A 57671-nucleotide genomic window follows, 5' to 3' on the forward strand; every position below is an offset into this window, starting at 1 on the left:
GCGGTGGTGACCATCAGCGACCAATCGGGCGCGGTGCTGGGCAGCAGCACGGCAAACAGCAGCGGCGTATGGACGTTCGCGGTGGCGGAGCTGGCAGACGGTGAGCACGTCTTTACGGCATCGGTAACCAACGCAGCGGGCAACAGCAGCGAGGCGAAATTTACCCTGAATGTGGATACCACACCGCCAGAACCAGTGATCATCCAGTCATTACAGGATGACGTCGGTACATTGCAGTTCACCTCACCAGTGGCAGGTAATGTCATTGACGATCCGGCGCCGACCTTTACCGGCAAGGCGGAAAAAGGCTCGCTGGTTACGCTTTATGACAATGGCATCCTGCTTGCGACAGTGACGGCAGATGCACAGGGTGAGTGGAGCTATACGCCGACCACTAACCTGCTGGAAGGGACACACGGTATTACGGCGACGGCAACGGATGCTGCAGGTAACGTCAGTGAAATCAGCAGTAGCTGGGATTTTATTATCGATATCACAGCGCCTAACGTTGGGATTTCAGGAAACTCAGAGGAGTCACTGAGCGGTGTTACTGAGCCTGGCGTTGTGGTTGTCATTGTCGATAAGAACGGCACGGAATATAGCGTAGTAGCCGATCAGCAGGGTAAATGGGTGATAGCACCTAACCCAATCTCAGCTGGCGAGTCAGGAGAGATCTACGCTATCGATCCAGCAGGGAACAAGGGCGATACAGTGGCCTTCCAGGGATCTGCACTGGCTACGTATAGCTTGCTGAATGAAAGTATGCAGGTGAACACTACCACCACTGGAGACCAGCTTAACCCGTCGACGACCCGGCTGGCGGACGGCCGCATCGTGGTGACGTGGCAGGGCGCAGGTGTCTCCGGCACCGAAGTTTACATGCAGCTCTTTGAGGCCGACGGTATACGTAAAATCGGCACCGAGCAGCAGGTGAACCAGCGCACGGCCAACAATCAGGACAGCCCGCAGGTGATCGCGCTGACCGACGGCGGCTTTCTGATTGTCTACGAGTCCAACGTTAACGGACTGGACAACAGCGGCGACGGCGTGATGGCGCGCCGCTACGGCGCCGATGGCCAGGCGGTGACCGATGAGTTCCAGGTGAACACCACCTACAGCGGTGCGCAGAACCGTCCGGGTGCGATGGCAACCGCCGACGGCGGCTACATCATCAGCTGGGAAGACCAGGGCACAGGCATCGTGCAGCGCAGCTACGGGGCGGATAACCAGCCGGTGACGGGCGAAGTGACGGTGGCAACCGGCAAGGGCATGGGCAGCTCCGGCGGGTCGGAAATGGCGGCCTTTACCGATGCGGCGCACGGCGGCATGTACGTGACCGTGTGGAACGCCACCAGCGGTCCGGGTGACACCAGCGGCAGCGGGGTTGTCGGGCAGATTTTTGCCGCAGACGGCACGCCACTGGGGGGTAACTTCCAGGTGAACACCACCACGGACAGCTCCCAGAACTATCCGGACGTTATCACCCTGAACGACGGCAGCATCGTGGTGTTCTGGGACAGCAGCGACAGCGGCACCAGCGGCTCTGACATCCGCGCAGTGCACTACCGCGTGGATGCCGCCACCGGGACGCTGACGCTGGTCGGCAGCGGTGACTTCATCGTCAACAGCTACACCAGCGGCAAGCAGTATAAGCCGGTCGGCGTGGCGCTGGATGATGGCGGCTACCTGCTTATCTGGGGCTCTGAAGGCGGCGACGGGGATGGCTCGGCCATCTACGCACAGCGCTTTGATGCGAACGATAACAGGGTGGGACGCGAGTTCCTGGTGAACACCACCACGAGCGGCAACCAGGGTACCGGTGGCGACTCGGTGGATGCAACGCACATCTTTGACGCCGTGCTGACCGCGGACGGCAGCGTATACGTGACGTGGCAGTCGGACAACGTGGACGGTTCGGGAACCGGCATTGAAGGTATCGTGATTGACGTGGATGCGGCGTTCTACTCCGAGTACACGGTGAACACCACCACCACGGGAGCGCAGACGGTCTCGTCGGTAGCCAGCCTGCCGGACGGCGGCGCCATCGTGGTGTGGCAGTCGGCGAGCGGAGACGGCTCCGGCAGCTGTGTCAAGGGCCAGCTGCTGGATGCGAAAGGTCAGCCGGTCGGGGCGGAGTTCACGGTGAACACCACCACAGCGGGCGACCAGATCACGCCGCAGGTTACCGTGCTGTCAGATGGCACTTTCCAGGTGGTGTGGAGCACGGATTCCGGTGCGCATATCAAGGGTCAGGGCTATACCTACAGCTACGACGGTGCGGGTAACGTGAACGGCGTCGTGACTAATGGCGCAGAGTACAATGTGGACTCCAGCACCGCCGCCAGCAAAATGCGCGTTCCGGTGATCACTTCGCTGGAAGACGGCGGTTATCTGGTGGTTTGGGAAGCGAGCCTGAACGGCAACTGGACGGTTTATGGCCGTCAGTATGACGCAAACGGCACGCCGGTCACGGCGGAGACCGTGCTGGCAACCACGACCCTGAACGCAAATGCCATCATTCCTGAATGGGAGCCGTTACCATCTGTTACAACGCTGGAAAATGGCCAGGTTGCGATTACTTATGCGATTAAAGCCACTGGATATGATGTTGGTGTGTCAGTTTATGATCCGTCAACGCATGCTGTAACAGGCAGCTTCGTAGCGAACCAGACCCTGACTAACAATCAGGCGTCATCCGCAGTCAGTGCGCTGCAAAACGGTAACTACGTGGTGACCTGGGACTCTAACGATACCAGCGGACCGGATCAGAATGGTTACAGCGTCTGGGGCCGCATCTACGCGGCAGACGGTACGGCGCTGACCAGCGAGTTCCTGATCAACACCACGACGGCTGGCGATCAGCACATGGCGAGGGTGGTCAGTCAGGCTGACGGCAGCTTTATTGCCGTTTTCCTGTCAACAACCGACATCGCGCCGGGTGCAGGTACCAGCGGTATCTACGCACAGTACTTTGATGCTGCGGGTAATAAAGTGGGCCAGCAGATCCAGATCAACCAGCTGACCTATGGTGAGCAGGTTGAAGTCGATGCGACCTTCCTGGCGGGCGGTCAGCTCTACGTGACCTGGACCGATCAGGGCGTGGGCGACGGCGATGGCTCAGCAATCAAAGGCCGCTTAGTTGATCTGAACGAGACACTGGGACTGACGTCTGAAACGGGATCGACGCATATTGAGTATCAACCTGCTCAGTACGATCTTAATGGCACTTCAGGTAATGATGTACTGGATGCACGCGGCGCGAATTCCGTCGATGCAAAAGAGGGCGATGATACTATCGTCATTAACAGTACTCATTTTAGCAGTGTGAAAGGAGGAGAAGGTCACGATAAGCTGGTCTGGGATTCTAATAACGATTTAGAACTCGGAACGGTATCAGGCAAAATTAGTGGAATTGAAGCTATCCATCTGGGTAATAACACGGCGCAAACATTATTTATCAGCGTCAGCGATGTGCTCGAAATTACTAAAGATAATGGTAGTGAAGCGAACACATTACATATTACGGGAGATGTGGGAAGTTCAAACAATAGTAATGCAACTGATACCGTTAATATTGGAAAATCAGAATGGACGGCTTCAGCCGCACAAACTGAAAATGGCGTTAATTATGACGTCTATACCAATAATGATGACACCACTGTCAAGCTGTTAATCCAGCATGGCTTAAACGTTATCTGATAGAACTGGCGATGACTTCGGTCATCGCCAGCTTTTTTTCACATCAAACTCACCTGATGGGCCTGTTTAAGGCAGGCCCATCAGGTGAGCCCCAGATCTGATTGCGCAGATGAAAAAAATAAATAAAGGCATGTGAGCAGCATGTAAAACCTAAATATTTCTTTTTAGCAGAATTAACGTTGCCATATGACATGTCGGGCGGTTAAAACAGTTCCGGTCGCAGGATTGAATTAGCGACAGAGAAATTAGCCATCCCACTTTATTTGTTATTTTGAGTTAACTATGAAAAAAAACTTGTTCACTACAAAATCCAGATGTTCGCTGCATGGTTTAATTGCGGGGTTGCTATTTTTTAATCCCCTGTTAAATGCCCATGCAACGGACTTTATTGAAATGATTCGTATGACAGCCGACCATCCATCGGTAAAGTCTGCTTTATCAAACAGCACCGGTGCTATGTATGATATCGATCAGGCAAAAGCCGCTGATGGTTTTCAGATCAGCACGGGTATCAGCGCATCAGGATATTCAGGTCAACCCGGTTATGAGAATAACCCGGTCTCCCCGCATATCACTGTAAGTAAATTACTTTACGATCACGGACGTACTGATGCGAGCGTTGCCGGAAAGCAGGCTGCTTATTCCATGCAGCAGGCTCAGGTAAATGTCACGCGCGAAAATCTCAACGAGCAGGTGCTTTCTCTTTTCACCTCTGCAGCCACTAATGCCACAGTGGTCGCTGTGCTGGATAAAGAAATTAACGCACTGCAGGATCTGCTTAATCGGGTAAAGAATATTGCCAGTATTGATAGCGGCAGAGCTTCTGAGATCAATCAGGTTGCGACTCGCCTCAATTCCGTGATTGCCAGTCGTGAAATGAGCTACACCACCTATATACAAGCGCAGCAGCAACTCAGCTCGCTGCTGAACCACGAGATTGTTATCACCAGAGGCCTGCCCGATCTGAAAAAAGCGGGTCTGTTGCCCGCGTCACTGGCACAGGCACAACAGGTACTGAAAGAAAATCCCAACTGGGCGGTCTCACGCGAGCGTAAAGAAGAAGCGAGAGCCGCAGTGGATCTGGCCTCTAAGTGGAACAGGCCGAAATGGAGTGTGCAACTGAGTATGGACAGTCCAAAGCGCAACGGTGAAATGGAACCGTTTAAAGCGGTGACGTTACAGGTGAGCAGCGATATCAATCTTTGGGATGGTGGGGCTGGCAGGGCAAATGCCAAAGCTGAAACTCAGCGACTCATTGCCGCAGAGGCGGATCAGGATGCAACACTCCGGACATTGAAACAGCAGCTGGATCAGCTGTGGGTCTCCTTACCGCTTCGTGAACGCCAGCTCAATGCATTACAGAGACAGTCAGAAACCGCGTTGAAAACCTGGAAAGCGGGGGAAGTACAGTTCTTCGCGGGGCAGCGTCCGTTAACGGATTTAATCTCGTTTGCTACCGACTATTACACCAGTCTCGCAAGTTATCAGGAGCAGCAGATGCAGTATCTGGCTGCGCAATGGAACATCGTTGCGGCACTGGGTAAAACCAGCCAACTGGTGCAGAAGGTTAACGCTTTACCAGCGAATACCATCGAAGCGGTGCACTAATCACGCTGACGTAAAAAACGAGTATTTCTGGCCGCTGTCATGCTTTGCCGCCAGACCAGAATGAATTAGTTGTCCAGGGGACGCCATTGTGACTGATATACAATTTGAGCCTGCTGGCTCTGAACTGAATGCTGAAAACAGAGTGTTATCCAGATCGCCATCAGATACGCAGGAGACTTTGCTGGTTGCACTGCAAAGCGCACTGCGCCTGTTTGACGTCCGGCTTACGCTAAATGCTTTACGTGTGGGTATGCCTGCATTTCCACCAGACGCTGATATCAGCGCCCAGAATGACTGGGCATTGCGCACGCTGCAGAGCCGCGGCATGAGTGCTGCCTGGCAGAAGATTGACCTGACGGATGTGAAAAGCTTTGTTCTCCCCGCCATCATGCGTCTGGAAACGGGCTACTGCGTGCTGACACAGTGTAGCGAAAAGAAGTGCGCCATTATCGATCCCGCACTGGGCAGCCAGCCTGTTGAGGTCGATTTCGCTCGCCTGGCTCAGCACTATAGCGGCGAGTTGTTGCTGCTGCGACCTAAGTCTTATCTTGATCATCGTGCCGATGACATTGTCCATGTCGGTAAAGGGCACTGGTTCTGGAATACTTTGTGGGGATTCAAACGTTATATCTTTGAAGCCGCCGCATTGTCAGTCGTTATTAACCTGCTCGTTCTGGCGATGTCCGTATTCACCATGACGGTTTATAACCGGGTACTGCCTAACCAGACCTACGTAACACTCTGGACGATGGCTATCGGCGTGAGTCTGGCGTTGCTGTTTGAACTGGCTGCACGGCTGGGTCGGGCCTGGATTACCGATCGCGCCGGTAAAAAGATCGATCTGGTGTTGGGCGCACAACTTTTTCGTCACGTGCTGAACGGCAAAATGTCGGGTCGAGCCCAATCCAGCGGTGCATTTGGCAATGTCATGCAAAGCTTTGACAGCGTCCGCGAGCTTACTACGTCAGCCGCTTTAACGACGGTTGCTGACTTACCCTTTGTTTTACTCTTCCTGGTTGTAATCCATCTGGTTGCCGGGCCACTGGTCTGGTGTGTGATCCTGATATTAGTGGTCATCGTGGCGATGGTGCTGCTGATGCAGATCCCTTTGAAACGCCACGCTGAAGAGTCAATGAAAATAGGCAGTAACCGTTACGGTCTGGTTATTGAATCACTGGATAATCTTGAAACCATTAAAGTTCTGCGTGCTGAAAACCTGGTCGCCTCTAAACACGATGTTGCCAGCGTAAAACTCTCTGCAGTGAATATGAAATCGCGGTTCCTTGCCACTATGGGCTCAAGCGTTATTCAGACGACCCAGCAGTTTGGCACCGTTATTCTGCTGGTCTGGGGTGCTTATCTGGTCGGTGATGGTGATATCTCAATGGGGGGCATCATTGCCACTATGACCCTGATGGGGCGCGCCATAATGCCCATAGCAACGCTTGCCGCACTGGGATTGCGTATTCAGCAGGCAAAAACCTCGCTGGCCATCCTCAATAAAGTGATGCAGGCCCCTGCTGAACGCGATAATGAGAAGGTTTATGTGCAGCTTCCCCAGGGCAGCCAGACCGGGATTGTCTGTCAGGGCGTTTCATTACGTTATAAAGACGATTTACCGGCCATCGTTGAGCAGCTTGATGTCCGGTTCTGTCAGGGCGAGCGGGTTGCCATACTGGGCAAAATGGGCAGCGGTAAATCTTCGCTGCTGCGCATGCTGGTTGGGCTATATCCACCCACAACAGGCACGATCACCATTGCTGGCGTAGATATTGGCCAGGTCGAGCCGGTGGAATTACGGACTCGTATCGCGCTGGTCAATCAGGAACCACGTTTTATGTATGGTTCGCTGCGTGACAACCTGGTGATGGGAGCACCCTATGCCAGCGACGAAGAACTGATGGCCGCTGCAAAAATGACCGGGGTGAGTGATATTGTCGCGGCCCATCCCATGGGCTTTGGTATGCCTGTCAGTGAGCGTGGTGAAAACTTTTCCGGCGGACAAAAGCAGGCGATAGCCCTGGCTCGCGCCATTCTGTCGAATCCGGATGTTCTGCTACTGGACGAACCTACATCGGGGATGGATATGGGGTCGGAACGCACTATCCTGCAGGCGCTCATCCCGGCAATGGAAGGCCGAACCGTGATTATCGTGACCCACCGTCCGGCAGTGCTGAAATACGTTGATCGGGTGATTGTGATGGATGAAGGCATCAAAGTAGCTGATGGGCCGCGTGAAGAGATTATCGGTTTATTAAACAGCGGGAAGATCCCGGCCGCATCGGTGCTGCGTAACGCAGCGAAACATGCTGGCGTTGAGATAAGCACAGAGCGTCAGCCACAATCTGGCGAGGTAACAGTATGAGCAGCCTGTCCCCTGATAAAAACGTTGACCAAAAGCGCCTGACCGAACATACAGCCAGTGACATGGTGAGGGCCGCCCGTCAGGATCGCTGGGAAGGCTGGCTATTTATTGCCTGGGGCAGCGTGGCGTTAATGGTGCTGGTAATCGTCTGGGCCGCCAATTTCAACATCGAAGAGGTGACAACCGGGTCAGCCAAAATTGTTCCCAGTTCCCGCGAACAGGTTTTGCAAAGCCTGGAGGGCGGTATTTTGCAGGAGTTAATGGTGCATGAAGGCGATACGGTTGAAAAAGGTCAGGTTGTGGCCAAAATCGATCCCACGCGCGCCGAAGCCTCCTTCCGCGAAAGCGCTAACCGCCTGCTGGCACTGAAAGCCCAGGCCGCGCGTCTTGAAGCAGAAGCGACCGGCAGCGAGCTTGTGTTCCCGCCAGAGGTCATGAAAGTACCTGAACTGGTTACCCGTGAAACCGATGCCTGGAAACTACGCAAAAGGGCGGTAAATGAGTCAATAGAGGGCTATCTGAAGTCAAAAACATTGCTGCAGAAAGAGCTTGAAATGGCGCGACAGCTCTCAGCCAGATCGCTGCTGTCAAAAACTGAGGTTCTGAAACTTGAGCGTCAGATGAATGATGCCGAATTGCAAATTACCGAGCGAAAAAACCGCTACCGTAACGAGGCTAACGATGAACTGTCCAAAGTCGATGTTGAGATGACAAGCCTGCAGGAAACTGCCCATGGCCGCCATGATACGCTTGAGCGTACTGAAGTCCGCACGCCAGTACGAGGCATTGTTAACAGTATTAAAATCAATACGCTTGGCGGTGTGATCCAGCCTGGTGCCGCAATAATGGAGGTGACACCATTGGATGACCAGCTGCTGGTGGAAACTCGTATCCGGCCCTCTGATGTGGCTTTTCTGGCGCCCGGTCAGGAAGCTGTGGTAAAAATTTCTGCCTATGACTATTCGATTTATGGCGGCCTGACCGGACATGTTCAAAGTATCAGTTCGGGCGCGCTAAAAGATGAGGAAAGTAAGGCTGCCCGCAGGCCAGGCGTCGATGATACTTATTACCGGGTGATGGTATTAACGGAAAATAATACGCTGACGAAAAGCGGCAGTCAGGAACTACGGGTTATTCCCGGTATGACGGCCACCGTTGATATTCGTACGGGCGAGAAGAGCCTGCTGCAATATCTCTTGCGTCCTCTGTTGCGCGTACAGGAAGCGTTTCGCGAAAAGTAAAACCTGCCCTGAATGTAAAAAAGCCAGCGCTATAGCTGGCTTTTTTACACAGAAGTCCGGAATTATTTCAGAATGAAGAGCCGATCAACATCGATTTCGCTATGCCCGTCATCGCGATCTACCTCACCCGTTATCCGTACCTTTTTACCAATAAGGAAGCCGTCGTCGTCTTCGTCATCCTCGTCGACATCAATACGGATACGACCCGTTGAGTCCTGTAACCAGTAGTGGTCATCGTCAGCCCGTCCACTAATCGTACCGGTAAGGGTAACATGACGTTCGTCTCGCATGTTTTTTGCTTCTGCGATGGTGGACTCCTGCCGTGCGAAAGCGGATCCTGAGCAGATCAAGGCCAGCAGCATCCATAATGTTTTTTTCATTAACACCTCCTGTTATACGAGCGCTTGCTGCACGTTGATTCTAAAAACTAAAACGGTAGCCAGCATTAACCTGACGTTGGTTAAAACGTTTTCCGTCTACCATATCGGCCTCCAGGAAGAGCGTATGGCTGCTGATTTGGGCACTCAGGCCGACGCCGTTATTCCAGCCATTTCCTTTAAAGGAAAGACGTTCATTTGATCCGTTCAGAGCATAAGCAGCATCCCCGGCATACTCGCGCATTACACCCGTTTTTACATAGGTGTTGAGTTTGTAATTGCTCTGATTGATTTCATACCCTGCCAGCACGCTTGCCCGGCTCATCAGTGATTTGTAGCTTGAAAGTGTGATATTGAGACCATTAGACGCACCTACGGAAGCACCATCCTGATGACCTGCTGTCAGCTGTAGTTGTGGTTCAAGATAAAAACCTGCCAGCCGATCAGAGAAGCTGAACTTTTTGCCCGCCTCAAGCGATCCGCTCAGACCTGAAGAGACACCGTTACCGGATACCTGGTTATTCTGTGTATCGTGAACATTGAACTGATTCCTTAGCCGGTTGACTTTCACAACGCCATCAACATAGAAACCGGCATCATTTACCCAGGTGGTGTAGAAGCCATAATGCTCAGAACGGATGTTGCCGTTACCATTTTGGTAATGAGGCGATCCTTCAGTTACCCCCATGAACAGGCCCAGATAGATCGGAATTTCATCGGACAAACGTTTATCGACCCCAAACTGATAACCGGTGTAGTTCAGGCTGAAACGGCTCAGCTTGCCATTATCAAAGCCGCTGAACCGTCCATCTATAGCGCGCAGCCAGACATTCCCGGCTGTCTTACCCTGACGAACATCACCCATACGCTGCATCAGCGTCTGCATTTCGGCATAGTTCATCAGATAGCCAGTGTTGAGGAAGTTAGCCCCTGCGTTGGCCGTGCTGGTAATAGGGGAAGTTGCGTTGTCTTGCCCGGCAGGCGCCGTGCCACCGTTATCGGCTGGAGTCGCGGCAGGCTCATTGGCAGGAGTCGCGGCAGGCTCATTAGCAGGAGTCGCGGCAGGCTCATCCGCAGGGATAACGGCCGGATCATCTGCTTCAGGGGTTTCTGGTGCTTTAGGTGAGGAGAGTACCCAGTTGTTGCCTTGCTTATTGACCGAGTAAACATAGCCACCAAGTTCCACGTCGGCGTTACCTTTAAAGGTGGCGATGCCATCAGTCGTTTCAACCACAGTCAGTACTTCGTTGCCAGTGGTGACGGCACTGCCGCGGTTCTGTATGGTCAGACCGTAATCACCGGAACTACTCTCTGTCACCACAACTTTATCGCCAATGTTATTCACGCCAGCACCATCGCCTGCCAGATTGGTGCGCAAGGCGAAGTCGCCGCTGCCGCTGAGGTTGGCGATAGTCAATGTTGAATAGGTTGCGTCATCCGAGGCTGCAGAGAGGTCAACCAGCGAGTTACTCAATGTCAGATTATCGACATTGGATGTTCGCGATACATTCCAGGTGCTGTCGGTCAGATTAACGTTCAGATGGCCATTATTGACGTTATCGCTGCTGGCGCTGCCAGACCAGAGTGAACCCGATGTCAGATTGAGGTCGATGAGTCCGGCCCGGGATAAAACGCTACCAACGATCTGCGCTTTTCCGTCGGTGGTGATGACACCTGCTGTATAACCTTCATCATATCGCGTAGCCATGGCTATCCCATCCGGGGAGCTCATATCAATGGTCAAATCACCCGTAAGATTCGCTTTACCACCAGCCATGGCGTAGACACCTGTAGCATTCTCCGGGCCGGTAATGGTCACTGCATCACCGTTAACTGTGCCACCGCTTGTGGACCAAATACCCAGGGTCATGGTATCCACATTTTTCATCATAATATCGGTGTTCTGCAGATTAATGGTTGCGCCGGTTGACTGTGCGGATACGCCATAAAAACCTGCTGAATAGACCGTATTGCGTTCTTCTTCACTGCCAATGAAGTTAACGATGGCATTGTCGCCCATAGCCACAATGCCGCCAGTCTGATCAGAGGAGATCACGCTACCAGCACCAATGTTTGACAGGCTGTTGTCACGGCCTGACAGACCTGCAGAGGTCTCACCCGCAGTACTGATTGTCAGATGATCGGCCTTCAGCTCACCCCAGCTCCAGATGCCAGCAGAAAGATCGCCAGTGGTAATAATGGTCGAGTTACTGCCCAGATCAACAGAACCATTATCCTGGATATTAATACCCTGCGAATTATTGCCAAGGGTGTTGATCGTCAATGCATTTGCTTTCAACGTGGCCACGCCATTAATCGACTCACCGGTCAGGTTATCAACCTGAACGGCATTACTGTTAAGACCATTCGTCTGTAAATTACTGTCGTCGCCCAGACTGGCGTGACTTCCGTAACCACTGACGCGCAGAGCCGTTCCGCCAGTGCCCTGGGTGCTTATTTGCAGGTTATTTGCCTGCAGCGAGGAACTATTGCTGACAACGACGCCCTCGGCGAAAGAATCACCTGATGCTACCGTGGTGACCGAGGAACCGGATCCTAAACTGGCGGTTACATTTTTTCCGCCGAACTCAATGCCGACCGCTGTTTTACCGGAAACGTTGAGGGTTAACTTATCTGCAGTAAATTCACTGTTTGCCGCTTCAATAAAAATCCCTTTTGCATAACGTTCAGCATCTGTCACGCGAACTGTGCTGCCGCTGCCGATGGTAACCGTTGCGGCGGTAGCGCCATTAACCAGGATGCCATAATAACCGTCGCCAGATGACTGGTCGGCAATCAGCGTGGTGCCATCAGTTAAGATGATCTCATTGCCTGTCTGGCTTCCGATGACTGCAGCATAGCTAATCAGAGGCACAACCCCCATCCCACTTGCCAGCATTAGTGCTTTTGCGATTTTATTTCGCGGGAATTTATTATTCATCTCAGTCACTCTTCCTTAAGATTTTATTAATAGTCTGATCGTTAAATGGCACCTGAATCATGAGTTGTTATTCAGGTGTTAAGCAGCAGCGATATTTAAGCGATACCAATAAGTTGTAGGTTTTATTGATCCCATTAATGGCAGTGCACATACAAATGTTGCGGGATTATGCAGCGGGAAAAGGATTTATGTAAAGGCATCGCAAGTGTGCCTGTTTTAAGTAAACGTTAAAGGCGATGCCCTATTTGCGAGGAATTTCCATTAAAAATTAAGATAATGCATCGATTGTAATAATGGGTTTTTTGTTAATTATCGTCACATGCATTCTAATTTTGGCTTTATTCATTTTAATCACTGCATTAAAGGTCTATCTGCTTATGTGTCGCGTAAGGTTGTTAAGCGCGGGTTTAGTGGCAGCACGCTATAATTATGTATCGCTACCCGCAGAGGTGAGTGCAGAGTGGACGGCAGAATGGAAACATGATGATTGTCACCCCTGAGGTTAACATGTGGCCGGAGAAAGGAGGATTCCTGATAAAGTCGTTGTTGTGCTATCAGACTTAATCACACCACTGGAGGGTAAATGCTTAATTCACAAAAATAAGGTTAAGAGAGGTTTTATGTTCGTCACAAACAGGTTAGCAGGAGTTTCACTGATGTTACTGGCTTCACTACTTATCGCCTGCACACCGCACAGCAAGGAACCGCAGCGTTTAACAATGCGTAATCCAGCCAGTGAATATTGCGTTAATCGCGGTGGTCAGCAGGTCCAGGAAAAATCTTCGGCAGGTATAACAACCTATTGCCTGCTACCCTCTGGAGAAAGGATTGAGCAGTGGGCTCTGTATCATCGTGACCATCTGAAATGAATTCCCGTTTTGTTCGCCTGCATGCTCCCTGTTCGGGCGAACAACATTTAAATTTAATGGTATTGCATCATCTGAATGTGCTTAATACACCCTTGCTTAACGACTGAGCAGCCTTTTTTATCACCCTGACACGATTTGCCGTTCCGGGATCGGTGCTGGTGGAGCATGAGCTAAATTGGCAGCATATCGCCTGAACAGATAATCATTATCGTAGTCGTGTGAGTCCGGAAGGCATTATTTGTACGAGCTTTTCTGAATACAACAGATGAAGCCAGTTTTGGCGTCATATTTAAAACGGTTTACAGTGGTCTGGCAGGTTTGTCTTACTATTTCTTACAGCGCTTTATGTCGTGCGTTTGTTGAGAATGACAGAGCATCACAGCACTAAAGGTGATGCTCTGATTTATCTGTTCACCGATTCTGCCCGACGGAGATCAAAATGCATCGCGCCAGGATTATCAGGAATTGATGATCTGCAGGGTGATCAGCCCTCAGCAGATAATGGGTTATGAGTGATCCTGCCCTCCTTTTTTCACCTCAGCACACCAGTCTCCATACTTCTGAAGGAACTTCACTGTAGGTTTCATTCATTATTAGTTCGGCTTTACGATGATCGTAAGCGCCTTCAAATGAAGAGAGGTCGTCACCAGGCAGTTTTTTCCGCATATAGCTTGTTACGATATCCAGAATATCGGTTGACGGGCAGTTCCTTAACTTATTCAGATAGTAGACTTTGTCCATAATATTCTTGCTGATTTAACCTGTGAAATGAGCTTATACGCAGTCTGAACTTAATTTAAGCAGACGCGCCGTTATATCAATGCTGCCAGGCGAGAGTAAGCGGCTCCTGACACCAGATATACTTGTTTCCTTACGCATCGGATACATTCGGGCGCGATCACTCGCACGCGAAGTTCCATTAGCCGGCTAAGCGAAAGGTTAATTTCTGAAAGTAAATTTTAATGGCATGATACATTAATTTAATATCTTCATTGATTTTGCTGATCTTCCCCAATCCCATAACAAATTGAACAGAAAAGCATAGGTCAGAAAAAATAGCACCAGTCCGGATTCAAGTCTCAATGCTGAGAATAGCGTAATATCCAGCCACCATGCTGCAAAGGGGATTAACACTAATAACAGACCCGCCTCAAACAGAACGGCATGGAGGCATCTCACTCGCAAGTTCTTTTTAAATCCTGTTTTTAGCTGAACACTGTCAAACATCAGGTTGAAAAGGTAGTTCCATCCCATAGCCAGAGTTGATGAAACCAATGTAAGCAACAACGACTGCGATGGTGCTGCGGAGGTAAAAATAATCAGGATAAAGAAAACCAGCACATTAGCGACAACTTCGAATACCACCGCGTGCAGCACTCTCTCAGTTCTGGTACGCACCGGATATAAACACTTTTCCAAATCATACGCTCATTAATTAGTCAGGCACCGAACTGGCGCAGGAAAAATTCAGGGTGGCCGTAATATTAGTGAAACGGTTCTTCATACTGCCCTGTTTTAAACCGACGAGAACTTAGCATCAACCTGGCAGAAAGTGAAACCCAATAGGAATATGACGATAAAAACCCATTAAGTTTTGATATTGATCAACGCTGCAAAGTACGCTTTTAATGGCTAACCGTTCAGGACTGCGAGTGTTATTCCTGCTCTGTTTCCGCACCTCTGTCGCACATTAATTCACCCGTTTCACTTCGCTGTTTGTTCAGTCGGATACGATATTAACGTCATCAGCCTGCATCTGAATATTAAAACCATAAAAAATGCATATATAGATTTATCTTTTAATATTTAGATGATAGTTAGATTTTTTATCTGACATAAAGGGGCGGTTTCAGCTTGTCACTGCGATCAGATTATCTGTGGCAGGCTGTTTTCTATGCACTTCTGAGCCAGTGAGCCACTTTCCCGGGCACTGCTTCGCGCGGGAAATAGTGCTGAATGCAATGATCGACGGCAGGTAAAGCATATTTCTTTACCGGTGGATATGACACAACGGGCAATCTTTACAGACAGTTTTCTGCCGTATAAATGATGAAATCCACTTTTCCGTTAATGTAGATATCGGGTTTCTCTCCCTGCTCCAGATAATTCAGCATCAGCTGCAGCGCGAGCTGGGCATGCTGCCCGGTGTTTTGATCCAGTGTCAGCGCAACGCTCTGCTGCGCCATCAGCGTGCGGGTGGTGGCGTAAAGCTCATGAGTGATCCAGATGCACTGATTCAGCCGACGATGTCGTGCCAGCGCCTGCCCGATCTCGGTATTCCCCAGCCCGGTGTTATAAATGCCCTGGAGATGACCGCTCTGAACCAGCTGCTTCTCCAGCAACTTACTGAGGGTGTCGCGATTTTCCTGGGCGGCCAGAACTTCACGTAACTGAAGATGGGGAAACCGACTGGTTATCAGGTCACGGAACCCTTCAATACGCTGACGATGTGCGCTGTAATCCCGGTGCCCACTGACCATCAACACCTCACCGGGTTGATGCAGCATTTTGCCCATCAGCTGAGCGGCTGTACGTCCGGCCTGCAACTGATTGATCCCCACATGACAGAGTCGGGCGGCACCGGGTAAATCGGTGACCAGCGAGATCACCGGTACGCCACGCGCCTGGCAATGGTCCAGCGCCTCATAGATCGCCGGATGTTCATGGGCAAAAACGATCAGACCATCCCGTGTCTCACCGCCCTGCCTGATAAGCTTTGCCAGACGTTCTGGCTGAGCCTCGGGGACAAAAGTGCGGCGCAGCGTTAACCGGCGATAGCCCAGATGCGAGGCAACCTCAGTAAAATCCTGTGCCAGCTGCTTAAAGAAAAACGAATCGTTGCTGCTCAGCAGCAGTTCTATCTGCCACGGATGACGATGCTCCTCCGGCAGGATCCGCTTCAGCCCGACTTCACGTGCTGCCTGCAGCACCCTGTGAACCGTCTCCGGCGCGACGCCGCCACGTTCATTGAGCACCCGATCCACGGTTGCCAGTCCCACACCTGCCCGTCGGGCGACCTCTTTCAGCGACATGCCGATCTCCTCTGAGGTAAACACCTCAAAACACCGTGCCGCCAGTGTAAAACGCAGCGTTATCCTGCAGATGCATCTTTCTGCCGGACTATGATGGAGTTCAAAAAAATGAATAAAAAGCAACGTGTTGCCCTGCTGGGGTGTGGCTTTATTGGTGAAGTTCATGCCGCGAATCTTCAGGCGCACCCCGGAGTTGAGTTGGTATGGGTCGCGGATGCAGAACCTACTCGCGCCGCCGCCTTTGCGACCCGCTTTGGTGCCCGGTCCGCGTCTGTCTCCGAGGCGATAAATGATGGGCAGATTGATATGGTGCTGATCGCCAGCGCGACGCCGACCCATGCTGACTTACTGGAAGCCGCAGCCCGCGCCGGTAAAGCCATCTACTGTGAAAAACCGGTCGATCTCTCTCTTGATCGGGCCCGCTCTGCCGTGGCTAATGTTCTTCCTTACAACGTGCCGGTCACAGTAGGGTTTAATCGGCGTTTTGATGTCAGCCATCAACAGCTGAAGCAACAACTCCGCCAGGGGCGGATCGGCCCGGCGGAACTGATTCAGATGGTCTGCCGCTCCTCAGCCATGCCGCCGCTGGCCTATCTTCAGGCGTCCGGAGGACAGATGCGCGATCAGGCTATCCACTTTTTTGACCTGTTGCGCTGGCTGACTGAAGAGGAGGTGACCGAGGTGGCAGCGATGGGTGCAGCGCTGGCTCTGCCCTCGATCAGCGAATTTGACGACGTGGACACCAGCACGTTGCTATTGCGGCTGCAGGGCGGGGCGCTGGCACAGCTCGATAATGTCCGCCGCACCGGCTATGGCTACGATGAACGCATCAGTGTGATGGGACCGCACGGGATGCTGGAATCAGCCTCTCAGCCACAGCGCGGCGTCAGCTGCTATCAGGGTGCGCAGATTCAGCAGCCAGGCTTGTTGCCCGACTGGTTCAGCCGGGTGCAGCCAACTTACTATGCTCATCTGGATGCGTTTATCCGATCGCTGAACGGTGAGCAGGTTGACGATCTTCCTGGCCTTGAGGATGGACTGAAAGCCCAGGCGATTGCGGAAGCTGCGGTGATCTCCCTGGCGGAACGGCGTTTCTGTGCGGTGGAAAAACTACCGTTCTGATTCAGCGTGGCACCCGGGCAAAAAATAATTTTATTTTTATCGAATAGAAACCGGCGCTGAGCTGTTTACCGTACAGCGCCGCGCTAGCGGACTGCATCCGGCGGGCTTTATCGCCTGTCTCACAGACCCGATAAGGATAAATTATGACAACGCGTTCTGGTTTTTCTCTGCTTGCCGTTCCGGCACTGCTGCTGATGCTGCACTCTCCGCTGAGTATGGCGATGGGCGACAATGACAGTGATAAAAAGACGCCTGACTGCCCCAAAGGTCAGGTCTATGACAGTCACACTAAAAGTTGTGTGCCTGAGAAGACCAGCAAGCTGAGTGACGACGATAAAACCCGCTATGCCTGGCATCTGGCGAAAAAGGGCGAATATCAGGCGGCGCTGAACCTGCTGGATACGCTGAAAAATCAGGATACCCGTGAAGCCTGGAACTATCGTGGTTACGCCACCCGTAAACTGGGCCGCACGGACGAGGGCATTGGCTATTATCAGCGCGCCATTGCACTGGATCCCCGTTACGCTAAAGTGCGTGAATATCTGGGCGAAGCCTGGATGATCAAAGGGCGTCCGGATCTGGCGCGTGAACAGTTAAAAACCATTGCCGGGATTTGTGGCACAGACTGCGAGGAGTACCGCGATCTGCAGGCCGCAATCAATGGCCACCCCGAGGTCTGATGCGGCAGGGAGGAGCGAAAAATCACTCACAGTGACATCCGTCAGCACCTTGCGGAACATCTGACGCGGCTCTGGCGTTACGGCTATGTGCTGTCACACAACCGTGACATGGCAGAAGAGCTGGTGCAGTCAACCTGCGTACGCGCGCTGGAACGCAGCGCGCAGTTCACGCCGGGCACACGCATTGATCGATGGCTTTTTTCGATCCTTCACTCCATCTGGGCCAGTGATTTATGGGCGCGAAAGGTCCGGCAGGGACAGGGATTCGTGGATCCCGATGCGCTGATGGCCGCAGATAACCACACCACCAGCGACGACAACCGCCATTTTCAGCGCATTATGCTACAGGTTAACGCCTTACCCGAGGCGCAGCGTAATGCACTGTTTCTGGTGTATGTCGAAGGTCTGACCTATCAGGAGGCGGCAGAGACGCTCTCGGTTCCGATTGGCACTATTATGAGCCGTCTGGCCGCCGCACGTGCCACGCTGGCCAGACAGCCGGCGACCTCGCCCGCACCGCAGGAGAAACGGAGATGAACAGGGAAACTTTTACGCCACCGTGGCGCGATGAGGCAATCGTTGCCTGGCTGGATGGTGAGATGACGCCACAGGAAGCCGTGCAGTTTGAGCAGGCGATGGCAGGGGATCCCGAACTGGCGGCACGGGTTGAGCATTTACAGCAAAGTAATCTCGATTTTGAACAGGCTTTTGCGCCGCTGTTGGAACAGGCACCGCAGGCCAGAATGGCACAGCAACTGGCAGCCATCACGGCACCAGAGTCAATGCCAGCCAAAGGCTACAGCCGTCGGGCATTGATTGCTGCGTCTGTCAGCTTTTTGCTGGTGGGCAGTGGCATCGGTTTCCTGGCAAGACCGGAAGATGATGAGAAAGATGAAAGCCAGAATATCCGCGATCTGGAGGCGCGTTATATGTCGCTCTACAGTGCTGAAACGCTGGCCGACACACCTGATGACGCCGCCATGCTGCAAAGGGGGCTGGAGCGTACCCGACTCGATTTAGGATTGCAGATGCATCCACAGCAACTCAGCCTGCCAGGAGCTGAACTGAAAATGGTGCGGATCCTGCGCTACGAACGGACGTCGATTGCACAAATCGCCTGGCTGCACGCTGATTATGGCCCGATGGCGCTCTGTATCTCGCCTGAGCCGGACAGCGCGAATCCCATCGCCCATGAAAAGCGCCATGGCATGCAGCTGGCCTGGTGGAAGCGTGACGGCTATCAGTATGTGCTGATTGGCCGCAACCCACCGGCTCAACTGGCTGCCACAGCGGAAACATTGCAGACAGCACTCAGTTAATCGGACCCTTCAGCGGTTACCGCTACAGCGGCTTTCTGCCCTGCGCGGCAATGGCCAGCGCAATGTTGACGCGATCATCAACCACCCCGACCAGCCGATCCATTCCGAAGGCTGAGCGGGAGATGGCGGTGGAGGCATGTAGCGCCAGCGAACCTGAAGCCGGATCAATTGTCTTTCCGCTGTCCAGCGAGGCCAGCATCACGACTGGCCGGCTGACATTTTTAACCGTCAGCACACCAAAAATACGATAATTGCCGCCACCCAGTGAGGCCACGCGACTACTGACAAAGTGAATGTTTGGGTAACGCTCTGCATCAAAAAACAGGTTACTTTTCAGTTGCCAGGTTAACAGGCTGTTCGAGGCCACCAGCGTCCCTACCGGAATAGTCACTTCAATATGATCGTCACGGTCTTCATCAGGATTGAGTGTCACCGTACCGGTCACACCCTGCAGTCTGGCCTGCGAAAATTGGTGACCAAAGGCGCGCCATGAAAGGCCTATCGACGTTTTATCGGGGGTAATGGCATAGGTTACCGGCGCGGCGTAAAGCACCGGGCTGAGCAGGGCTAACAGAGTGCATAAACAGGCGGCACGCATCATCACTATTTTCTCTTTTTTAGGCAGACCCAACGTTAACGCCTGAAACCGCGATCCTATTCACTTTTTTTAGCACTGTTTTTACCTTACAGGCACAGATAATCTGACAGATATTAACTGACTGTCACCTGAGAATCACCAAAGTGTAATGATTATTGCAAGGGCAGAACATTAATAACGAAAAATATTAAGAATACATTAAGACGGCTTTATTAATCTGTGATTCTCCTGATATGAGCGGATCGCTATTTTTTTCGATGTGATACTGTGAGTAGCAGGCTGAATTTAGCCCAGCAATATCAGTGTGTTAATTTTTCTCTCCAGAAGTGACTTCATCCGGATGAGCTGAACCCTGCTCTGGTGACTGACAGAGCCTGCTGTTTTTAAACAAAATATCAATAAATCAAAAAGAGTTGAGGCCAGGCCTATTATTAGCCATTTAATAGTGAACTTTTTCTGAAATCCTTAACTTGCTCTCCCTTGATTTTATTTCAATTCACACTCTTCATTTAATGTTCAGTTAACTTTCATACGGTAGTTTGTATTAGCAGTCCGGTAACCTTAATTCCAGAACGGGAAAGCGTGGTGTCGATAACACCCTGGCCGACTGTGAGTCATTCGCTATTTCAATTATTTTCCGGCGTTGTGCCTGATTAACAACGCGCGACAGCTTATGGGTTTGATCTGCAGGAGTTTTAGCATGGATTTTTTGCCATTTTCCCGGCCTTCATTCGGTGATGAAGAGCTGGCTGCTGTTAAAGCGGTATTTGACTCTGGCTGGATAACGACCGGCGCAAAATGCGCCGAACTGGAGCAGGCCTTTGTTCAGATGACCGGCAACCAGCACGCCATTGCAGTAAGCTCTGCCACTGCCGGAATGCATGTCACGCTGATGGCGATGGGGATCGGGCCTGGCGATGAGGTGATCACGCCGTCCATGACCTGGGTCTCTACCCTGAACCTGATCACGCTTCTGGGTGCCACGCCGGTGATGATTGATGTGGATCCCGACAACCTGATGGTCACGCCGGACCGGATAGCGCAGGCGATTACGCCCCGCACCCGCGCCATTATTCCGGTGCATTACGCTGGTGCACCTGCCGATCTCGCGTCAATCTATCAACTGGCTGAGCAGCGTGGGATTGCCATTATTGAAGATGCGGCTCACGCGGTGGGCACCACATATCACCAAAAACCGATCGGGCATCGTGGTACGGCGATTTTCTCTTTCCACGCCATCAAGAATATCACCTGCGCGGAAGGGGGCCTGGTGGTGACCGATGACGCCACTCTCGCCGATCGTATACGCAGCCTGAAGTTTCATGGCCTGGCGGTGGATGCGTTTGATCGTCATACCCAGGGGCGTCTGCCGCAGGCGGAAGTCATGATGCCGGGCTTTAAATATAATCTGCCCGATATCAGCGCGGCGATTGCGCTGGTGCAGTTAAAGAAACTGCCGGGCTTTATTGCCCGCCGCCGTGAGATTGCTGAACGCTATCTTGAAGCGCTGCGCACGCTGCCGTTCACGCCGCTGTCACTGCCCGCCTGGCCACATCAGCATGCGTGGCACCTGTTTATTATTCGCATTGATGAACAGCGCTGCGGTCTGTCGCGCGATGCCTTTATGCAGGCACTGAAGACGCAGGATATCGGCAGCGGATTGCATTTCCGTGCGGCGCATACCCATAAATATTATCGCGAGCACTATCCCGATTTACGTCTTCCCGCCAGTGAACTTAACAGCCAGCAGATGTGTTCGATTCCACTGTTTCCGTCAATGACGGATCAGGATGTCGAACGTGTGATTCAGGCTTTACATGACATTGCCGGAGCCTGAGATGCGCGATATTAAACCGATCAATATGCTCTCCGTGGTCATCCCGGTCTATAACGAGCAGGAGAGTCTGCCGGAGCTGCTTCAGCGCACCTGCGCCGCCTGTGACTCAATTAAGATTGAGTATGAAATTCTGCTGGTGGATGACGGCAGCAGCGATCGTTCTGCCGAACTGATTGAACAGGCCGCCACCGTTCCCGGCAGCCGGATAACCGGCGTGCTGCTCAACCGCAACTACGGTCAGCATTCCGCCATCATGGCCGGATTCAGCCAGGTTCGTGGCGATCTGATTATTACGCTGGATGCCGATCTGCAGAACCCGCCGGAAGAGATCCCGCGGCTGGTTGACGCCGCGCGTCAGGGTTATGACGTGGTGGGTACTGTCCGTCAGCAGCGCCAGGACAGCTGGTTCCGTCGGAAGGCCTCGCGCACGCTCAACCGGCTGATTCAGCGGGTCACCGGTAAGGCGATGGGCGATTACGGCTGCATGCTGCGCGCCTATCGTCGCCACATCGTCGAGGCGATGCTCAACTGTCACGAACGCAGCACTTTTATTCCGATCCTGGCCAACACCTTTGCCCGACACACCATTGAGCTGCCGGTGATCCATGCCGAGCGCGCTTTTGGCGATTCGAAATACAGCTTTATGCGCCTGATTAACCTCATGTATGACCTGGTGACCTGTCTGACCACCACGCCGCTGCGATTGCTCAGCGTGGTCGGCAGCCTGATAGCGCTCTCCGGCTTCGCCTTCTCTTTGGTGTTGATCGTGTTGCGACTCTTTTTTGGTGCGGCCTGGGCGGGTGACGGCGTCTTCGTGTTGTTCGCCGTGCTGTTCATGTTTATCGGCGCCCAGTTTGTGGGTATGGGACTGCTCGGGGAGTACATCGGGCGCATTTACAACGACGTTCGGGCGCGTCCGCGCTATTTCGTTCAACGCATTGTTCACGCTCCAGAAGAGCCTTCAGTACAGGATATTCAATCATGAAGACCGTTGTTTTCGCCTATCACGACATGGGCTGTGTCGGCATCAATGCGCTGCTGAGTGCAGGCTATGAGATCACCGCCATTTTTACTCACAACGATGTGGCGACCGAAAACCACTTTTTCGGCTCAGTAGCCCGTCTGGCGGCAGAGCATGGCATTCCGGTCTATGCACCTGACGAGGCGAATCACCCGATCTGGCTTGACCGCATCCGCACCATGGCACCAGAGATGATCTTCTCCTTCTACTATCGCCATCTGCTGAGTGATGAGATCCTGCAATGCGCTCAAAAGGGTGCTTTTAACCTGCACGGCTCGCTGCTGCCAAAATATCGCGGCCGGGCACCGCTGAACTGGGCGCTGGTCAACGGCGAAACTGAAACGGGCGTTACGCTACATCGCATGGTGAAGCGCGCGGATGCCGGTAATATTCTGGCGCAGCAGAAGGTCGCTATTGAGGATCAGGACAACGCGCTGACGCTGCATCGTAAACTGACCCAGGCTGCAGTGCAGTTGCTCGGCGACGTTTTACCACGCCTGCGCGAGGGTGAGGTGAGTGAATGGCCACAGGATGAAAGTCAGGCGACACGGGTAGATCGTCGCACGGCCGAAGATGGCCGCATTGACTGGAATCAGCCTGCTCAGACGATTCACAATCTGGTCAGAGCGGTTACCGATCCCTGGCCTGGCGCATTCGCCTTTGCCGGTTCGGTTAAATTTATCGTCTGGAAGAGCCGGGTTCATCCGCAGCAGCATCAGGCAAAGCCAGGGACGGTACTTTCTAAGCAGCCATTCCTGATCGCCTGTGGCGAAGGCGCGCTGGAAATCCAGACCGGCCAGTCCGAGCATGGCGTTTACATGAATGGCAGCCAGCTGGCGCAGAGTCTGGGCATCGTCCCTGGCGCACTGCTCTATTCAAAACCGCAGTCAGCGCTGCAACGTCGTACCCGCGTGCTGATCCTTGGCGTTAACGGCTTTATCGGTAATCATCTCACTGAGCGTTTGTTACAGGATGAGCATTTCGAGGTCTATGGCCTGGATATCAGTTCAGACGCGATCAGCCGCTTCCTGGATCATCCGCGCTTCCATTTCGTCGAAGGGGATATCGCTATCCATTCCGAATGGATTGAGTATCACATCAAAAAATGCGACGTCATCCTGCCGCTGGTAGCCATCGCCACGCCAATTGAGTACACCCGCAATCCACTGCGCGTGTTTGAACTCGATTTCGAAGAGAACCTGAAAATCATTCGCGACTGTGTGAAGTATCAGAAGCGCATCATTTTCCCATCCACTTCAGAAGTTTACGGCATGTGTACCGATGACAGCTTCGATGAGGATTGCTCTAATCTGGTCGTCGGGCCGATCAACAAACAGCGCTGGATCTACTCGGTATCCAAACAGCTGCTGGACCGCGTTATCTGGGCCTACGGCGAAAAAGAGGGGCTGCGTTTTACCCTGTTCCGTCCGTTCAACTGGATGGGACCGCGTCTGGATAACCTTAATGCAGCGCGCATCGGCAGTTCCCGCGCGATCACTCAGCTCATCCTTAACCTGGTAGAAGGTTCGCCCATTAAGCTGATTGACGGCGGCAAACAGAAGCGCTGCTTTACCGATATTCAGGATGGCGTTGAGGCGCTATTCCGCATTATCGAAAACAAACAGCTGAATTGTGATGGTCAGATCATCAATATCGGTAATCCGGACAACGAAGCCAGTATCAAAGAGCTGGCCGAGCAGCTGCTGGCCAGCTTTGAGCGTCATCCGCTGCGCAGCCAGTTCCCGCCGTTTGCCGGTTTCCGCGAAGTAGAAAGCAGCAGCTACTACGGCAAAGGCTATCAGGATGTGGAACACCGTAAACCGGCTATCCGCAATGCGCGTCGCCTGCTCGGCTGGACACCGACCGTGACGATGGATGTCACTATCGACAACACGCTCGACTTCTTCCTGCGCACCGTTGAGCCACAGGCTGATAAGTGATGAAGAAGATCGGTCTGCGGATTGACGTAGATACCTGGCGCGGCACGAAGCAGGGCGTGCCGGCGCTGCTTGAGCTGTTCCGGCGTCATGCGGTGCGGGGCAGCTTTTTCTTCAGCGTGGGACCAGACAACATGGGCCGCCATCTCTGGCGGCTGGTGAAACCGGCGTTTCTTATGAAGATGCTGCGCTCCCGTGCCGCGTCGCTCTATGGCTGGGACATCCTGCTCGCCGGAACGGCCTGGCCGGGAAAACAGATGGGACGGAGATTGCGGCACATCATGCAGGACGCCACTCGTCAGCACGAAGTCGGTCTGCACGCCTGGGACCATTTTGCCTGGCAGACCTGGGCCGGTGTCTGGCCGCAGGATAAGCTGGTTGAGCAGATAGCACGTGGCACCGAAACGCTGAGTGAGATACTCGGTCATCCTGTCAGCTGTTCGGCCGTCGCGGGCTGGCGAGCCGATGGCCGGGTGATCGCCGCCAAACAGGACTTTGGCTTTCACTACAACAGCGACTGTCGCGGCAGCGGCCCGTTCCGGCCCATGCTGCCGGATGGACAGATTGGTACTGTACAGATTCCGGTGACGTTGCCCACATGGGATGAAGTGGTTGGCCGCGAGGTCAGCGCAGAAGGCTATAACGACTACATTCTGGCGAAAATGCTCTCTTCTGACGATGGGGCGGTCTACACCGTGCATGCCGAAGTCGAAGGGATTATTGGCTACCCGGACTTTGACCAGCTGCTGGCTGCTGCGGCCCGTAATGGCATTCAGTTCTGCCCGTTGAGCGAGCTGCTGCCCGACGATCTGAGCACCTTGCCGGTGGGCAAAGTAGTCAGAGGCGAAATCCCCGGACGGGAAGGGTGGCTGGGCTGCCAGAAACTGACTGAAGAGGCGAACTAGTGCGGATACGTAACAACACGAAGTGGCTACTTTTTTTCAGCTTTTTTATTCTCTATTACCTGCTTCCGCCGATGTTCCGCGATCTCTGGCAGCCGGATGAGACCCGTTATGCGGAGATCAGCCGGGAGATGCTGGCAACCGGTAACTGGGTGACGCCACACTTCTTCGGTCTGCGCTATTTTGAAAAACCAATTGCTGGCTACTGGATCAACTCGCTGGGTCAGTGGCTGTTTGGCCACAACAACTTTGGCGTGCGGGCGGGATCGATATTCTCCACGGCGATGACCGCCGTGCTGATCTACTGGCTCGGCAGGCGGCTGTTTAGTTCGGCACGCACGGCTGCCGTCGGCACGATTATTTTCCTTAGTTCGCTGCTGGTCTATGGCGTTGGCACCTATGCGGTGCTCGATCCGATGCTGATGCTCTGGCTGGCGGCCGCAATGTGCAGCTTCTGGCTGGCGACGGAGGCCAGCGGACGCGCCGCGCGGGCGGGCGGCTATCTGCTGCTGGGTCTCGCCTGCGGCATGGGATTCATGACCAAAGGCTTTCTGGCGCTGGCAGTGCCTGTGCTGGCGATTCTGCCGTGGGCGATCTGGCGGCAGCGACTGCGCGAACTGCTCTGCTTCGGTCCGCTGGCTCTACTCTCAGCCGCGGCGATCAGCGCGCCCTGGGCGCTGGCGATCTATCATCAGGCACCGGATTTCTGGCACTACTTCTTCTGGGTTGAGCATATCCAGCGCTTTGCCGAGGACAATGCCCAGCACAAAGCGCCTTTCTGGTATTACCTGCCGGTTCTGCTGCTGGGAACGTTGCCGTGGCTGGCGCTGTTACCGGGCGCATTGATGACCGGCTGGCGCGAGCGTCAGCAGCATCCCGGCGCGTTCTATCTGCTGAGCTGGACGGTGATGCCGCTGCTGTTTTTCAGCCTGGCGAAAGGCAAGCTGCCAACCTATATCCTGCCCTGTTTTGTGCCGCTGTCGCTGCTGATGGCGCACTATGGCCTGAACGCCGCACAGCGGGCAGGGCGCGCATTAACAGTCAATGGCTGGCTCAACCTGATTTTCGGCATCATTACTCTGGCAACGGTCGTGCTGGTGCTCGCTCCCTGGAGTGTGACGCATCATCCGCTGTTCGCCACGCACGAGATGCTGAAGCTTGCGCTGGGGGCACTGGCATTTCTCATCTGGGGGCTGGTGGGCGCATATAGCTGCCGCTCTGCACAGCGCCGCTGGCTGGCGGCCGCGCTTTGCCCGCTGGGCGTCGCCCTGTTTATTGGCACGGCAATCCCGGATAAAATCCGCGACGCCAAACAGCCGCAGCGCTTTGTCTCGACGATTAGCCAGCGTCTGGCCTCAAGTCACTTTATCCTGGCGGACAATCCCGGCGTGGCATCTGCCGCAGCCTGGCATCTGCAACGTAGCGATATCGGCTTCTATGACACCAAAGGCGAGCTGGAATATGGGCTGAGTTACCCGGATGCGCAATCCCGCTTTGTCTCTCAGGCGGACTTCGGCGGCTGGCTTGCCGATCATCGCCGTACGGGAAGCGTATCACTGCTGTTGCTGGTTGATTCAGTACACAGTGATATCGGCGAGGATGTTCCGGTGCCGGACGCCGTCTATCGCCAGGGCAGGCTGGTCTGCCTCTATTACAGTCAGATGAAGTGATGCTGCTGCTGATTGTACTGGTCAGTCTGCTCAGTTGCAGCGCGCAACTGTGCCAGAAACAGGCGACCCACGCGGCATCGCGCCGGGTCCGCTTAAGCTGGATTGGGGTGAGCGTGCTGTTGCTGGGTGTCGCGATGCTTCTCTGGCTGCTGGTGCTGCAGCGGGTGCCTGTCAGCCAGGCCTATCCGATGCTGAGCCTTAACTTCATTTTCGTTGCGCTGGCAGGACGCATCCTATGGCGCGAGCGCCTGACGCTGCGCCAGATCGCCGGCACGCTACTGGTGGTGACGGGTGTGGCGCTGATGGCGAGCCAGCTATGAAAGGGTATGGATGGGTCGCATGCAGCGTGCTGCTGGTCTCAGCGGCACAGCTGATGATGCGCTGGGCGATGCCGCGACTGCCCGATGTCAGCAGCATAACGTCGCTGCCTGCTGTTGCCCTGCTGCCCGCCTTGCTGCTGCTGGCCGGGCTGGGCGCTTATGGTGTTTCAATGATCTGCTGGATTCGGGCGCTGGGCTATTTTCCGCTGAACCGCGTCTATCCGCTGCTCAGCCTCAGTTATGTGCTGGTGTGGCTGGTGGCTGTCTGTCTGCCGGTATTCCATGAGGCGTTCAGCTGGCACAGCCTGGCGGGCGTAGTGATTATTGTCATCGGCCTGCTGTGTATCGTGGTTAAGCCCTGATTTAAGAATATTGTTAGTGTTTTCGCATCAACTATGCTTTTTCTTAGCCTTTTCGGGCAGCGAGTAACTCTCGCGGCATTAAAGTATTTGCGGTAAACGGCGGGTCAGCAAAGCGGTTTTATCTTTGCAGTCAGCTCGCCAATATCGCTGACGATCAGATCGGGTGCAGGTGCCAGCGGGTAGAGTGCCTGTCCTTTGCGGGTAATAAATGCAGTTTTCATGTCTGCACGTTTTGCTCCACCCACATCCCAGCCATGCGCAGCCACCATCATGCACTCTGATACGGGCTTGCCCATCTCTTTCATCGCTTACTGATGCGCTGGGGAGACTCTATCCGCTGAAACAGGCATGCAATGAGAACGGGGACTGTGAAACGTTCATGTTTGCAGAAATGTACTGCGGCGGGATAACGGACATTTATGCCCGTATCGGTGTGCGTTACTTCCGCCTGCTTAATTACACCCACATGACCGATGCTACCTTATGCAGATTGCCTGATTGAAGCCGGATTTAATCCATCAGTTCAGATGTCCGTCAGTTGATTTGATATTGATCCTGTCACGGTGGATATGGCGTTTATACAGCTTTCCCTGCTGGGCATTGCAGCTGAGGTTGTCACCGGTAATACGCTGACGCTGGAGTTTAACCGGGTGCGCTATACACCGGCTTACTATCTCAACGATTTTGAAGAATGTCTCAAAGCCAGCGCCGGATCAAGGCGATGCTGGATTTTATCAGGGCAATGTAGGCCATGGACAAAACAGCAGGAAACTACATGGTAGGGAAGCAGTGGTTACGGGTTTGTATGGGGTGCATGAGTAATGCAGAAATTGCACAATATACGAAATTTCGTATAATGAGGTGATGATGCGTAAGAAAATCAGTTTTATTGACAGCAGTCTTGAGGATCTACGGGCTTTCCCGGAAGAGGCCCGGACCGCATCAGGGTATCAGCTTGACCTGATCCAGCAGGGACTGGAGCCGGACGACTGGAAGCATTTTGCTACGGTAGGTCAGGGAGCACGTGAAATCCGAATCCGGGGTAATGACGGCATTTTCCGGATCATGTATGTCGCCAAATTTGAAGAAGCCGTGTATGTGCTGCACTGTTTCCAGAAAAAGACACAAAAGACCAGCCAGAGTGACGTAGAACTTGCCCGAAATCGTTATCGCCGATTGGTTGAGGAGCGTAAAAAATGAATATTCAGACTTTTGATAATGTGTGGGACGCTCTTAGCGAAACGTCAGAGCAGGCGGAAAATATGAAACTCCGCGCCGAGTTAGTAGGCCGCCTGAATAGCTGGATTAAACGTAATGGCCTGAATCAGGCCACTGCTGCTGCTGCGCTGGGCGTTTCACAGCCCAGAGTGTCCGAGCTGGCAGGAGGTCGGATCAACTGCTTTTCAATTGATAAGCTGGTCAGCATGATGTCACATGCCGGACTGCACATAACCAGTATTGAGATAAGCGAACCAGAGGAAGCTTGAGCTGCCTTTTTGCATCGCGCGAACTGCCAGGACGGTAGCCCCTTCGGGGCAGGATAAACCCGGTGCTGATGCACCGGCTATACCCTTTCACCTGACCGTCTTCATCCCTTCCCATCTGAAGCTGATAGCTTGCCATTTCTGCTATCAAGTGACACTACCAAATTGGCCATCTGCAAAAGTGCGCATAATACTAATTATGTTAAATAAAGTGTCTGATTATCAATATCGCTTGAATTACGTCAATACTCATCGGACACAGCCCTCCCTCCCTACCGCATCCTTTCACTGGCAAGATGATAAACATCGCTGCGCTCGCGTTTACCCACAGCAACAACGGCAATCACCAGCTGATCGTCTATTACCTGATAAACCAGGCGAAACCCGGACGCTCTGAGTTTGATTTTATAGCAGTCTTTAATCCCACGTAGTCTGGCAGAAGGAATATGGGGATTGTCACAACATTTCTTCAGTTTTTTGGCAAACTGCTGCTGGAGAGATTTGTCCAGCTTCTGCCATTCTTTAAATGCCTCTTCCCTGAATTTGACGGTATAACTCACAAAAGCGCATCCAAATCGACATCAATTAACGGCTGTTTGCTACGTTCACGGACCAGCTTAACCAGTTCCTGATCGTCAAGGGCATCAAGCATTTGTTCATAAAGCTCAGCCGGGACGCAATAGAATGCAGGCTGGTTGCGGTTAAGAATGGCGACAGGATAACCGTCACCTGCATTAACCGTGGCCATCGGGTTTTTCTTCAGTTCGCTTACGCTGGCACTGGTATCGCTTAAAATAATGTTTGGCATAGAGCCTCCAGGACTGCTTAACAGGTCTTTATAGTAGCAGCCTGAAGACCTGATAACCAGTCTCTTTCAATAGATACAAATGGCTATGTTTGATGAACTGCAAAGGCTGAATGAGCCATTTGAAATGCCGGAAGATGGGGTTATTTTTCATTTCTCTTTTTCGCGCCGACAGGAACAGGATCGTCAGTTGCAGCATCCTGAATAATCAGCGCGTTGCTTTTCTTATCTAAGGTCTTGAGAAGCGGCTGAAATTCTCTGAGCACAAGGTCCAGGCGCTGCATATCCCCCGTCAATTTTTGATATACGGGCGATCCAGGCTGAATACCTTTTATGCTGCGGCTGAGCTGTTGCAGGCTTTGCTGCATATCCTCAGACAGTGTTTTCATTGCAGGGCTGCTGATAAATCCATCAATATGCCTGAGCGATTTTTGTATTTCTGTCATGGTGCGCTGACTTTGTTTTAGCGTACCGGTCGCAACTGAAATCAGTGGCCGAAGCGGAAGGCTGTTAATCTTATCCACTATAGCCATAATCTTTTGCTGTATCTGATTTAAACCACCAGGCGTTGTGGGGATGACTTTGTAACCCGCGACGATATCCGGTCCTTTGTCGGGTGCAACATTTGCATAATAGTCTAAGTCGATAAACAGCGAACCGGAAAGCAGACTGCCTGTTTTCAGGGAGCCTCTTAACCCCTGTTTTTTACCCAGCTGTAGCTTTTTCTCCAGGTCAAAGTCTTCCCTCATACCGCTCATGAATCTCTGGGGTTCAATGTGAATCAGTACGGGAACCTCATAATGGCTGCGAAAATTCTGGGTTATCTCTGGCGAGTTAAAAGGAACCTGAGCAACCGTCCCCAGGCGTATTCCACGAAACTCGACAGGCGCGCCTGCCTGAAGTCCGCGAACAGAATCGGAAAAGAACATCACGAAGTCGAGGTGTTCGGTATAACGAGAATTCGCGATGCTTCGCAGATCGTCATAAAGAGTATAAGTTGCTACGCCCTTAACCGGCTGGCCCAGGGCCACGCCTTCAGGCAGGTCAAAACTGACCCCGCCACTTAATAATGTGGTGATGGACCCCATCTCCACGTGCATCCCGGATGAGGATAAATCCACAGCAATCCCACTATTCTTCCAGAAACGAACGTTTGAGGTGACAAGCTGATCAAAGGGCGAAGCGATAAAAACCTGATAACGCATCATCCTTTTTTCCATATCAAACCGGCTGTTCTCGACTGACCCGACACGCAGGCCGCGAAACAGAACCGGGTAGCCCGGCATGAGTTGCCCCGCTTCACGACTATTAAGCGTGATTCTGATCCCCTTTGCATTCGGTGAGGCCTGGGGAGGCGCATCTGACAGCCGATAGCGTTCCGGCGCTGGCCCCGGAGAACCTGGCTGTAAGGCTATATAGGCGCCTGAGAACAAGGTACTTAAGCCCGTTATTCCTTCGAATCCAATTTCAGGCCTGACCACCCAAAAAGCGCTATTGCCGTTCAATAGTTTTTGCATACCAGTGTGCATGCGAACCTTGATCTCGACGTGCTTAAGATCGTCAGTAAGCTCGGTACTTTCAACGACACCCACATCAATGTTGCGGTTTTTTATTACGGTTTTACCTGCCTTAATCCCCTGTGCGTTTTCGGTCATCAGAATCACCAGAGGTCCCTGCTGGCTTTTATGGTAATACAATAAAAAGGCACCGATGAGCAGCGTGACAAAGGGAATGATCCAGACAGAAGACCATCTTTTGTTGGGGTTTACATGAGCACTATCCGGCTTATCCGACAAAGTATGGACTCGTGTAAGAACAGAGTAACCTGAACTTTTCAGGGCGTTCTGTTGAAGAAGGATTCGATCTCAGGGCTATGTATTCGCTGGTCTTTCCTGAGGCCATGATAGTTAATCTCATCATTAAGCGTTAAATTTCAATAAGTCAGGATCATAAAATCTACTATCAAACGGAGATCTGTTATTTTCCAGTAAATAATGGATCGGATAATTCGCAACAACGTCGGGACAGGATAGTTAATAAGTATAAAGATATTTTTTTAAATAAAGCTTTAGAAATACAAATCTGTGATCAACGTGTCATGTTATTTTAATAAAATCAAATCAATCAGTTACCAATCTCATGGAGGTTAACGACTCAAAATAAAGAGGAATAATCCTGCGTTTAAAGTGTAATAAATACACTAAAATCATCACCAATGAACAGTATTGCCCAACTACGTCCTCGCTGAAGTGCCTCAAATCCCTGAGCGCTGCATGACTTTCTGGTATTGCGTCTGTCAACAAGGTGTGTCAGGTTAACTCTTTTACGAATAGAAACATTCTTGCAGACGTTCTAATTTCACTTCGCATTCCAATTTAGCAGAGGCACCTATGTTCCTTAACTATTTTGCTTTGGGTATGCTGATCTTCGTTTTCATAATTATTTTTTATGGAATTATCGTTCTTCATGATATTCCCTATTTAATCGCAAAGTCCCGTAATCATCCTCATGCCGATGCCATTCACGTCGCAGGTTGGGTAAGTTTGTTTACACTGCATGTCATATGGCCTTTCCTGTGGATCTGGGCCACTCTTTATCGTCCGGATCGTGGTTGGGGTATGCAGAACCAGTACACTTCATTACTGGAACTGCAGCAGCGCGTAGCAGAACTGGAGCGTTTACAGGCTGATTCGAAACCGCTGCGACCGGAGCGATGATATGGATCTGCTCATTATTTTAAGCTACGTTGCGATAGCCTGGGCTGTTTTTAAAATATTTCGCATACCCGTCAATAAATGGACAGTGCCAACAGCGGCCCTCGGTGGCGTTTTTCTGGTCAGCGCGCTAATTCTGCTAATGAATTATAACCATCCCTATACGTCACTGGCACAAAAAGCGGTTGTCGCGATTCCTGTTACCCCACAAGTGACCGGCGTCGTAAATGAAGTTACTGATAAAAAAGAAGTGCTTATTAAAAAGGGAGAAATGCTCTTCACCCTGGATCAGACTCGTTATAAGGTCCGCGTCGAAAGATTACAAGCCGACCTGAGCACTGCTATTAATAATATTGAAGCGATGAAAGGACAATTAAGCGAAGCCGTTGCCTACACAACTCATGTATCTGCTGAGCGCGATAGATTATTTCTGGACTATCAACGCTATCTCAAAGGCAGTAAGGCAAAAGTCAATCCATTCTCCGAACGTGACATTGATAATGCCAGGCAGGCATTTCTGGCGCAGGATGCCCTGGTAAAAGGTTCACTGGCGGAACAGGAGCAGCTCAGAAGCCAGTTGACCAGTGTATCAGGAGGAGAACAATCCCAGATAGCCAGTCTGCGCGCGCAATTAGCAGAAGCCCGGTATAACCTGGAGCAGACGGTTGTTCGCGCACCCAGTGATGGTTATGTCACTCAGGTCTTAATCCGTCCCGGAAGCTACGCAGCCGCCCTGCCGCTGCGCCCGGTCATGATATTCATTCCTGTACAAAAACGTCAGATCATTGCTCAGTTCAGACAAAATTCCCTGCTTCGCCTCACGGCGGGAGATGAAGCAGAGGTCGTTTTTAATGCCCTTCCGGGACAGGTATTCTCAGGAAAACTGCTCAGAGTTTTGCCAGTGGTTCCAGGCGGAGCTTATCAGGCACAGGGAACGGTGCAATCACTGAGCCTTGCTTCAGGTTCTGACGGCGTATTAGCCATAATTGAATTAAACCCAAATCAGGACGTTGATGTATTGCCAGACGGCATATTTGCTCAGGTTGCGGTCTATTCTGACCACTTCACGCATGTTTCGGTCATGCGTAAAATTTTGCTGAGAATGACCAGCTGGGTGCATTACCTCTACCTGGATCACTGATGATGATAAATATATCCTTAACTTTCCATCGATTAACCGTTTGCCCCCTTTCAGAAGAAGTTAATCAGAACAGTTATGAGCGGCCTGACTTTGTAATAAGTCCTGATTTTAAATTACCCTGAAAACACGATGGGTGGTTAATTAAATTACTGATCGGTTATCACAAAACAGGAACGTAAATAAGCTTTTGAAATAGCTGTTTGCATTGAATATGCTATGTTTTAAATGTAGTTACGAATTCTAATCGTCTTTTATAACATTCCGAGGATACTCATATGAAAAAGTTAATTTTTGGTGTGGTTATTTGCTCTTTATCGTTTGGCTCATTTGCTGCCGAAATGATGTCAAAAAATGATTTTATGAAAGTGAAGGATCAGTATGAAAAGATAGGCGATATCTCAACATCAGGTGAGACCAGCCCTTCAGATGCAAAAGCGGAGCTATCAGAAATGGCCGATAAAAAAGGCGGCGATGTGTTCGTGCTGACCTCAGCCAATACGAATAACAAAATTAAAGGTACCGCTGATGTATACAAGAAAAAATAGCGAAGTGACGAAGCTATCTGTCTGAAATACAGACTGAAATAGATGATTTTTTTCGGAGCCTCAGGAAATATGTTCTTAATACAGGTTAATCGATGCCCTTTACTAACGTAAAGGGCATCTTTCTTACAGCACCATCAGGACTTTAAACCGTTTTCAGCGAGGATGAGCTGAACGTCGGTAACAGGACCTTATCTGCCCAGGCTGATGCGCGGATAACACGTTACGCTAATCCGCCTGCACTTGATTAACTCCAGGCGATGACGTTATCAGCCGTCAGGCGAAGGTTCCCCTAATCAGCCGCCGCCCGCCTCCCCCTATTTCTTATCCAGCGACCAGGTTGCACTGCGGATATCGACCTTCACTGGTAACAGACCAATCTGGGTAAACTTATCGGCCAGAGCCTGCTGCTGCGTGAAGACTTCAGGTGTCATCCGCTCAGCCCCGAACGGCATCCTTGCCAGCGCCCGTTGCCAGATCGGCTGCGGCAGACCGGTTGAGGTAGACATGATTTTTGCCGCCTCTTCCTGATGTTGATTGGCCCAGGTACTTAGCGACCCAAGCTCATCCACCACCTGGCTGGCGATTTGCGGCCAGGTTTCCGCAAACTTACGGCTGGCAAGATAGAAGGTGTAGTGTGGCACCAGGCCTTCGGCATTTTTAATCAGCCGCGCGTGGGCGTTGGTTTCAACTTCTGCGTAGTAAGGATCCCAGATTACCCAGGCATCCACTGCACCGCGCTGGAAAGCGGCACGCGCATCCGCGGGTGGCAGATAGACCGGTGTAATGTCTTTATAGCTCAGCCCCGCCTGCTCCAGCGCAGTGACCAGCAGATAGTTAACGTCAGAGCCTTTATTCAGCGCCACGCGTTTGCCTTTGAGATCCGCCACGCTTTTAATGGGGGAGTCGGCGGGCACCACAATCGCCTCAGTTTTGGGGTTGGCGGGAGAATGTGCCAGATAAACCAGATCGGCCTGTGCGGCCTGAGCAAAAGTCGGTGGCGCGTCGCCAGTTGCGGCCAGATCGATACTGCCGATGTTCAGGCCTTCCAGCATCTGCGGCCCAGCCGGGAACTCAATCCAGTGAACCGCAATCCCCTGTTTCTTAAATTCCTGATCCAGCGTGCCGCGATATTTCAGCAGGGCGAAGATATTGGCTTTCTGAAAACCAATGTTAACTGTTTCGGGCTTCTCTGCTGCAGCCTGGGTGTTGAACGCTAATCCCGCCTGGGCGGCAATAATCATTGCGCTAAGCAAAACTCTTTTCATCTCTCATTCCTGAGTCTGGTTGTTGTCAGCGCAACATAACAAACGCAGGTTGAAGCGCTTAGCGATCAAATGTTCGATGCTTAGCGAAAAAAACGCTATGGATGCCAGACCGACTCACGTACCCGAATGGCGCGACTCAATAGCCCCAGTGCATAGAAGCGGTCAGCGATGGTCTGCTGTTCCCGAATGATGGCTAAGTTCATGCGCTGGGTCTGGTGGCTGCGCCGCGCTAAGGCATGCATCAGTGAAGGCGCTGATATCCCGAGTTCGGTTGAGAGCAACGCAGCGGCTTCAGCACGGTGTGCATCGATGTAGCGGCCAGTCTGCTCCAGCGCGGTGAGCAGAACCTGCAGCAGATCGCCCGACTGCGCGGCGAACCCGCGTTCGGCAAGGTAAAACTGATGATTATTGACCCGGCCGGTGCCATCAGCGATCACCCTGAACTGTCCGCTGTTCTCTGCATCGCTGAGCAGCGGATCCCACATCATCCAGGCATCCACTGCGTTGAGATCGCTGGGCGTCAGCGGATATTTGGGCGGTGCATAGACGATGCGCACATCATCCAGCCCTAAACCCGCTTCATCCAGAATCTGCAGCAGCAGATAGTGAACGTTGGAACCACGATTTACGGCGATGCGTTTTCCTCTGAGATCGCCAATCTGCTGAACCGGGCTGCTGTTCGGTACCAGCAGTGCCACGCTCTGCGGCGCGGCGGGTTCCCAGGCCACATAAACCATCGGGCTGTTGCTGGCCTGCGCAAACAAGGGGGGAACTTCACCGGTCGTCCCGAAATCGATCTCCTGTTGGTTCAGCGCATGCAGAAGCTGCGGACCCGCAGGAAACTCACTCCACAGCACGCTGACGCCTCTATCGGCCAGCTGCTGTTCCAGTGACTGGCGCGCTTTCAGGATGCCGAGGTTGCCAAATTTCTGATAACCGATGCGCAGTTCCCGCTCCCGTTCGGGCTGCTGATTCAGAGAAGTGTCGCGCTGACGCAGTGAAGTGCGGCGCGGTTTAATCACTCCCAGATGGCCCAGTTGGGTGCGCAGCGTATGACGACTGATGCCAAGCAGCGCGGCGGCCTGCAGTTGATTGCCCTGAGTGAGTTCCAGCGCATTCTTTATCAGCGCCTCGATCACCCGGGGATAGAGCGGTGTTTCGCTCTGCTGCATCTGCTGCCGTAAAAACTGATCCAGCGCCTCCTCTCCCGGTGGTAACTCGCTACCCGTGAGGTTATTCAGCCGGAGCTGCTGCGGCGTGACCAGCGAGGTTTTGCTGAGCAGGACGGCATTATGCAGGGTGTTCTCCAGCTCGCGGATGTTGCCCGGCCAGCTGTAGTCCATCAGCGTGGCGACAGCATCTTCACTGAGACGTAACTGAGGTCGGCCCAGACGGCGCGCATAGAGCTGCAGGAAGTGAGTGGCCAGCACCGGGATATCTTCGCATCGCTGGCGCAGCGGCGGCAGCGTGACGCTGGCCACATTCAGCCGGTAGTAAAGGTCTTCCCGGAAGCGCCGTTCACGAATCGCCACCGCCAGGTCGCGGTTGGTGGCCGCAATGACCCGCACATTGACCTTTACAGCCCGGGAGGAACCCACACGGGTAATCTCGCGTTCCTGCAGCACGCGCAGCAGCTTCACCTGCAGCGACGCACTCAGTTCACCGACTTCATCCAGCAGCAGCGTCCCGCCCTCTGCCGCCTCAAACCAGCCGCGATGCCGATCCTGTGCACCGGTAAATGCCCCTTTCTCATGACCAAAGAGCTCAGACTCCGCCAGACTCTCAGTGAGGGCACCGCAGTTGACCGCCAGAAATGGCTGTTTGCTGCGTGCGCTGTGATGATGCAGATAGCGCGCCATCACCTCTTTGCCGGTGCCGGTTTCACCAATGATCAGCACCGTCGCGTCGGTAGGCGCAAGCTGATCCAGCACGCTTTTAAAGGCGCGCGATGCGGGGTCAATCAACTCAGGGCTGGTAATTTGCATCTCATTTACCGGGTTAACTGGAAAGCCATGACCATACCGCGTGGCTAACGCGGAAACGAGAGGCTAACCGGACCGGATTGTTGCCAATGCAGCAGGCTGTAACTTTACCTGTCGCAAATGCAGCAATATGCATCAAGCGAAATTATGAATATATCGTTGAATTAATGAGATAAATATTAAGTAGCAGACTGGCACGCATCCTGCTAACAGCTATATAACTAAAGAATTTATGCCTATGTATTAAATTCAAATATCGTTATAAAGGAATCTGCTAATGAGTCATGCGACACAGGAAAACCTCAACCTCTTCTGGTTTCTGCCCACCCATGGCGATGGGCGCTATCTTGGCACCACCGAAGGCGGCAGAGCAGTCGATTTACCCTATTTACAGCAGGTTGCGCTGGCGGCAGATAATCTGGGCTACTACGGTGTATTAATCCCGACCGGTAAGAGCTGCGAGGATTCCTGGCTGGTCGCCTCTGCGCTGGCACCGATCACCAAAAAGCTGCGCTATTTAGTGGCCGTGCGCCCTGGCCTGCAACCGCCAAGCCTGGCGGCGCGGATGGCGGCCACGCTGGATCGGCTGTCTGGCGGACGCTTACTGATTAACGTGGTCACGGGTGGCGATCCGGTTGAGAACAAAGGTGACGGCATCTTCCTGAGTCATGAAGAGCGCTATCAGGTGACCAGAGAGTTTCTTGAGGTCTACTCCCGCCTGCTGAAAGGCGAGAAGGTCGATTTTTCGGGTGAGCATATCCGCGTGGAAGGCGCTGAGATCCTCTTTCCGCCGGTGCAGGAAAATGGCCCACCGCTCTATTTTGGTGGCTCGTCTGATGCCGCTATCGACGTTGCGGCGAATCAGATCGACACTTATCTGACGTGGGGTGAGCCGGTTGAACAGGTAGCGGAAAAACTGGCGGTAGTTCGTAAGCGGGCGCAGGAGAGTGGCCGTAGCCTCTCCTACGGCATCCGGCTACATGTCATTGTCCGTGAAACCGAAGAGGAAGCCTGGGCGGCGGCCGATCGGCTGATTTCTCATCTGGATGAAGAGACCATTGCCGCCGCGCAGAAGATCTTTGCCCGCATGGACTCAGCCGGACAGGCGCGGATGAGCGCGCTGCATCAGGGCTCGCGAGACAGCCTGCGCATTGGTCCCAATCTCTGGGCAGGCGTCGGCCTGGTGCGCGGCGGTGCGGGTACTGCGCTGGTGGGGAGTCCGCAGCAGGTAGCCGATCGCATCCGGGAGTATCAGGCGCTGGGGATCGAGAACTTTATTTTCTCTGGCTATCCGCACCTTGAAGAGGCGCACCGTTTCGCTGAACTGGTGATGCCGCTGTTACCGCTGGCTGCCAACGCCGAAAAGAGACAGCGCAGCGTGAACACCGGTCCTTTTGGTGAAACCATTGGCGGCGACCGTCGTCCTGATAAACAGGCCAGCGCCAGTTAACAGAAGAGAAGGTTCGCTTATGTCACAGCAGCAGATAGTCATTATCGGCGGTGGTTTTACCGGCACCGCGCTGGCGATCCATCTGGCCCGGGCTGGCCAGGCAGGGTTGCACGTGACGGTGATTGAACCACGAGCACAGCTTGCTCAGGGTGTGGCATACGGCACTACCGATCCGGCCCACCGCATCAATGTGCCAGCCGCCAGAATGCAGCTTGCTGGTGATGAAGAGGGCATATTTGACCGCGACTATCGCGCATCGCCCGCCTTTCAGGCCGACCCGGACGCGTTGTGGCGTGACGGCAATGTCTACCCGCAACGCGGTGAGTTTGGTCGCTGGGTCAATGCGCAGTTTGTGCATCAGCAGCAGCATTCGCCGGTAAAACTTAGTCATCTGCGTGATAGCGCGGTTGCGCTGCAGGATGGCGTAGTGACCACAGCCTCAGGGCAGAAGATCCGGGCCGATCAGGTGGTGCTGGCCATCAGCCATCCACCGCCGGACCTGCCCGCACTGCTGAAGCCCTTACAGGGGCACCCGGGATTAATTGCTAATCCCTGGCAGAATGACGCGCTGGCACAGGTCGCACCTGACGATCGGGTAGCGATTATCGGTTCAGGCCTGACCATGTCCGATGTGGTGGCATCGCTGCATCGCCAGCAGCATCGCGGAGAGATTACCGCCTTCTCACGCCGTGGACAGCTGCCGCGTGCCAACCTGAGCGGCAGCGATGAGAGCTACACCCTGGATTACAGTCAGCCGCAGCCCGCCAGCGCACGTGGCTGGTTACATCGGGTGCGTCAGGAGGTAAAACAGGCAGCCGCGTTAAATCTGCCCTGGCAGCTGGTGCTGGATGATATCCGCCGTAACGGCCAGCATATCTGGCAGAGTCTTTCACTGCATGAGCAGCAGCGTTTTCTGCACCATCTACGCCCCTGGTGGGATGTTCACCGCTACCGGATTGCCCCGCAGGTAAGTGAGATTCTCAACCAGCAGCAGGCGAGCGGTCAGTTGTCACTGCTGGCGGCGCGTCTGATGGGCGCGGAAGCGGTGGGAAACAATCTTCAGCTGACGCTGCGCCGGCGTGGAGCGCAATCAGAAATCCGGGTGGTGGAAAAAGTGATTGTCACCACCGGGCCAGCGCACAACGCACTGCTTAAAAGTAACGCGCTGCTGCGCCAGCTCCACGGCGACGGCGTGATTCAGCCCGACCCGCTGGCGCTGGGCATCCAGGTTAACGCGCTGTCACAGACGCTGAATGCGCAGGGTGATGCCAATCCTCATCTCTATGTAGCCGGGCCTGCCGCGCGTGGTCGCTTTGGCGAACTCATGGGATTACCGCAGGTTGCAGAACATGCTGAGTCCGTAGCACGGCAGCTACTCTCCACTACGCCGCTGCCCCTCAGCGAGCGATGTCCCGGCTCACTCATCTACTGAATCACCCTTCCGGAACAATCACTAAAAGGTGGGCGGCAAGCGATTGCCGCATCCGCCCAGGAGTCGCTATGTCATCGCAACGTGAAATTCGCCTGAATGCTTTCGATATGAACTGTGTCGGTCATCAATCGCCCGGCTTATGGGCGCATCCCCGGGATCGTTCCTGGCAGTACAAAGATCTGGAGTACTGGACCGACTTAGCACGCCTGCTGGAGCGCGGCAGGTTTGATGGACTGTTTATTGCTGATGTGCTTGGGGTATACGACGTGCTCAATGGCAATAACCAGGCCGCGATTCGGCACGCCACGCAGGTGCCGGTAAACGATCCGCTGGCGTTAATCACGCCGATGGCGCTGGTGACGGAACATCTGGGCTTTGGCCTGACCGCCTCACTGTCGTTTGAACACCCCTACCCGTTTGCGCGGCGGATCTCGACGCTGGATCATCTGACCAAAGGCCGCATTGGCTGGAATATTGTAACCTCCTATCTGGAAAGCGGTGCGCGTAATATCGGACATCAGGCTCAGACCGACCATGATGCGCGCTACGACTATGCCGATGAATATCTGCAGGTTATCTATAAGCTGCTGGAGGGAAGCTGGGAAGATGGCGCGGTCCTGCGCGATCGTGAACGTCATATTTTCAGTGACCCGAATAAAATCCATCCGATTAATCATCAGGGTAAATTCTTCCAGGTGCCCGGCATCCATCTGTGTGAACCTTCGCCGCAGCGCACGCCGGTACTATATCAGGCGGGCGCCTCCAGCCGCGGTAAAGCGTTTGCGGCGGAGCATGCCGAATGCGTGTTCGTAGCGGCTCCTTCAAAAGTGCTGCTGAAGAAAACCGTGGCGGATATTCGCCGGAGAGCCGTTGAAGCGGGACGCGATCCCCGTTCCATACTGATCTTCAACCTGCAGACAGTCATTGTTGGCGAAACCGACCTGGCGGCGCAGGCCAAATGGCAGGAGTACAAGCGCTATGTCAGTTACGAAGGCGCGCTGGCGCTGATCTCAGGCTGGACCGGTATTGATTTCGGGCAGTATCAGCCGGATCAGGTACTGAAACATCTGCACACCAATGCGATTCAGTCGGCGGTTGAGACATTCTCCACTGCCGATCCTAACCGCCAATGGACGGTGCAGGGCCTGGCAGACTGGGTAGGCATCGGCGGATTTGGCCCGCTGCTGGTGGGCAGCGCCGAAACGGTGGCCGATGAGCTGCAAAGCTGGGTCGAAGAGACAGATGTCGATGGTTTTAACCTCGCCTACGCCGTGACGCACGAAACCTTTACTGACGTGGTGGAACTGCTGGTGCCGGAACTGCAAAAGCGTGGCGTCTACAAGCAGGAGTATCAGCCCGGTACGCTGCGTGAAAAGTTATTTGGCCAGGGGCCACGGCTGGCGTTGCCGCATCCGGGTGCCGGTTATCGCCGGAGTGCTGATGTGGAACAGCGAGCAGCAAGGGTGGAAGTTTCATAACAGAGACGGCTGGCTGTCCGGCATGAATAACCGGCGCATAGCAAAGTGCAAAGAGATAAGAGTACGTCTTGTCGCCGGTTGATGACAGGCATTACCGGACCGGTCATTGCTGTTAACCGTTGCAAAACAGGTCTGCCATATACTGCTGAAACTTCACCCGTTTCAGCAGTATAAAAAACAACATTTCGCTGAACGCTACCGGATGAATTTTATATTTCATGCGGGGTCTGGTGTGGGTGAGATATAATCCTATCTTATTGAATTAATTATAATAGTTATCTGATTTTGTTGGTTGTTAACTATGCCAGTAATTCATATAAAACCCTCGCTACCTGCTGAATATAATAACGAGGATACGATGAGTACATTAGAAATTGACAACACCTTAACTGCGCCACCGCCTCACTCTCAACCGGTTCGATCGGTGAGTGATGTGGCCCGGCTGATTAACAGTAACACCGAAAAAAACAGCTATGCGCGCTGGATTGTTTTCCTGGCGCTGGGCGGCGTGTTTCTTGATGCCTACGATCTCACTACCCTCTCCTACGGCATTGATGATGTGGTGAAGGAGTTTGGTTTAACCCCGGTACTCACGGGCCTGGTGACGTCGTCAATCATGATCGGCACCATTGTGGGTAATCTGGTCGGCGGCTGGCTGACCGATAAATATGGCCGTTACTCAGTGTTTATGGCGGACATGTTGTTTTTTGTCGTCTCCGCCATTGCGGCAGGGCTGGCCCCCAACGTCTGGGTGTTGATTGGTGCCCGTTTTCTGATGGGCATCGGCGTCGGGATCGATCTGCCGGTTGCCATGGCCTATCTGGCAGAATTCTCTAAGTTCTCCGGCAAGGGCAATAAAGCATCGCGCCTCGCAGCCTGGTGCCCGATGTGGTATGCCGCTTCGTCTGCCTGCTTCTTTATTATTTTTGCACTCTATTTCCTGCTGCCCGCCGAACATATCGACTGGCTGTGGCGCGCCTCGCTGCTGTTTGGCGCCATACCGGCGCTACTGATTATTGCGGTGCGCAGTAAGTTTATGAATGAGTCACCGCTGTGGGCGGCGAATCAGGGCGACCTGAGCGGTGCGGTGCGTATTCTGCGTGACTCTTACGGCATTGTTGCGCATGAGGAGCCGCCCGCTAAAACCGATGCGGTGAAAGCGAAGCCGAAAGTGCGTTTCCGCGTACTGTTTCAGAAGCCTTATCTGGAGCGCACGGTCGTCAGTGCGGTGATGAACGTCTGTATTTCATTTGAATACACCGCCATCGCTTTCTTCCTGCCCTCTATCCTGGCGCAATTTCTCGGCGCGGGCGTATTTGAAACTATCTCTGCCTCGCTGGGACTGAATGCGTTGTTCGCCTTTACCGGCGGGCTGTTGGGGATGCGACTGGCGTGGAAATTTCCCTCACGGCATGTCGCAATCGCCGGATTTGCGCTGCAGTTTATCGCGCTGATTTCGCTGGCATTGATTGGTCATCCCCAGGCGACAGCTGGCGTGGTGTTTGCGGTGCTGATGCTGGGTTTGTGGCTCTTTGCAGAGGGATTCGGACCCGGCGCGCAGTTGATGATCTATCCGGCGCTCTCCTACCCGACCCACATACGCGCCACCGGTGTCGGCTTTAGTCGTTCGCTCTCCGGTGTGGGCAGCGCGCTGGCGCTGTTTATTCTGCCAATTTTGCAGGCGCGTTACGGCACCAATATGTTCTGGATTGTCTCGCTGGCCGCCCTTATCCCGATTATTTTCCTGTTAATCATTCGTTTTGAACCGACCCGACAGGACATCGATGAACAACCCGACTCAGGAGAGGATCATGTCTGAATTAAATCGTACCGAATTTGACGAACTGGTTCAGCATTTCAGGCCGCTGTTCGCCCGCATCGCTGAGGGGGCAAGTGCCCGTGAAACCGAACGCACACTGTTGCATGAACCGATTCGCTGGCTGAAAGCGGCGCGCTTTGGCACCCTGCGTATCCCTAAAGAAGAAGGCGGCTTTGGGGTTTCGCTGCCGCAGCTATTTGCTCTGCTGACCGAACTGGCTGAGGCAGATTCGAACCTGCCACAGGCGCTGCGTGCGCACTTCGCATTTATTGAGGATCGCCTGAACCAGCCAGCCAGTGAGGATCGGCGTCGCTGGTTCCGCCGCTTTGTGGACGGTGAGCTGGTGGGCAGCGGCTGGAGCGAGATCGGCGCGGTTAAGCTGGGTGAGGTCAACACTCAGGTTTCTCCCGATGAGGGGGGATGGCGGATCAGCGGTGAGAAGTTCTACAGCACCGGCACGCTCTATGCAGACTGGATTGATGTCTATGCTCAGCGCGCGGATAACGGTCGTGACGTGATTGCCCTGGTGAACACCCACCAGAATGAGGTGGAGCGCGATGATGACTGGGATGGCTTCGGGCAGCGACTGACCGGCAGTGGTACGACGCGCTTTCATCAGGCCCGGGTTGAACTGCCCCATGTCTATGATTTCAGTGAGCGTTTCCGCTATCAGACGGCATTCTATCAGCATGTCTTACTGGCCACGCTGGCGGGCATCGGGCGGGCGGTGGTGCGCGATGCTGCTCATGGCGTGGCGCAGCGTAAGCGTATTTACAGCCACGGTAATGCGCCGCAGGTGAAGCAGGATGTGCAGGTGTTGCAGGTGATTGGTCAGATAAGTAGCTGGGCATGGGCAGCCGAAGCCGCCGTCGACCGGGCGACCCACTCGTTGCAGCGGGCATTTGAGCTGCAACTTAGTGGCGCAGATGAGGCACAGCTTCATGCGGCAAACGTGCTGGCCGAAGTAGAGTCCGCTCAGGCACAGGTGGTGGCCGTTGAGCTGGTGACGCGTGCGGCAACAGAATTCTTCAATGCGCTGGGTGCATCTGATACCCGAGTCAGCAAGGCACTCGACCGGCACTGGCGTAATGCACGAACGGTGTCGTCGCACAATCCGGTGATCTACAAGCTACGTAACGTGGGTGACTGGGAGGTGAACGGTACCGATCCGACCTTTATCTGGCAGATAGGCAATGGAAATGGAGTATAAAACCGCTGTTTCATGGGCAGATATTTGCGTTTGGGAATTGATCAGCCTGCAATGGAAGCACCAAACCGACAGATTTCAGTTTATTCGGATGAGAAACTGACGCTGGCCATTTAATAACACTTATACTGTCCGTGATACAGGAAACAGACACGCTAAATGCGAAGGATATTAATTGCCATTTATTAAGTATGAGTCAGGCATTATTATCTTCAAGCCCGAACGTTTATTTTTGCGTAAAGGGAAAAGAGCCAGCATCACATCATGACGCTGGCTCTTTTTTCATCAGCGCGTCTGTTAAGGCTTGCTTACAGGCTCTGGCATAGCTGAAGAGTGATGGGTTGAGATTTTCCAGCCCTTACCATCCCAGACATAAGTGAAGGTATAGCGTGCTGTGACGTGCGTGTTATCTTTAAAAGTAAATGTATAAACGCCGGTATCAATCGCTTTATTACAACCGATTCTGATAGTCCGGGAATCAATTTTACCGCTCGGCCCTTTTTTCAGGAAATCTTTAAAATAATCGATACGTTCCTGATCGGTCAGACGTACCTGATTTGAAATGGTCGGCAGCAAAACGGCATCGCTGACATATAATTCAGAGACTTTTGTTGCATCACCGGTTGCCAGAGAGTCATTCCAGGCGTCAAACAGGTTGGCCACATCCTGCTCTGAGGCTCTGACACAGGTCACAGACTGTTGTGCCTGCGTAACAACTGGGGCGCAGGAGAGACCTAAAAGGCACAGCGATAATAACGTTTTTTTCATGAAAACATCCTCATATTTACCCTGGGTGAAGCCGACGTTCTGTGCGTTCTTCCAGACGCCGCCATAAAATGTGTATAACTCGTTAATACGTTTTAATCCGGCTGATCAGCCAGAATAAGACTGCTGCGACAAATACATTAGCCGCTTTATTCGATTAAAAAGCTGATGCAAATACTTATCGACGCTTTTGATATGCAGGGGAACAAGATAGATGAAAGGAAGTGCTGTCTGGTATTTAAATCGGCGATAAGCTGGTATTTAGTTTTTTGTTCTGAGGGTTAATGCCTGGGTCTCTTTTGGTAGCGTAAATGACATGTCGCCTGTTCAGAACTATGAACGTAATATCGGGAAGTTGTGTTTAATTTATGTACTCTATAAAAATTTTAAAAGGATATTGCCTGTGAGCAGTATTATATGGAACCTTTTTATGAGTTATTAATTTAACTGACTAACTAATTAACGTAGTCTGCCATTTTTCAACATCTCTATTTTGATGCTCCTGCTCATTATTGCGCTGGGAAAATAAAGCATCGTGATGCGCTGATTTAATTAAATAATGATTAAACCGTTCATACCTTGGTTTAAACGCGCCTTAGTTTGAGACATTTTTTTGCGTCGTGGTTTCACTTGAACAACTCGCAGTGAGTTACGTTCAGCTATTGATAAAGCGTGTGACCTGTACCTGCCCTGACTGACTGCGATGAGCGTCAATCCGTTAAAAGCCAGACGGGATCAGTTACGATATACTAACTTCGTATAATTGTTCTTATACGAAATCATGACATAGGGAAGGTGCCGGGTTAAGATGGATAGCAGTAGAGTTCGTCCTGAAAATGACAACGCTACGTAAATTCTGCCCGGTTATCCCCCTGCTTAGTTCTCAGAATTAACGTAGCGCGATCATCGGCATCTTTGGTTGATAAGTGAGCAAATATGAGTGAGTTAGTGCCGTTAACCCCTCTGACGGTTGACCGGAATAGCGATATCACCGAGCGGCTCCGGCAGTTCGTTCAGGATAAAGAGGCTTTCTCACCTAACACCTGGCGACAGCTGCTTAGCGTAATGCGAATCTGCAATCGCTGGTCGGAAGATAACCAGCGCAGCTTCCTGCCGATGAGTGCAGACGATTTGCGTGACTATCTTTCTTTTCTGGCTGAAAGCGGCCGGGCCTCCTCAACCGTCACTTCACACGCGGCGTTAATTTCGATGTTACACCGTAACGCCGGATTGCCGGTGCCCAATGTCTCTCCGCTGGTTTTCCGGACGATGAAGAAGATAAACCGTGTGGCGGTGATCAACGGTGAGCGGGCAGGCCAGGCCGTGCCCTTCAGGCTGAGTGACCTGCTGGCGCTGGATGAAGAATGGTCAGGTTCTGATAACCTTCAGGCGCTTCGCGATCTGGCTTTTTTACATGTGGCTTATGCAACACTACTGCGTATCAGTGAACTGTCGCGTTTGCGGGTGCGGGATGTGATGCGTGCCGGCGATGGTCGCATCATTCTGGATGTGGCATGGACAAAAACTATTGTGCAGACCGGCGGATTGATTAAGGCGCTCAGCGCCCGTTCAACTCAGCGACTGGAAGAGTGGATTGAAGCGTCAGGGCTATCCAGCCAGCCTGATGCCTGGCTGTTTACTGCAGTACATCGGTCTGGCCGGCCACTGATTGGCGAAAAGCCGATGAGCACAAGGGCACTGGAACAGATCTTTAGCCGTGCATGGCGTACTGCCGGAAAAGAGGGCGCAGTGAAGGCCAACAAAAATCGCTACACCGGCTGGAGTGGCCACAGCGCAAGGGTGGGTGCTGCGCAGGATATGGCAGATAAAGGCTATCCGATTGCCAGGATCATGCAGGAAGGCACGTGGAAAAAACCAGAAACACTGATGCGCTATATCCGCCATGTGGATGCACACAAAGGTGCCATGGTGGAGTTTATGGAGCAATATGGTGACCCTGATTATCCTGGCTGATGGCTCCTGAAAAGAGAATAAAGCCCCTTTTTCAGGCTGAAGTTATCCACAGAAAAAGTGGACAGCCTGTGTGTAAGCCGGTACGGATGAACGCTGCGGCGGGCATCCACAGCGTTCATCCGGCTGATTTAATTGATTTATCCTTACTGCCCTAACGCATGCTGCGAATCTGTCTGCAAAACAGGAGCCGCTATCCATAATAAGGGCATGCTGCAATGCATGGTCAGACCTGCTTTGGTAAACATCTGCCTTCAGAGGGAAGGATAATGCTTCTGGCCGGGTTAATTGTCATGCAGCCTTTGTCACTGCTCATACGCTAATCATCCCACCATTCTGGCTTCAAATTCGTAAGAACAATCAACAGGACAATCCTCACCTGTCCGCTGCGGCCAGAAATCGCCGGCAGCGGAAAGAGTGAATGTCATCAGTACTTATTTTTACCGGGCAAAGCCTTTCTGCTTATCACAGCCGCCGTGGCAGCCGCTGCAACTCCCCTTTTCCTCCCTGAGCATGACCGGTATTGACTGCACCCGGCTTCCCGCTTTTCGCAATGCCAGCAGGATGATTCCGTTCAGCACCAGCACGTTTATCAGGCAGGTCGCACTGAATGCAGGATGGTCGGCAAAAGTGACGGTCTGGTAAAACAGCGTGGCCGTGGTGTAGGCGATGTTGAGTCCCCAGAAGAATGAGAACATCATCCATTTTTTACCGGCTTCCCGCGCAATAGCCCCCATGACCGAGACGCAGGGAACATAGAGCAGGACAAAAATTAAGTAACTGTAAGCGGCAAAACCACTGCCAAATTTGGCAGACATCACGCCCATCGAACCAGTCGCCATCTCACCATCGCCTTTACTGGCATCGATGGGATGGGCCAGCGCATCAATTCTGAAGGCAGCCGTTAACCCCGCCCAGGTCTCTGTCAGCGCCTCTTTAAGCTCACCAGGCAGGTCAAAAGCCTGCGGATCAAATGGACTGCTCTGGATTGCCTCTGTGGTGTAAAGGCTGTTGAGCGTGCCGACCACGACCTCTTTCGCCATGATGCCGCTCACCAGCCCCACTGTTGCCTGCCAGTTATCCTGAGTGACACCAATCGGCAACAGCATGGGCGTGATCGCTTTGCTGGTCGCCGCCAGCGCAGAGTGGTTAATGTCATTAACCATCTGGCCATTAAAGGCAAAGCTGCTCAGTACGCCAATCAGCATGCTCACCAGGATAATCACCTGTCCGGCTCGCACCACAAACATTTTCAGCCGTTGCCAGGTCTGCAACAGCAGGCTTTTGAGGTGAGGCCGGTGATAGACCGGCAATTCCATGATAAACGGCGAGGCTTCTCCGCCCAGCAGGGTATGCTTAAGCACCAGCCCGGTCGCGATGGCCACCACAATGCCCAGCAGATAGAGGGAGAAAACCAGGCTGGAACTGTGGGTGTTAAAGAATGCCGCAGCGAAAACCGCAAAAATCGCCAGCCGTGCGCCACATGACATAAAAGGCGCAATCAACACCGTCAGCAGACGCTCACGCGGTGTATCCAGCGTCCGTGTCCCCATGACCGACGGGACATTACAGCCAAAGCCGACAATCAGCGGCACAAAGGATTTTCCCGGCAGGCCCAGTGACTGCATCAGACGATCCATCACAAAAGCGGCGCGCGCCATGTAGCCGGAGTCTTCAAGGAAAGCGAGGAACAGGAACATCAGGCCAATCTGCGGAATGATCGGCAGCACGGTATTGATACCGGCACCGATACCCTGCGCCAGGAAAACCGTCAGCCAGTCAGGGAAGTGGCAGACATAGCCCAGCCATTGCGCACCATGAATGAATATCGCCACCGAACTGCTGTCGAACAGTGGCTGTAGCGCAGCACCGATGTTAATTGAAAGCACGAACATTACATACATCACCGCCAGGAATATCGGAATGCCCAGCCAGCGGTTCAGCACAATTTTATCGATCCTGCGGGTCAGACCGGCGGGCATTGCGTGATGAATGTTACTCACTGCCGCGCAAAGCGCATTGATGGTGCGATAGCGGTAATCGGCAATCTGTACGCCGGTCTCTCCTCCGGCCTGCTGCATAATCTCGGGCAAATGCGGAACCAGCGCCGGACAAAGTTTCTGACTGTTGATATCCCCTTCCAGCAGTTGCAAGGCCAGCCAGTAGCGTTTTTGTGGGGCTATGGCGGCGGGCATCTGTTGGCAGAGCTTCTCAATGGCCGTTTCAATCGCGGCCGGATAACGTACCCGTTCCGGTGCTCTGTAAATATGGGGCTGGTCAATCAGCGCTTTGAGCTGGGCAATGCCATCACCTTTGGTTGAGGTCAGTGAAACGACCGGACATCCGAGATGAGCTGACAGTGCTGCGACATCAATAGTGATGTTCTGGCTGGCGGCAATATCCTGCATGTTCAAAACGACAATGCAGGGCACGCCCAGTTCCAGCAGCTGAAAGGTCAGGAACAGATTACTTTCCAGACTGGAGGCATCGACGACGTTAATCACCACATCGGCGTGATCCTGATAGAGATACTGGCAGGCGATGCTCTCATCTATCGAGCTTTCAGCAGATAGCGTTGTCAGCGATCGGGTGCCTGGCAGATCAATAAGCCTGACATCTGACTGCGCGGTAAAAAATTGACCCTCTTTGCGCTCAACCGTGACGCCAGCCCAGTTCCCGACCCGCTGTCGGGCACCGGTGAGCTGGTTAAACAGCGTGGTTTTGCCGGTATTAGGGTTACCAATCAGCCCGATGGTTATCTTCTTCATCAGACGATTTCCTCCAGGATGATGTCATCCAGGTCACGCTGCCGCACCGCCAGGCTGACACGGCGGGTAGAGATCTGCACCGGATCGCCCATTGGCGCCACGCGAATGACCTCAATAACTGCGCCGGGAAGCATACCCATTGTCAGTAATTTCTGGCGCCAGGCGGAATTTACCGATGGCTGATAGCCAAGGATCCGGTAGGTGCTGCCCATATTCATTGCCATATCACGCCCTGCCTAAAAGTAAGAAGCACTCATTCTATAAATGATACTCGTTTCGGTTTTTGATCTGGCATCAGGCAGGCAGAAGAAAACTGCCGTCAGGGTCAACGGCAGGTCAACAGCGCATTAAATGGGGGTTCTTCGAGGCGCGCGTTCAACAGTTAAAGGCGGATGTGGAGAATGTTGAATCATTCCCGCACTCTACATTTAGTTACATCATTCAATGTACCGTAAATAACTATTACGGCCCTTCGGGCCGTGCGGGGCGGCTAGTCAATGAGCACTCGGATTCACAGAACGGCTCCGTTCAGGTTTAATCAAAAAAACCAATCTGGCAGGATATTGCCGGTAACGTAATCTGCTCAAATAGGGTGTTGTAACTAAATTGCGGCCGCTGTAATGAAAGAAAGGCGTCCTGGAAGGATCATTTTCACAATGGCAGTGCCCTGATTTTCAGGCCACCACCAGGTGATGAGCGAATAAGGATTACTTAAGAACCCGAACCGTTTTTACATCAATCTCAACACTGTTCCAGTCTTTATCAACTTCACCTTCAAGACGGACTTTATCACTCGGTGATAACGATTGTCCCATCCAGCGCTTGTCATCAATATCGACATTAATCGTTCCGGTAGCATCTTTGAACTCATAAAGTTCATGCCCCACTTGTCTGATGATGTTACCTTCCAGAACGACCCATGCGTCATCACGCAGCGTCTTAACCTGAGCGACAGAAGAGACGCCGGGTGTCGGACCTTTAAATCCGCCCTGAGAATACCCCTGCCCTGCTGGATTAACAAAACCTTCCTGTGCAGCAACTCCAAAACTCATACCGGCAAACAATGCTGCTAAAAGAAACTTTTTCATATTTATCTCCGTTAAAATTGTCGGGCTAATTTACGATGCAGATCTTAACGGGATCTTAAGAAAATTGATTACCTCCATGTGTTTTAAAAATGTAATGAGCATGATGAGCACGATAAATCCGCATCAGAAAAACAATCAAAGTTTAATCCATGTTGTTAAAAAAATAAATTAATCGATAAACAATTACGTGAGTGGTGAATTTTTAACATTCAGTGTATTATGGTCATTGTTACGCTTTCACTTTGCATCATTTCTTATAAATCCCATAGCTAACATGTCTGTTAACGGATATTATTTCCTGGCATAGATATATCCCAGTATTAAAACATTATGTATCGCAGTTTTGCTCATTAACTATTTTTTTCTTTTTAAAACCACTCAACTGAGTGGTTTTTTTCTATGCCTGATTCCCGATGATAGTAACAGAACCCAGTAACGCTGCGTATGCAGTGTATCGACAACGGATTCCATTCGGAATGCAGCCCTTTCTGGCATTAAAAGGGGAAGAATGTTGCCTGATACTGTCTGAAAATGCATAAACAGAAGAGGAGAGTGGTTAAAGGCCGATATGCTTTGCAACTTTCTCAGAGAGTGGTGATAGCCTGATGCCCCCCCAAACTGACAAGAGATAAAGGAAAATGCGGAATTTACCGAAGAGCGGAGACTCGCCAGCGTGAGCCTCCGAATAAATGCGTTTAGTTCAGTCTTTGAGCATCAGCCTATGCTTCTTACAGATTCATTTTTGGTATTCGAGCTTAAGTTTCTTTTCCTCTACCTTGCTGGTTTTCTTCCTGATTCTCTCAGTAAAAATTCTGCCTTCGCTTCCGCAAGTACTGGTCGCAAAACAATCAATACCCGCCATGGTTGCTTACTCCTGAGCAACCCATGATATTGATCCAGATCATTCTCATCCTGATAAAGAGGCAAACTGCCGGATTGTTAGCATGTCGTTTAACAATCACAGCGAATAATGCCGCATCTTCTTAAAAAGAAACGACAGGAAAGTAAAATGACATCTTTTAATTCTGGCAAGAAATTCGCTTTTGCTATAGCGATGATAACTTCTGTTATGTCCCTTTCCGCCTGCTCAAGCAATTATGTGATCTCCACCAACGATGGGCACATGATTACGACTCATGGCAAACCCGCAAAAGATAAAGAAACAGGCATGATCTCTTATAAAGACACGGATGGAAACATGCATCAGTTACAACAGCACGATGTTAAAGAGATTGTGCAAAAGTAAATCTGCTTTAATAGCACTCTTAATCATTATCCTGAAAATCTGATTCTGTGGGAAAACTGAGCAATGAAAATTTCTGTAATTGGCTTTGGCTTATTATTGTGTGCATCCTCCTCTGCCATGGCCATTGGCCTGAATGCTGAACAAAGTAAAAACACCTCGGTACTGGACGCAGAAATCGGCCGTTCATCCGGCGGGCTTTATGTTGATGGTCAGTGGATCAAAAATACGGCGGATGGTGTTCAGATTGGTCAGGCGGGTACCGGTTATAACCTTGAAATTGGACCTGTGATGCTGACGGCTGGCGTTAAAGCCGCTTACATCGGCGGCAAAAAAGGAGATAACGGCGTTGCGTTTCCTGTTGGCGGCGGTGTGAAAATCAATCTGCCTGCTAATTTTGCGTTGTATGGAGAAGGTTATTCCGCCCCGGAACAGCTGACCAACAGCGTTAAGAATTTCGTTGAGGCCAATGGCGGTGTCAGCTGGTCACCTGTGGATCCACTGGTGTTAAAAGTGGGCTATCGCTATGCGGGTGTTGATGGCAAAGATGGACGTCCGGGACATACCCTGATCGATGGTCCCTATATCGGTGGTGGCCTGACATTTTAACGTCGGATGACTCTTCCCTTTTTTTGTGGTGAGGAAACCCTGCCGATCGGTTTCCTTACTCAATCACTCGTCTCAACTCAGGCGGGGAGCACTGAGAAACAGATTATGAAACCTCTTATGCTGATGTTATTTACTCTCTGTCTGACCGGATGTGTGCAGTATAAATGGGTCAAGCCAGATGCATCTGAACAGCAGGAAACAATTACGGAAACAGCCTGTCGGGCCCAGGCACTGCGGGATTTACCCCCTGACAATGTCGTTAGCGGTAAATACACCTCAAAAGACAGTAAATATAAAACCACTGACACCGATTACTCCACCAGCGACGCCAATGAAAGCCAGCGAGAGATACTGGTTAAAGATTGTATGTTTAAAAGAGGCTGGCAACAGATCGAGGTACAGCAATAGCCCCATTCCCCTGACTGAGGCCAGGTCAATCCCTGGCCAGCTCTAGTCAGCGTCAGAGGTCAGGTTCAGGTTTTATTTCTGTATCATCCTCTTGCCGATCAGTACGCTGCCGCCGGCACCGTTCCGAGCAATACAACACCTCGTCCCAGCATCGTTCCCACTTTTTTCGCCATGACATCGGTTTATTACACGTTTTGCAGTAGCGAACCGGTAATGACTTTTTATTGCCTTTGAACACGCCAGTCTCTCCTGAGAACCCCTTATATCGCTGACAATAGCGTCTCTTATACAGTTTAGCTTGCTTGTGAGTAAGTATTGAGGGCAATTGAGATCGCACTGTTTACCGCTTCATCGGCGCATAAGGCAATATGGTACCCGGATGATGTGGCTCAGGTTTCCTTGATTAGCGGAAAGCCTCTCTGGCCCCATACGGCGGCTAAAAAGTCATTACGCCCCTAAATAATCAATCCAGGGTCATACAGGTCACGCGTGATTCTGACTGTTTTATCCCCCTTTACTGGGGTTTGTCTCTCCAGGCTTTTAAAACAAAGCCATAACCCGTCTGGTGATGATCGCCTTAACCAGAACGTTAATTAAGTGATAAATTAATCTGATTTCATGGCCTTACATATTGTCTGAATAAATCAGCCACCTGATGGTTATTTTTTAGTAATTTTGCTATGCGTCCTTTACAACCCTATTATGGTGGCCTCATGGACATATCCAGCCTTATCTGGAGAAGTATGCACGGTGACTGCCTCTCAGAACAAAGCAGGTCCGCGATTAGCGAAGCGATTCCGCTGGAAAAGCGGCGTGAAAGCCCGGTTTATCCATAACGTAACTAAATTATTGGGCATCATCAGATGAGGCACCTTTTTGACATTTTGAGCGAAGAGTGTAAAAAAAAGAGTAACTTTACTTTTGTTTAAGGGTCTTACGTTAATTACAGTTTAAACTCTTTGAGAAAGCGATTAATATGTTGGCGTTGAACTATCGGTTCTGTATTTTGATTCTTCGAAGGCAAGCATCCTAAAAAAGCAGGTCTGACGAAAAGCATCAGCGTGAACCCGCTCTGTATTTTATTATCTGAACATGACTATGGTGACTTTGATGAGTGACACTCTCAACAGCTTGAATAATATCCGTACCCTTCGCGCAAACGCTCGCGAGCTTGACCTTGCTGCCCTGGAAGAAATGCTGGAAAAACTGTCGGTTGTGGTGAGTGAGCGACGTGAAGAAGCACAGGCTTCTGAAGCAGCTAATCGTGAAAAAGCTGAGAAACTGGCAAAGTACCGTGAATTACTGTTGCAGGAAGGTATCGATCCTAACGAACTGTTAAATGGTATGCCGACTGCACCAGCCGTGAAGAAAAAACGCGCGCCTCGTCCGGCTAAATATCAGTACACCGACGAAAATGGTGAGGTTAAGCAGTGGACTGGCCAGGGCCGTACCCCATCTGCTATTAAATCTGCCATTGATGCAGGTAAATCGCTGGATGATTTCCTGATTTAATCCAGTATGCATAATGAAACACCGCCTGCATCAGGCAGGCGGTTTTTTCACCATAAATGGTCAGGTTTAAGCATCTCAATTACCGGCCAGCCTGTACCCTTTCCTTTCTCATCTTGTTATTGTCTCTCCATCCATAATCCTGCTCAGGCGTTACCCTGAACTCAATAACTGAAAAGCTTTACGCAGTCACGCAACAGGTAATGGGTTTCATTCTGTTCTCTCAACCGCTTTATTTATTCAGCGATTGCGTGTGGCGGCTGTGATAATTTCCAGTCCGATCTGCTGACCATAAGAGAGCTCTAGCGTATTGCCATCAGGATCGGCAAAAAATGCCCAGTATCCGACTGGCACACCAGATTGCTGCGCGTCGCGTCGCAACACACCTTCGAGCCGTGCGAGTGCCACTTTTTCATCTATCTCTTCACGGCTGCTACAGGCCACCCCTATATGACCAAATGGACCCAGCGGCGTATCTACACTGTTGTCAGATTGCACCAGCACCAGCGCAAAAGGTCGGGTTAAATCCGACAGCCACGCCACTTTCTGTGCTTCAGGAATGCCAGGTTCACGCTGATGTATCACCTGCATCCCGGCATAACGCTGATAAAAATCTACGCTCTTCTCTAAATCCCGTACCTGTAAAGCAAGATGAGTGAAACCGGTATCGTTTGACATGGCCGCTCCCTGTTTAAGTTGAGCAGTCACCATGCCACAGGCAGGATTCAGGATTTGATCACGGATGCTCAGCCGCTACGTTCTTCACACATGGCCTGGTTACGCCCTGCCCGTTTCGCGTGATACAAAGCCTCATCCGCGCGCGCTATCAGCGATTCTTTTTCCTGTTGTGAGTCTGAAGCAAGATAGACGGCGCAGCCTGCACTCAGGGTGACGTGCTTTTGCGGCAGTTCCGTGGTGAGATGCGGAATATCGAGCCTGTTAACAGCGTCTATGATCGATTCAGCGAAGTTCAACGCGGCTGACAACGGCTGTCCGGGCAAAATAATGGCAAACTCTTCGCCGCCATATCGGGCCGTAAGTTCGTTTTTGCGGCGGGCGGCGTTCTTCAGAACAGTAGCCACTTTTTTCAGGCAGTCGTCACCCGCCACATGGCCGTAGGTATCGTTGAAACGTTTAAAATAATCGATATCGAGCAGGATCAATGACACGTGCAGGCCACTGTGCTCCGCGTTCTGCAGGCATTCAGTCAGCATGTGATCAAAATGGCGCCGGTTGGCAACACCCGTCAGCCCGTCACTCTGAGCCAGATTTTCCAGTGCGCGATTAGCCGCGGTCAGGTCATCGCGTAATCGGGTCAGCTCAAGCTGATAACGCAGTGTATGCCGTGCCTGACGCAGTACAAATGTACCCAGTAAAAGAATAACAATCAGCAGCGCCAGGCTCAGAATCAGATCATGTACCCAGCTCTTGAGCCAGTGGTTAAACAGCGCGCGCTTGTCATATCCCGCGGCCACCACCAGCGGGTATCGCTGTGAGCGGACAAAGCCAAAGATGCGTTTTTTACCATCAAGCGCAGCGGTCCACTGACCGCTGCCTTTATCCGCATGGGCCAGCATCCTGAGGAAAAGCGGACTCACTGAGAGGTTTTTGCCGATGTAGCTATCCGGCATCGGACGGGCGTAAAGCACGGTACTGTCTGCCAGCATCAGTACCAGTACATCGCCTTCGCTAAGTTCATAATAGCTGTAGAAACGGCGGAAATAGTCCACTTTGATGGTGGCGAGTAAGACGCCCCGAAAGCCGTTAAAGGCATCGTTCACACGCAGCGTAACCGGGATCACCAGCTCGTGAGTGGTGCGGCTGCGAAGCACCGGGCCGACGTGCAGGGTATCGCGCGGGCTGGTGCGGTGATAATCGAAATATTCACGATCGGAATTATTGATGTCAGGCGGTATCCGGCTCATAGAAGTGGCTATCCATTTCCCCTGCGCATCATAGTAGAACAAACCGTGTAGTTGTGGCAGGTGGCTCTGCAACAGGCGCATCGTCTGGCTCAGCGCCTCGCCATCTACACCGGTTGTGGCAATCTGCTTTTCGAGCTCGCGTTGCACCTCGCGCAAAGAGAGC

At 52.3% G+C, this 57671-nt stretch carries 51 protein-coding genes and 1 pseudogene (1 of these 52 running past the window's edge); 32 read left to right on the forward strand and 20 right to left on the reverse strand.

Annotation, left to right across the window (positions count from 1 at the left end; translation table 11 throughout):
- The 4 genes from AFL22_RS18085 to AFL22_RS18100 form a co-directional block, all read left to right on the forward strand.
- Positions 1-3699, forward strand: a 3699-nt coding sequence (locus AFL22_RS18085; protein WP_197276790.1) for an Ig-like domain-containing protein, incomplete at its 5' end; no start/stop codon positions are given.
- Positions 3700-4092: 393 nt separating this feature from the next.
- Entirely contained in the window at positions 4093-5307 is a 1215-nt protein-coding gene (locus AFL22_RS18090; protein ID WP_072123945.1) for a TolC family protein, read from the forward strand.
- A 142-nt stretch (positions 5308-5449) separates the two neighbouring features.
- The gene (locus AFL22_RS18095; protein ID WP_256850032.1) at positions 5450-7672 is read left to right on the forward strand and encodes a type I secretion system permease/ATPase; all 2223 of its coding nucleotides are present in this window, start codon (positions 5450-5452) and stop codon (positions 7670-7672) included.
- On the forward strand, positions 7669-8913 hold the full coding sequence (locus AFL22_RS18100; RefSeq protein WP_010257175.1) for an HlyD family type I secretion periplasmic adaptor subunit: 1245 nt from the start codon (positions 7669-7671) through the stop codon (positions 8911-8913). The genes AFL22_RS18095 and AFL22_RS18100 overlap by 4 nt, the downstream gene beginning before the upstream one ends.
- A gap of 62 nt (positions 8914-8975) precedes the next feature.
- Here AFL22_RS18100 and AFL22_RS18105 read toward each other — a convergent pair whose 3' ends face one another.
- Both AFL22_RS18105 and AFL22_RS18110 read right to left on the reverse strand, forming a co-directional pair.
- Positions 8976-9293: a NirD/YgiW/YdeI family stress tolerance protein gene (locus AFL22_RS18105; RefSeq protein WP_033760000.1), complete on the reverse strand. Its 318-nt coding sequence runs from the start codon at positions 9291-9293 to the stop codon at positions 8976-8978.
- 40 nt (positions 9294-9333) lie between these two features.
- On the reverse strand, positions 9334-12231 hold the full coding sequence (locus AFL22_RS18110) for an autotransporter outer membrane beta-barrel domain-containing protein (RefSeq protein WP_052271858.1): 2898 nt from the start codon (positions 12229-12231) through the stop codon (positions 9334-9336).
- Positions 12232-12887: 656 nt separating this feature from the next.
- Between AFL22_RS18110 and AFL22_RS23575 the strand changes: the two genes are divergently transcribed.
- Positions 12888-13100 (forward strand): DUF333 domain-containing protein, encoded by a 213-nt coding sequence (locus AFL22_RS23575; RefSeq protein ID WP_223566314.1) that lies wholly within the window; start codon positions 12888-12890, stop codon positions 13098-13100.
- Between the two features lie 537 nt (positions 13101-13637).
- On the opposite strand, the gene AFL22_RS24670 is transcribed toward AFL22_RS23575, so the two are convergent.
- The 3 genes from AFL22_RS24670 to AFL22_RS18125 form a co-directional block, all read right to left on the reverse strand.
- A complete protein-coding gene (locus AFL22_RS24670) occupies positions 13638-13841 on the reverse strand; it encodes an Hha/YmoA family nucleoid-associated regulatory protein (protein WP_010257166.1) in 204 nt (67 codons plus the stop codon).
- 234 nt (positions 13842-14075) lie between these two features.
- Positions 14076-14519, reverse strand: a complete 444-nt coding sequence (locus tag AFL22_RS18120; protein ID WP_033744181.1) for a PACE efflux transporter — start codon at positions 14517-14519, stop codon at positions 14076-14078.
- 602 nt (positions 14520-15121) lie between these two features.
- Complete coding sequence (locus AFL22_RS18125; RefSeq protein WP_052271859.1) at positions 15122-16132, reverse strand: LacI family DNA-binding transcriptional regulator; 1011 nt, start codon at positions 16130-16132, stop codon at positions 15122-15124.
- Between the two features lie 108 nt (positions 16133-16240).
- Between AFL22_RS18125 and AFL22_RS18130 the strand changes: the two genes are divergently transcribed.
- The 4 genes from AFL22_RS18130 (at position 16241) to AFL22_RS18145 (ending at position 19253) form a co-directional block, all read left to right on the forward strand.
- Positions 16241-17254: a Gfo/Idh/MocA family oxidoreductase gene (locus AFL22_RS18130; RefSeq protein WP_052271919.1), complete on the forward strand. Its 1014-nt coding sequence runs from the start codon at positions 16241-16243 to the stop codon at positions 17252-17254.
- Positions 17255-17397: 143 nt separating this feature from the next.
- The gene (locus tag AFL22_RS18135; RefSeq protein ID WP_010257155.1) at positions 17398-17934 is read left to right on the forward strand and encodes a tetratricopeptide repeat protein; all 537 of its coding nucleotides are present in this window, start codon (positions 17398-17400) and stop codon (positions 17932-17934) included.
- A 36-nt stretch (positions 17935-17970) separates the two neighbouring features.
- Positions 17971-18471: a sigma-70 family RNA polymerase sigma factor gene (locus tag AFL22_RS18140; protein WP_082239223.1), complete on the forward strand. Its 501-nt coding sequence runs from the start codon at positions 17971-17973 to the stop codon at positions 18469-18471.
- Positions 18468-19253, forward strand: a complete 786-nt coding sequence (locus AFL22_RS18145; RefSeq protein ID WP_052271861.1) for a hypothetical protein — start codon at positions 18468-18470, stop codon at positions 19251-19253. The genes AFL22_RS18140 and AFL22_RS18145 overlap by 4 nt, the downstream gene beginning before the upstream one ends.
- A 22-nt stretch (positions 19254-19275) precedes the next feature.
- Here AFL22_RS18145 and AFL22_RS18150 read toward each other — a convergent pair whose 3' ends face one another.
- Positions 19276-19854, reverse strand: a complete 579-nt coding sequence (locus tag AFL22_RS18150) for a YceI family protein (protein WP_033774155.1) — start codon at positions 19852-19854, stop codon at positions 19276-19278.
- 697 nt (positions 19855-20551) lie between these two features.
- Here AFL22_RS18150 and arnB point away from each other — a divergent pair.
- The 7 genes from arnB to arnF are packed head-to-tail and all read left to right on the forward strand — an operon-like array spanning position 20552 to position 27900.
- Positions 20552-21688: a UDP-4-amino-4-deoxy-L-arabinose aminotransferase gene (arnB, locus tag AFL22_RS18155; protein WP_052271862.1), complete on the forward strand. Its 1137-nt coding sequence runs from the start codon at positions 20552-20554 to the stop codon at positions 21686-21688.
- A 1-nt stretch (position 21689) separates the two neighbouring features.
- On the forward strand, positions 21690-22673 hold the full coding sequence (gene arnC / locus AFL22_RS18160) for an undecaprenyl-phosphate 4-deoxy-4-formamido-L-arabinose transferase (protein WP_010257142.1): 984 nt from the start codon (positions 21690-21692) through the stop codon (positions 22671-22673).
- A complete protein-coding gene (gene arnA, locus AFL22_RS18165) occupies positions 22670-24649 on the forward strand; it encodes a bifunctional UDP-4-amino-4-deoxy-L-arabinose formyltransferase/UDP-glucuronic acid oxidase ArnA (protein ID WP_045139866.1) in 1980 nt (659 codons plus the stop codon). Before arnC ends, arnA begins: the two co-directional genes overlap by 4 nt.
- A complete protein-coding gene (arnD, locus tag AFL22_RS18170; protein ID WP_010257136.1) occupies positions 24649-25551 on the forward strand; it encodes a 4-deoxy-4-formamido-L-arabinose-phosphoundecaprenol deformylase in 903 nt (300 codons plus the stop codon). Before arnA ends, arnD begins: the two co-directional genes overlap by 1 nt.
- Entirely contained in the window at positions 25551-27218 is a 1668-nt protein-coding gene (gene arnT / locus AFL22_RS18175; protein ID WP_082239224.1) for a lipid IV(A) 4-amino-4-deoxy-L-arabinosyltransferase, read from the forward strand. Before arnD ends, arnT begins: the two co-directional genes overlap by 1 nt.
- On the forward strand, positions 27218-27538 hold the full coding sequence (arnE, locus tag AFL22_RS18180; protein WP_022624286.1) for a 4-amino-4-deoxy-L-arabinose-phosphoundecaprenol flippase subunit ArnE: 321 nt from the start codon (positions 27218-27220) through the stop codon (positions 27536-27538). The genes arnT and arnE overlap by 1 nt, the downstream gene beginning before the upstream one ends.
- Positions 27535-27900: a 4-amino-4-deoxy-L-arabinose-phosphoundecaprenol flippase subunit ArnF gene (gene arnF / locus AFL22_RS18185; RefSeq protein ID WP_052271863.1), complete on the forward strand. Its 366-nt coding sequence runs from the start codon at positions 27535-27537 to the stop codon at positions 27898-27900. Before arnE ends, arnF begins: the two co-directional genes overlap by 4 nt.
- Positions 27901-28004: 104 nt before the next feature.
- Here arnF and AFL22_RS18190 read toward each other — a convergent pair whose 3' ends face one another.
- Positions 28005-28196, reverse strand: a complete 192-nt coding sequence (locus tag AFL22_RS18190) for a hypothetical protein (RefSeq protein ID WP_241773195.1) — start codon at positions 28194-28196, stop codon at positions 28005-28007.
- A 177-nt stretch (positions 28197-28373) separates the two neighbouring features.
- Here AFL22_RS18190 and AFL22_RS24560 point away from each other — a divergent pair.
- From AFL22_RS24560 to AFL22_RS18200, 3 genes and pseudogenes are all read left to right on the forward strand, one after another.
- Positions 28374-28648: pseudogene (locus AFL22_RS24560) on the forward strand (SAM-dependent DNA methyltransferase); the annotation flags it as partial.
- Between the two features lie 119 nt (positions 28649-28767).
- Positions 28768-29100 carry a type II toxin-antitoxin system RelE/ParE family toxin gene (locus tag AFL22_RS18195; protein ID WP_031292300.1) on the forward strand — a complete coding sequence of 111 codons (333 nt, stop codon included), beginning with the start codon at positions 28768-28770 and terminating at the stop codon, positions 29098-29100.
- A complete protein-coding gene (locus AFL22_RS18200) occupies positions 29097-29387 on the forward strand; it encodes an XRE family transcriptional regulator (protein ID WP_052271864.1) in 291 nt (96 codons plus the stop codon). The genes AFL22_RS18195 and AFL22_RS18200 overlap by 4 nt, the downstream gene beginning before the upstream one ends.
- Positions 29388-29656: 269 nt before the next feature.
- Here AFL22_RS18200 and AFL22_RS18205 read toward each other — a convergent pair whose 3' ends face one another.
- From AFL22_RS18205 to pqiB, 3 genes are all read right to left on the reverse strand, one after another.
- Positions 29657-29944, reverse strand: a complete 288-nt coding sequence (locus AFL22_RS18205) for a type II toxin-antitoxin system RelE/ParE family toxin (RefSeq protein ID WP_010257115.1) — start codon at positions 29942-29944, stop codon at positions 29657-29659.
- Positions 29941-30192 carry a type II toxin-antitoxin system Phd/YefM family antitoxin gene (locus AFL22_RS18210; protein ID WP_052271865.1) on the reverse strand — a complete coding sequence of 84 codons (252 nt, stop codon included), beginning with the start codon at positions 30190-30192 and terminating at the stop codon, positions 29941-29943. Before AFL22_RS18210 ends, AFL22_RS18205 begins: the two co-directional genes overlap by 4 nt.
- A gap of 140 nt (positions 30193-30332) precedes the next feature.
- A complete protein-coding gene (pqiB, locus tag AFL22_RS18215) occupies positions 30333-31985 on the reverse strand; it encodes an intermembrane transport protein PqiB (protein ID WP_052271866.1) in 1653 nt (550 codons plus the stop codon).
- Between the two features lie 594 nt (positions 31986-32579).
- On the opposite strand from pqiB, the gene AFL22_RS18220 reads away from it, so the two are divergent.
- From AFL22_RS18220 to yahO, 3 genes are all read left to right on the forward strand, one after another.
- Entirely contained in the window at positions 32580-32906 is a 327-nt protein-coding gene (locus tag AFL22_RS18220) for a DUF3302 domain-containing protein (protein ID WP_033759973.1), read from the forward strand.
- A 1-nt stretch (position 32907) separates the two neighbouring features.
- Entirely contained in the window at positions 32908-34044 is a 1137-nt protein-coding gene (locus tag AFL22_RS18225; RefSeq protein ID WP_052271867.1) for an HlyD family secretion protein, read from the forward strand.
- A 275-nt stretch (positions 34045-34319) separates the two neighbouring features.
- Entirely contained in the window at positions 34320-34589 is a 270-nt protein-coding gene (gene yahO, locus AFL22_RS18230) for a DUF1471 family periplasmic protein YahO (RefSeq protein WP_010257103.1), read from the forward strand.
- 314 nt (positions 34590-34903) lie between these two features.
- On the opposite strand, the gene AFL22_RS18235 is transcribed toward yahO, so the two are convergent.
- Both AFL22_RS18235 and AFL22_RS18240 read right to left on the reverse strand, forming a co-directional pair.
- A complete protein-coding gene (locus AFL22_RS18235; RefSeq protein ID WP_170933491.1) occupies positions 34904-35830 on the reverse strand; it encodes a sulfonate ABC transporter substrate-binding protein in 927 nt (308 codons plus the stop codon).
- Between the two features lie 119 nt (positions 35831-35949).
- Positions 35950-37839: a sigma-54-dependent Fis family transcriptional regulator gene (locus AFL22_RS18240; RefSeq protein WP_052271868.1), complete on the reverse strand. Its 1890-nt coding sequence runs from the start codon at positions 37837-37839 to the stop codon at positions 35950-35952.
- Positions 37840-38113: 274 nt separating this feature from the next.
- On the opposite strand from AFL22_RS18240, the gene ssuD reads away from it, so the two are divergent.
- The 5 genes from ssuD to AFL22_RS18265 all read left to right on the forward strand — a co-directional run bounded on the left by ssuD (position 38114) and on the right by AFL22_RS18265 (position 45225).
- On the forward strand, positions 38114-39286 hold the full coding sequence (ssuD, locus tag AFL22_RS18245; protein ID WP_052271869.1) for an FMNH2-dependent alkanesulfonate monooxygenase: 1173 nt from the start codon (positions 38114-38116) through the stop codon (positions 39284-39286).
- 19 nt (positions 39287-39305) lie between these two features.
- Entirely contained in the window at positions 39306-40718 is a 1413-nt protein-coding gene (locus tag AFL22_RS18250; RefSeq protein ID WP_052271870.1) for an FAD-dependent oxidoreductase, read from the forward strand.
- Between the two features lie 68 nt (positions 40719-40786).
- Positions 40787-42196 (forward strand): LLM class flavin-dependent oxidoreductase, encoded by a 1410-nt coding sequence (locus AFL22_RS18255; RefSeq protein WP_052271871.1) that lies wholly within the window; start codon positions 40787-40789, stop codon positions 42194-42196.
- A gap of 358 nt (positions 42197-42554) precedes the next feature.
- Positions 42555-44015: an MFS transporter gene (locus AFL22_RS18260; protein WP_052271872.1), complete on the forward strand. Its 1461-nt coding sequence runs from the start codon at positions 42555-42557 to the stop codon at positions 44013-44015.
- Positions 44008-45225: a monooxygenase gene (locus AFL22_RS18265; protein ID WP_052271873.1), complete on the forward strand. Its 1218-nt coding sequence runs from the start codon at positions 44008-44010 to the stop codon at positions 45223-45225. The genes AFL22_RS18260 and AFL22_RS18265 overlap by 8 nt, the downstream gene beginning before the upstream one ends.
- 294 nt (positions 45226-45519) lie before the next feature.
- On the opposite strand, the gene AFL22_RS18270 is transcribed toward AFL22_RS18265, so the two are convergent.
- Positions 45520-45990 carry an SgcJ/EcaC family oxidoreductase gene (locus tag AFL22_RS18270; protein WP_033770116.1) on the reverse strand — a complete coding sequence of 157 codons (471 nt, stop codon included), beginning with the start codon at positions 45988-45990 and terminating at the stop codon, positions 45520-45522.
- Between the two features lie 933 nt (positions 45991-46923).
- Here AFL22_RS18270 and AFL22_RS18275 point away from each other — a divergent pair.
- A complete protein-coding gene (locus AFL22_RS18275) occupies positions 46924-47961 on the forward strand; it encodes a tyrosine-type recombinase/integrase (RefSeq protein WP_052271874.1) in 1038 nt (345 codons plus the stop codon).
- Positions 47962-48398: 437 nt separating this feature from the next.
- On the opposite strand, the gene feoB is transcribed toward AFL22_RS18275, so the two are convergent.
- From feoB to AFL22_RS24675, 4 genes are all read right to left on the reverse strand, one after another.
- Entirely contained in the window at positions 48399-50726 is a 2328-nt protein-coding gene (gene feoB, locus AFL22_RS18280; RefSeq protein WP_052271875.1) for a Fe(2+) transporter permease subunit FeoB, read from the reverse strand.
- A complete protein-coding gene (locus tag AFL22_RS18285) occupies positions 50726-50950 on the reverse strand; it encodes a FeoA domain-containing protein (protein ID WP_022624265.1) in 225 nt (74 codons plus the stop codon). The genes feoB and AFL22_RS18285 overlap by 1 nt, the downstream gene beginning before the upstream one ends.
- 483 nt (positions 50951-51433) lie before the next feature.
- Positions 51434-51814 carry a YgiW/YdeI family stress tolerance OB fold protein gene (locus AFL22_RS18290; RefSeq protein ID WP_010257071.1) on the reverse strand — a complete coding sequence of 127 codons (381 nt, stop codon included), beginning with the start codon at positions 51812-51814 and terminating at the stop codon, positions 51434-51436.
- Positions 51815-52550: 736 nt separating this feature from the next.
- Entirely contained in the window at positions 52551-52676 is a 126-nt protein-coding gene (locus AFL22_RS24675; protein WP_277814010.1) for a hypothetical protein, read from the reverse strand.
- A gap of 147 nt (positions 52677-52823) precedes the next feature.
- Here AFL22_RS24675 and AFL22_RS18295 point away from each other — a divergent pair, with 147 nt between their 5' ends.
- The 3 genes from AFL22_RS18295 to AFL22_RS18305 all read left to right on the forward strand — a co-directional run bounded on the left by AFL22_RS18295 (position 52824) and on the right by AFL22_RS18305 (position 54074).
- On the forward strand, positions 52824-53060 hold the full coding sequence (locus AFL22_RS18295; protein ID WP_010257065.1) for a YgdI/YgdR family lipoprotein: 237 nt from the start codon (positions 52824-52826) through the stop codon (positions 53058-53060).
- A 63-nt stretch (positions 53061-53123) separates the two neighbouring features.
- The gene (locus AFL22_RS18300; RefSeq protein ID WP_033770122.1) at positions 53124-53666 is read left to right on the forward strand and encodes a YfaZ family outer membrane protein; all 543 of its coding nucleotides are present in this window, start codon (positions 53124-53126) and stop codon (positions 53664-53666) included.
- A 105-nt stretch (positions 53667-53771) separates the two neighbouring features.
- Positions 53772-54074 carry a hypothetical protein gene (locus AFL22_RS18305; protein WP_029519489.1) on the forward strand — a complete coding sequence of 101 codons (303 nt, stop codon included), beginning with the start codon at positions 53772-53774 and terminating at the stop codon, positions 54072-54074.
- 52 nt (positions 54075-54126) lie between these two features.
- Here the strand turns inward: AFL22_RS18305 and AFL22_RS23580 are convergent, their stop codons facing one another.
- Positions 54127-54312: a DUF2256 domain-containing protein gene (locus tag AFL22_RS23580; protein ID WP_010671932.1), complete on the reverse strand. Its 186-nt coding sequence runs from the start codon at positions 54310-54312 to the stop codon at positions 54127-54129.
- An 872-nt stretch (positions 54313-55184) separates the two neighbouring features.
- Between AFL22_RS23580 and AFL22_RS18310 the strand changes: the two genes are divergently transcribed.
- Positions 55185-55586 (forward strand): H-NS family nucleoid-associated regulatory protein, encoded by a 402-nt coding sequence (locus AFL22_RS18310; RefSeq protein WP_010257055.1) that lies wholly within the window; start codon positions 55185-55187, stop codon positions 55584-55586.
- A 237-nt stretch (positions 55587-55823) separates the two neighbouring features.
- Here the strand turns inward: AFL22_RS18310 and AFL22_RS18315 are convergent, their stop codons facing one another.
- The gene (locus AFL22_RS18315) at positions 55824-56261 is read right to left on the reverse strand and encodes a VOC family protein (protein ID WP_010257053.1); all 438 of its coding nucleotides are present in this window, start codon (positions 56259-56261) and stop codon (positions 55824-55826) included.
- Between the two features lie 68 nt (positions 56262-56329).
- A protein-coding gene (locus tag AFL22_RS18320) for a sensor domain-containing diguanylate cyclase (RefSeq protein ID WP_052271876.1) crosses the window boundary here: on the reverse strand, positions 56330-57671 show its 3' portion. Its footprint extends 221 nt past the window's final position; only the last 1342 of its 1563 coding nucleotides appear in the window; its start codon lies off the right edge, out of view — the gene reads right to left on this strand; the stop codon is at positions 56330-56332.

The organism is Pantoea sp. CFSAN033090, from assembly GCF_001264395.1.
GTDB classification, from domain to species: Bacteria; Pseudomonadota; Gammaproteobacteria; order Enterobacterales; family Enterobacteriaceae; genus Pantoea; species Pantoea agglomerans.

What these genes read in the sequence shown, in the direction of transcription:
- AFL22_RS18090 (WP_072123945.1), top strand. Translation starts at nt 4,093, where the DNA reads ATGATTCGTATGACAGCCGACCATCCATCGGTAAAGTCTGCTTTATCA.
- AFL22_RS18100 (WP_010257175.1), top strand. Translation starts at nt 7,669, where the DNA reads ATGAGCAGCCTGTCCCCTGATAAAAACGTTGACCAAAAGCGCCTGACC.
- AFL22_RS18105 (WP_033760000.1), bottom strand. Translation starts at nt 9,293, where the DNA reads ATGAAAAAAACATTATGGATGCTGCTGGCCTTGATCTGCTCAGGATCC.
- AFL22_RS18110 (WP_052271858.1), bottom strand. Translation starts at nt 12,231, where the DNA reads ATGAATAATAAATTCCCGCGAAATAAAATCGCAAAAGCACTAATGCTG.
- AFL22_RS23575 (WP_223566314.1), top strand. Translation starts at nt 12,888, where the DNA reads ATGTTACTGGCTTCACTACTTATCGCCTGCACACCGCACAGCAAGGAA.
- AFL22_RS24670 (WP_010257166.1), bottom strand. Translation starts at nt 13,841, where the DNA reads ATGGACAAAGTCTACTATCTGAATAAGTTAAGGAACTGCCCGTCAACC.
- AFL22_RS18125 (WP_052271859.1), bottom strand. Translation starts at nt 16,132, where the DNA reads ATGTCGCTGAAAGAGGTCGCCCGACGGGCAGGTGTGGGACTGGCAACC.
- AFL22_RS18130 (WP_052271919.1), top strand. Translation starts at nt 16,241, where the DNA reads ATGAATAAAAAGCAACGTGTTGCCCTGCTGGGGTGTGGCTTTATTGGT.
- AFL22_RS18135 (WP_010257155.1), top strand. Translation starts at nt 17,398, where the DNA reads ATGACAACGCGTTCTGGTTTTTCTCTGCTTGCCGTTCCGGCACTGCTG.
- AFL22_RS18145 (WP_052271861.1), top strand. Translation starts at nt 18,468, where the DNA reads ATGAACAGGGAAACTTTTACGCCACCGTGGCGCGATGAGGCAATCGTT.
- AFL22_RS18150 (WP_033774155.1), bottom strand. Translation starts at nt 19,854, where the DNA reads ATGATGCGTGCCGCCTGTTTATGCACTCTGTTAGCCCTGCTCAGCCCG.
- arnB (WP_052271862.1), top strand. Translation starts at nt 20,552, where the DNA reads ATGGATTTTTTGCCATTTTCCCGGCCTTCATTCGGTGATGAAGAGCTG.
- arnC (WP_010257142.1), top strand. Translation starts at nt 21,690, where the DNA reads ATGCGCGATATTAAACCGATCAATATGCTCTCCGTGGTCATCCCGGTC.
- arnA (WP_045139866.1), top strand. Translation starts at nt 22,670, where the DNA reads ATGAAGACCGTTGTTTTCGCCTATCACGACATGGGCTGTGTCGGCATC.
- arnD (WP_010257136.1), top strand. Translation starts at nt 24,649, where the DNA reads ATGAAGAAGATCGGTCTGCGGATTGACGTAGATACCTGGCGCGGCACG.
- arnE (WP_022624286.1), top strand. Translation starts at nt 27,218, where the DNA reads ATGCTGCTGCTGATTGTACTGGTCAGTCTGCTCAGTTGCAGCGCGCAA.
- arnF (WP_052271863.1), top strand. Translation starts at nt 27,535, where the DNA reads ATGAAAGGGTATGGATGGGTCGCATGCAGCGTGCTGCTGGTCTCAGCG.
- AFL22_RS18190 (WP_241773195.1), bottom strand. Translation starts at nt 28,196, where the DNA reads ATGGGCAAGCCCGTATCAGAGTGCATGATGGTGGCTGCGCATGGCTGG.
- AFL22_RS18195 (WP_031292300.1), top strand. Translation starts at nt 28,768, where the DNA reads ATGCGTAAGAAAATCAGTTTTATTGACAGCAGTCTTGAGGATCTACGG.
- AFL22_RS18200 (WP_052271864.1), top strand. Translation starts at nt 29,097, where the DNA reads ATGAATATTCAGACTTTTGATAATGTGTGGGACGCTCTTAGCGAAACG.
- AFL22_RS18210 (WP_052271865.1), bottom strand. Translation starts at nt 30,192, where the DNA reads ATGCCAAACATTATTTTAAGCGATACCAGTGCCAGCGTAAGCGAACTG.
- AFL22_RS18220 (WP_033759973.1), top strand. Translation starts at nt 32,580, where the DNA reads ATGTTCCTTAACTATTTTGCTTTGGGTATGCTGATCTTCGTTTTCATA.
- AFL22_RS18225 (WP_052271867.1), top strand. Translation starts at nt 32,908, where the DNA reads ATGGATCTGCTCATTATTTTAAGCTACGTTGCGATAGCCTGGGCTGTT.
- yahO (WP_010257103.1), top strand. Translation starts at nt 34,320, where the DNA reads ATGAAAAAGTTAATTTTTGGTGTGGTTATTTGCTCTTTATCGTTTGGC.
- AFL22_RS18235 (WP_170933491.1), bottom strand. Translation starts at nt 35,830, where the DNA reads ATGATTATTGCCGCCCAGGCGGGATTAGCGTTCAACACCCAGGCTGCA.
- AFL22_RS18240 (WP_052271868.1), bottom strand. Translation starts at nt 37,839, where the DNA reads ATGCAAATTACCAGCCCTGAGTTGATTGACCCCGCATCGCGCGCCTTT.
- ssuD (WP_052271869.1), top strand. Translation starts at nt 38,114, where the DNA reads ATGAGTCATGCGACACAGGAAAACCTCAACCTCTTCTGGTTTCTGCCC.
- AFL22_RS18250 (WP_052271870.1), top strand. Translation starts at nt 39,306, where the DNA reads ATGTCACAGCAGCAGATAGTCATTATCGGCGGTGGTTTTACCGGCACC.
- AFL22_RS18255 (WP_052271871.1), top strand. Translation starts at nt 40,787, where the DNA reads ATGTCATCGCAACGTGAAATTCGCCTGAATGCTTTCGATATGAACTGT.
- AFL22_RS18260 (WP_052271872.1), top strand. Translation starts at nt 42,555, where the DNA reads ATGAGTACATTAGAAATTGACAACACCTTAACTGCGCCACCGCCTCAC.
- AFL22_RS18265 (WP_052271873.1), top strand. Translation starts at nt 44,008, where the DNA reads ATGTCTGAATTAAATCGTACCGAATTTGACGAACTGGTTCAGCATTTC.
- AFL22_RS18270 (WP_033770116.1), bottom strand. Translation starts at nt 45,990, where the DNA reads ATGAAAAAAACGTTATTATCGCTGTGCCTTTTAGGTCTCTCCTGCGCC.
- AFL22_RS18275 (WP_052271874.1), top strand. Translation starts at nt 46,924, where the DNA reads ATGAGTGAGTTAGTGCCGTTAACCCCTCTGACGGTTGACCGGAATAGC.
- feoB (WP_052271875.1), bottom strand. Translation starts at nt 50,726, where the DNA reads ATGAAGAAGATAACCATCGGGCTGATTGGTAACCCTAATACCGGCAAA.
- AFL22_RS18285 (WP_022624265.1), bottom strand. Translation starts at nt 50,950, where the DNA reads ATGGCAATGAATATGGGCAGCACCTACCGGATCCTTGGCTATCAGCCA.
- AFL22_RS18290 (WP_010257071.1), bottom strand. Translation starts at nt 51,814, where the DNA reads ATGAAAAAGTTTCTTTTAGCAGCATTGTTTGCCGGTATGAGTTTTGGA.
- AFL22_RS24675 (WP_277814010.1), bottom strand. Translation starts at nt 52,676, where the DNA reads ATGGCGGGTATTGATTGTTTTGCGACCAGTACTTGCGGAAGCGAAGGC.
- AFL22_RS18295 (WP_010257065.1), top strand. Translation starts at nt 52,824, where the DNA reads ATGACATCTTTTAATTCTGGCAAGAAATTCGCTTTTGCTATAGCGATG.
- AFL22_RS18300 (WP_033770122.1), top strand. Translation starts at nt 53,124, where the DNA reads ATGAAAATTTCTGTAATTGGCTTTGGCTTATTATTGTGTGCATCCTCC.
- AFL22_RS18305 (WP_029519489.1), top strand. Translation starts at nt 53,772, where the DNA reads ATGAAACCTCTTATGCTGATGTTATTTACTCTCTGTCTGACCGGATGT.
- AFL22_RS18310 (WP_010257055.1), top strand. Translation starts at nt 55,185, where the DNA reads ATGAGTGACACTCTCAACAGCTTGAATAATATCCGTACCCTTCGCGCA.
- AFL22_RS18315 (WP_010257053.1), bottom strand. Translation starts at nt 56,261, where the DNA reads ATGTCAAACGATACCGGTTTCACTCATCTTGCTTTACAGGTACGGGAT.